General features: G+C 36.9%; 44 protein-coding genes. 14 read left to right on the forward strand and 30 right to left on the reverse strand.

Annotated elements, in window-relative coordinates; translation table 11 throughout:
• Positions 1 to 131: 131 nt before the first annotated feature.
• Positions 132 to 1076 carry an aldo/keto reductase gene (locus tag ACODR7_RS17375; RefSeq protein WP_488840985.1) on the reverse strand — a complete coding sequence of 315 codons (945 nt, stop codon included), beginning with the start codon at positions 1074 to 1076 and terminating at the stop codon, positions 132 to 134.
• A gap of 281 nt (positions 1077 to 1357) precedes the next feature.
• Here ACODR7_RS17375 and ACODR7_RS17380 point away from each other — a divergent pair, with 281 nt between their 5' ends.
• The 7 genes from ACODR7_RS17380 to ACODR7_RS17410 all read left to right on the forward strand — a co-directional run bounded on the left by ACODR7_RS17380 (position 1358) and on the right by ACODR7_RS17410 (position 11935).
• Entirely contained in the window at positions 1358 to 1837 is a 480-nt protein-coding gene (locus ACODR7_RS17380) for an RNA polymerase sigma factor (RefSeq protein WP_488840987.1), read from the forward strand.
• 115 nt (positions 1838 to 1952) lie between these two features.
• On the forward strand, positions 1953 to 2774 hold the full coding sequence (locus ACODR7_RS17385; RefSeq protein WP_488840989.1) for a FecR family protein: 822 nt from the start codon (positions 1953 to 1955) through the stop codon (positions 2772 to 2774).
• A gap of 82 nt (positions 2775 to 2856) precedes the next feature.
• Positions 2857 to 6072: a SusC/RagA family TonB-linked outer membrane protein gene (locus ACODR7_RS17390; protein ID WP_488840991.1), complete on the forward strand. Its 3216-nt coding sequence runs from the start codon at positions 2857 to 2859 to the stop codon at positions 6070 to 6072.
• A gap of 29 nt (positions 6073 to 6101) precedes the next feature.
• The gene (locus ACODR7_RS17395; protein ID WP_488840993.1) at positions 6102 to 7502 is read left to right on the forward strand and encodes a RagB/SusD family nutrient uptake outer membrane protein; all 1401 of its coding nucleotides are present in this window, start codon (positions 6102 to 6104) and stop codon (positions 7500 to 7502) included.
• Positions 7503 to 7632: 130 nt separating this feature from the next.
• Complete coding sequence (locus ACODR7_RS17400; RefSeq protein ID WP_488840995.1) at positions 7633 to 8415, forward strand: glycerophosphodiester phosphodiesterase family protein; 783 nt, start codon at positions 7633 to 7635, stop codon at positions 8413 to 8415.
• Between the two features lie 187 nt (positions 8416 to 8602).
• Positions 8603 to 9742 (forward strand): glycerophosphodiester phosphodiesterase family protein, encoded by a 1140-nt coding sequence (locus ACODR7_RS17405; protein ID WP_488840997.1) that lies wholly within the window; start codon positions 8603 to 8605, stop codon positions 9740 to 9742.
• 45 nt (positions 9743 to 9787) lie between these two features.
• On the forward strand, positions 9788 to 11935 hold the full coding sequence (locus tag ACODR7_RS17410; protein ID WP_488840999.1) for a T9SS type A sorting domain-containing protein: 2148 nt from the start codon (positions 9788 to 9790) through the stop codon (positions 11933 to 11935).
• Between the two features lie 86 nt (positions 11936 to 12021).
• Here the strand turns inward: ACODR7_RS17410 and ACODR7_RS17415 are convergent, their stop codons facing one another.
• From ACODR7_RS17415 to ACODR7_RS17435, 5 genes are all read right to left on the reverse strand, one after another.
• Entirely contained in the window at positions 12022 to 13830 is a 1809-nt protein-coding gene (locus ACODR7_RS17415) for a hypothetical protein (RefSeq protein WP_488841057.1), read from the reverse strand.
• A gap of 406 nt (positions 13831 to 14236) precedes the next feature.
• Positions 14237 to 15388: an efflux RND transporter periplasmic adaptor subunit gene (locus tag ACODR7_RS17420; RefSeq protein ID WP_488841000.1), complete on the reverse strand. Its 1152-nt coding sequence runs from the start codon at positions 15386 to 15388 to the stop codon at positions 14237 to 14239.
• A 7-nt stretch (positions 15389 to 15395) separates the two neighbouring features.
• On the reverse strand, positions 15396 to 19733 hold the full coding sequence (locus tag ACODR7_RS17425) for a CusA/CzcA family heavy metal efflux RND transporter (protein WP_488841001.1): 4338 nt from the start codon (positions 19731 to 19733) through the stop codon (positions 15396 to 15398).
• Between the two features lie 203 nt (positions 19734 to 19936).
• The gene (locus tag ACODR7_RS17430) at positions 19937 to 20269 is read right to left on the reverse strand and encodes a hypothetical protein (RefSeq protein WP_488841003.1); all 333 of its coding nucleotides are present in this window, start codon (positions 20267 to 20269) and stop codon (positions 19937 to 19939) included.
• A gap of 627 nt (positions 20270 to 20896) precedes the next feature.
• Complete coding sequence (locus ACODR7_RS17435; protein WP_488841005.1) at positions 20897 to 21679, reverse strand: helix-turn-helix domain-containing protein; 783 nt, start codon at positions 21677 to 21679, stop codon at positions 20897 to 20899.
• A gap of 71 nt (positions 21680 to 21750) precedes the next feature.
• Between ACODR7_RS17435 and ACODR7_RS17440 the strand changes: the two genes are divergently transcribed.
• A complete protein-coding gene (locus ACODR7_RS17440; protein ID WP_488841007.1) occupies positions 21751 to 22956 on the forward strand; it encodes a CynX/NimT family MFS transporter in 1206 nt (401 codons plus the stop codon).
• 12 nt (positions 22957 to 22968) lie between these two features.
• On the opposite strand, the gene ACODR7_RS17445 is transcribed toward ACODR7_RS17440, so the two are convergent.
• A complete protein-coding gene (locus ACODR7_RS17445) occupies positions 22969 to 23676 on the reverse strand; it encodes a DUF421 domain-containing protein (RefSeq protein WP_488841009.1) in 708 nt (235 codons plus the stop codon).
• A gap of 62 nt (positions 23677 to 23738) precedes the next feature.
• On the reverse strand, positions 23739 to 24503 hold the full coding sequence (locus ACODR7_RS17450) for an MBL fold metallo-hydrolase (RefSeq protein WP_488841011.1): 765 nt from the start codon (positions 24501 to 24503) through the stop codon (positions 23739 to 23741).
• A gap of 92 nt (positions 24504 to 24595) precedes the next feature.
• Here ACODR7_RS17450 and ACODR7_RS17455 point away from each other — a divergent pair, with 92 nt between their 5' ends.
• The 3 genes from ACODR7_RS17455 to ACODR7_RS17465 all read left to right on the forward strand — a co-directional run bounded on the left by ACODR7_RS17455 (position 24596) and on the right by ACODR7_RS17465 (position 27058).
• Positions 24596 to 24910 (forward strand): winged helix-turn-helix transcriptional regulator, encoded by a 315-nt coding sequence (locus tag ACODR7_RS17455; RefSeq protein WP_488841013.1) that lies wholly within the window; start codon positions 24596 to 24598, stop codon positions 24908 to 24910.
• Between the two features lie 155 nt (positions 24911 to 25065).
• Complete coding sequence (locus tag ACODR7_RS17460) at positions 25066 to 26466, forward strand: T9SS type A sorting domain-containing protein (protein WP_488841014.1); 1401 nt, start codon at positions 25066 to 25068, stop codon at positions 26464 to 26466.
• 37 nt (positions 26467 to 26503) lie between these two features.
• Complete coding sequence (locus ACODR7_RS17465; protein WP_488841016.1) at positions 26504 to 27058, forward strand: hypothetical protein; 555 nt, start codon at positions 26504 to 26506, stop codon at positions 27056 to 27058.
• 102 nt (positions 27059 to 27160) lie between these two features.
• Here the strand turns inward: ACODR7_RS17465 and bioA are convergent, their stop codons facing one another.
• From bioA to ACODR7_RS17490, 5 genes are all read right to left on the reverse strand, one after another.
• Entirely contained in the window at positions 27161 to 28453 is a 1293-nt protein-coding gene (gene bioA, locus ACODR7_RS17470) for an adenosylmethionine--8-amino-7-oxononanoate transaminase (RefSeq protein WP_488841018.1), read from the reverse strand.
• 310 nt (positions 28454 to 28763) lie between these two features.
• On the reverse strand, positions 28764 to 29747 hold the full coding sequence (bioB, locus tag ACODR7_RS17475) for a biotin synthase BioB (protein WP_488841020.1): 984 nt from the start codon (positions 29745 to 29747) through the stop codon (positions 28764 to 28766).
• Positions 29747 to 30361 (reverse strand): dethiobiotin synthase, encoded by a 615-nt coding sequence (bioD, locus tag ACODR7_RS17480; protein WP_488841021.1) that lies wholly within the window; start codon positions 30359 to 30361, stop codon positions 29747 to 29749. The genes bioB and bioD overlap by 1 nt, the downstream gene beginning before the upstream one ends.
• Before the next feature lie 35 nt (positions 30362 to 30396).
• Positions 30397 to 31506 (reverse strand): aminotransferase class I/II-fold pyridoxal phosphate-dependent enzyme, encoded by a 1110-nt coding sequence (locus ACODR7_RS17485; protein WP_488841023.1) that lies wholly within the window; start codon positions 31504 to 31506, stop codon positions 30397 to 30399.
• Complete coding sequence (locus ACODR7_RS17490; protein ID WP_488841024.1) at positions 31499 to 32122, reverse strand: hypothetical protein; 624 nt, start codon at positions 32120 to 32122, stop codon at positions 31499 to 31501. The genes ACODR7_RS17485 and ACODR7_RS17490 overlap by 8 nt, the downstream gene beginning before the upstream one ends.
• A gap of 66 nt (positions 32123 to 32188) precedes the next feature.
• On the opposite strand from ACODR7_RS17490, the gene ACODR7_RS17495 reads away from it, so the two are divergent.
• Complete coding sequence (locus tag ACODR7_RS17495) at positions 32189 to 33679, forward strand: aminotransferase-like domain-containing protein (protein ID WP_488841026.1); 1491 nt, start codon at positions 32189 to 32191, stop codon at positions 33677 to 33679.
• A 265-nt stretch (positions 33680 to 33944) separates the two neighbouring features.
• Here the strand turns inward: ACODR7_RS17495 and ACODR7_RS17500 are convergent, their stop codons facing one another.
• The 9 genes from ACODR7_RS17500 to ACODR7_RS17540 are packed head-to-tail and all read right to left on the reverse strand — an operon-like array spanning position 33945 to position 47613.
• The gene (locus ACODR7_RS17500) at positions 33945 to 35132 is read right to left on the reverse strand and encodes a PepSY-associated TM helix domain-containing protein (RefSeq protein ID WP_488841027.1); all 1188 of its coding nucleotides are present in this window, start codon (positions 35130 to 35132) and stop codon (positions 33945 to 33947) included.
• Positions 35133 to 35134: 2 nt separating this feature from the next.
• Positions 35135 to 37552, reverse strand: a complete 2418-nt coding sequence (locus ACODR7_RS17505; protein WP_488841028.1) for a TonB-dependent siderophore receptor — start codon at positions 37550 to 37552, stop codon at positions 35135 to 35137.
• Entirely contained in the window at positions 37539 to 38927 is a 1389-nt protein-coding gene (locus ACODR7_RS17510) for an AMP-binding protein (protein ID WP_488841029.1), read from the reverse strand. Before ACODR7_RS17510 ends, ACODR7_RS17505 begins: the two co-directional genes overlap by 14 nt.
• Positions 38928 to 38931: 4 nt before the next feature.
• Positions 38932 to 39177 (reverse strand): acyl carrier protein, encoded by a 246-nt coding sequence (locus tag ACODR7_RS17515; protein ID WP_047422992.1) that lies wholly within the window; start codon positions 39175 to 39177, stop codon positions 38932 to 38934.
• A gap of 1 nt (position 39178) precedes the next feature.
• Positions 39179 to 40582: an MATE family efflux transporter gene (locus ACODR7_RS17520; RefSeq protein ID WP_488841030.1), complete on the reverse strand. Its 1404-nt coding sequence runs from the start codon at positions 40580 to 40582 to the stop codon at positions 39179 to 39181.
• Positions 40579 to 42390, reverse strand: coding sequence for an IucA/IucC family protein (locus ACODR7_RS17525; protein ID WP_488841032.1), 1812 nt, complete (start codon positions 42388 to 42390; stop codon positions 40579 to 40581). Before ACODR7_RS17525 ends, ACODR7_RS17520 begins: the two co-directional genes overlap by 4 nt.
• Before the next feature lie 7 nt (positions 42391 to 42397).
• Entirely contained in the window at positions 42398 to 43714 is a 1317-nt protein-coding gene (locus ACODR7_RS17530; protein WP_488841034.1) for a lysine N(6)-hydroxylase/L-ornithine N(5)-oxygenase family protein, read from the reverse strand.
• Complete coding sequence (locus tag ACODR7_RS17535) at positions 43707 to 46115, reverse strand: GNAT family N-acetyltransferase (RefSeq protein ID WP_488841036.1); 2409 nt, start codon at positions 46113 to 46115, stop codon at positions 43707 to 43709. The genes ACODR7_RS17530 and ACODR7_RS17535 overlap by 8 nt, the downstream gene beginning before the upstream one ends.
• Positions 46087 to 47613: a pyridoxal phosphate-dependent decarboxylase family protein gene (locus ACODR7_RS17540; RefSeq protein ID WP_488841038.1), complete on the reverse strand. Its 1527-nt coding sequence runs from the start codon at positions 47611 to 47613 to the stop codon at positions 46087 to 46089. Before ACODR7_RS17540 ends, ACODR7_RS17535 begins: the two co-directional genes overlap by 29 nt.
• Positions 47614 to 47830: 217 nt before the next feature.
• Here ACODR7_RS17540 and ACODR7_RS17545 point away from each other — a divergent pair, with 217 nt between their 5' ends.
• A complete protein-coding gene (locus ACODR7_RS17545) occupies positions 47831 to 48928 on the forward strand; it encodes a TauD/TfdA family dioxygenase (protein ID WP_488841040.1) in 1098 nt (365 codons plus the stop codon).
• Between the two features lie 160 nt (positions 48929 to 49088).
• Here the strand turns inward: ACODR7_RS17545 and ACODR7_RS17550 are convergent, their stop codons facing one another.
• The 6 genes from ACODR7_RS17550 to ACODR7_RS17575 all read right to left on the reverse strand — a co-directional run bounded on the left by ACODR7_RS17550 (position 49089) and on the right by ACODR7_RS17575 (position 53936).
• On the reverse strand, positions 49089 to 49901 hold the full coding sequence (locus tag ACODR7_RS17550; protein ID WP_488841042.1) for an alpha/beta hydrolase: 813 nt from the start codon (positions 49899 to 49901) through the stop codon (positions 49089 to 49091).
• Between the two features lie 162 nt (positions 49902 to 50063).
• Positions 50064 to 50639, reverse strand: a complete 576-nt coding sequence (locus tag ACODR7_RS17555; protein ID WP_488841044.1) for a Crp/Fnr family transcriptional regulator — start codon at positions 50637 to 50639, stop codon at positions 50064 to 50066.
• A 97-nt stretch (positions 50640 to 50736) separates the two neighbouring features.
• Positions 50737 to 51258, reverse strand: a complete 522-nt coding sequence (locus ACODR7_RS17560; RefSeq protein ID WP_488841046.1) for a GNAT family N-acetyltransferase — start codon at positions 51256 to 51258, stop codon at positions 50737 to 50739.
• Between the two features lie 17 nt (positions 51259 to 51275).
• Positions 51276 to 51857 carry a 5'-methylthioadenosine/S-adenosylhomocysteine nucleosidase family protein gene (locus tag ACODR7_RS17565; RefSeq protein ID WP_488841048.1) on the reverse strand — a complete coding sequence of 194 codons (582 nt, stop codon included), beginning with the start codon at positions 51855 to 51857 and terminating at the stop codon, positions 51276 to 51278.
• 102 nt (positions 51858 to 51959) lie between these two features.
• Positions 51960 to 52661, reverse strand: coding sequence for a DsbA family oxidoreductase (locus tag ACODR7_RS17570; RefSeq protein ID WP_488841050.1), 702 nt, complete (start codon positions 52659 to 52661; stop codon positions 51960 to 51962).
• A gap of 90 nt (positions 52662 to 52751) precedes the next feature.
• Positions 52752 to 53936: an MFS transporter gene (locus tag ACODR7_RS17575; protein WP_488841052.1), complete on the reverse strand. Its 1185-nt coding sequence runs from the start codon at positions 53934 to 53936 to the stop codon at positions 52752 to 52754.
• A 234-nt stretch (positions 53937 to 54170) separates the two neighbouring features.
• Between ACODR7_RS17575 and ACODR7_RS17580 the strand changes: the two genes are divergently transcribed.
• Complete coding sequence (locus tag ACODR7_RS17580; RefSeq protein WP_488841054.1) at positions 54171 to 54902, forward strand: MBL fold metallo-hydrolase; 732 nt, start codon at positions 54171 to 54173, stop codon at positions 54900 to 54902.
• Positions 54903 to 54918: 16 nt separating this feature from the next.
• Here ACODR7_RS17580 and ACODR7_RS17585 read toward each other — a convergent pair whose 3' ends face one another.
• Positions 54919 to 55260 carry a helix-turn-helix transcriptional regulator gene (locus ACODR7_RS17585; RefSeq protein ID WP_076594770.1) on the reverse strand — a complete coding sequence of 114 codons (342 nt, stop codon included), beginning with the start codon at positions 55258 to 55260 and terminating at the stop codon, positions 54919 to 54921.
• Positions 55261 to 55599: 339 nt separating this feature from the next.
• Positions 55600 to 55795, reverse strand: a 196-nt coding sequence (locus ACODR7_RS17590) for a hypothetical protein (protein ID WP_488841055.1), incomplete at its 5' end; no start/stop codon positions are given.

The raw sequence follows: 55795 nt of genomic DNA on the forward strand, positions 1-55795 counted from the left end.
ACGATAGATCCTCTGGAGGGGTGGCAAAAATTCAAAGAATTTTTGACGGGGTGGTTAGCATCGTCTAATCATAAAAAATCCGTTCAGCAATGAACGGATTTCATTTTAGTCTATAATGAAAGTCGAAAAAATTAGTTGCTTGCCTTATTCAGCAGCTCAATATCTTCCTGATCCAAAACAAGTTTGGGTGCATTGAACACTGTTTCAAGCTGAGATGCACTGGTAGCACTTACAATAGGAGCTGTAATTAAAGGATTGGATAGCAGCCATGCCAGAGAAACCGTCCCCTGCGTTGTATTATGCTTTACACTTACCTGATCCAGCGCTTTTAATATTTCAAGTCCTTTAGGATTTAAATACTTTCTTACTCCCTCACCTCTTGCACTTTTTGCCAGATCTGCTTCATCACGGTATTTACCTGTTAAGAAACCTGCTGCCAGAGACCAATAAGGAAATACACTCAAATCAAACTGCTCTGCCAGAGGGGCATAGTTTTGCTCAAAACCTTCTCTTTCCATTAAGTTGTAATGGGGCTGTAAAGCAACATATTTAGGAAGGTTATTCTTTTTTGCAGCTTCAAATGATGCTTTCAAACGTTCCGGAGATAAGTTGGAAGCCGCAATATAACGTACTTTTCCTGCTCTGATAATCTCATCATAAGCAGAAAGTGTTTCTTCCACGGGAGTAATGTTATCGTCAAAGTGCGTATAATAAAGATCAATATGATCGGTTTGAAGCCTTTGTAGAGACTCATCTACAGATTTAAGAATATGTTTTTTGCTGATATCATAGCCGTGTTCTTTCGTTTCTGAGCCTACTTTGGTGGCCAAAACGATGTCATTACGGTTAGCTCTGTTTTTCATCCATTTTCCGATGATCTCTTCAGACTGTCCGCCCTTTCCATTCACCCACCATGAATAGGTATCTGCAGTATCTATAAAGTTGAATCCGGCTTCAGTAAAGCGGTCCAGTATATCAAAAGACTGTTTCTCGTCCAGTGTCCATCCAAAAACATTTCCTCCGAAGTTGATGGGTGCAATCGTTAAATCGGTGTTTTTGATCTTTCTTTTTTCCATAAAAATAATTTTACTAATACTCCACAATTTAGAGAAAGTTGTGAGAAGAACAGGATTCAAATTACCCATATGGATGATAGGTAATATGAATAACTGTGTAATAACAGTTAATCAAAATAAGACTAATGTGTACTGATATTTTTATTTTTTAATTATACTAAGAATAATTTTTATGATTGTTGAATGTTATAAGGTTATTTTATACTTCGATTTAAAATTAATATATATTTAATTGATTTGAATAGCTTTTTAAATAGCTTTACACATAACTGTTTTAACTGATGAATCAATTCAAAAAAATATACTCTGAATATAAGCATAAGGTTTATTTCTTCGTCAGAAAATACGTCCAGAGAGATGAGGATGTGGAAGATATTGTGCAGGATATTTTTGTACATGTTTGGAAACATCTGGATAAAGCAAATAATCCTTCAGCAACAGAAGCTATTATTTTCAAAACGAGCAAACAGGAAGTCGCTAATTTCTATCGTAAAAATAAACTGGTACTTATCTCTTCCGATCAGAATATAATTCCGGAAACTGAAGATGAGATTTCGGATAAATTTCACACAGAAGAACAGATCTCTAAAATTGAAACACTCCTAGATAAGCTCCCTCAAAAAACAAAAGAATTATTCATTCAGCATACTGTTGAAAACCTTAGTTATTCTCATTTAGCCAGGGAAAATAAAATTTCCAAAGCCGCTATCGGCAAACATATCAATAAAGCGATCAGCTTTTTGAAGATTAATCTTCATTAATTCTTAGCATCTTCTAATATGAACTAATTGTTAAATATCAATAATCGGGGTTTACGATGTTATACTTCTGCGTATTTACTATTAGACAACCTTTGTAAATGACAATAGATATCCTATGAGTCTGGAAGAAGAATTTGAGAAAAACTGGAAATCAGCTGCTGAGGAACAGAAAAAAATAGATGACATGACGGACCGGAAGATCTGGACCGGAATTGAAAAGAAGATCGAACAAAAAAAGTCTATAAAAAAGCTATATCGGGTAGCCGCAGTATTGATTCCTTTCATGGCTTTTCTGATGATTTATGAGAAAATGACCATCCCAACTTCAGGAGCTGAAATTAAATACGTATATGAAACTTTGGAAAGTGGAAGATCATTCAAATTGCCAGATGGGAGTGAAATAGAATTGAAACCTCACAGTAGGCTTACTTTGGATAAAAATTTCGGAAAGCAGGACCGTAAAATGGTCTTTGTAGGACAAGGGAGATTCAATGTGGCTAAAGACAAGACAAAACCATTTAGAATCAAAGCCGGGGAATTTAATGTCCAGGTTTTAGGAACCCGGTTTTATTTGGATCAGAAGTCTGTTGAGAAAAAAGTGGAATTGTTTGAAGGAAAGGTAAAGATTGAACATGGTAAAACCATTACTTATCTGCTACCTAAAGAAATCTGGATCAATGATAATAAAAAACAAGACTATCATTACTATCATCCTGAGAAGCAAAGGGATTTTATTTTCAATCATTCTTCCTATTCTGAAGCTATAAAACAGTTAGAGAATACCTATAACATTAGTATATCATATCCTGTTCAGTTTAAAGATAAAAAAGTAAGCGGGGCATTCACAGGAAATCTTAAAGAAGTCCTTTCAGTAATTAGCTTTCCGTTTAACCTTAAACCAAAAAAGATCAGTGAAAAAGAAATCATATTAAAATAGAAAAGCACCGATATTGGCGTATCGATGCTGATTATTCAATTTAAAAACCGGTAAAAGTTTAAAAATTAACATTTGCAAATTTATGAAAAAAACAGCAATTAGTATTGCTATGCTTGGGATTTTGTGCTCAACCCAAATATCCTATGCATCAGGAATACATCCTTCCTTACATTATTCTTATGCTACCACAGAACTACCTATTACAAAAGCTCTTGAAAAACTAAGTAAAATAACAAAGACACAAGTATTTTATTCTGTTTCTGACCTTGAAGATATTTTGGTGGATGACAGAAAGATTGATTACAACTCTTTACAAAAGACACTCGATTATTTACAGAAAAATTATCCCGTAGAGTTTAGTGTTCAGAATAATATCGTTACAGTCAGAAGAACATCTGGCAAAAGATTCGTTCGAAACAATTCTGATAAAGCGCATTTTTTAAAAAATGATACTATTCCGGAAAAGGAAAAGAAAATTGAAGAGGTCGTATTGATCGGGTATGGAAAACAAAATAAAAAAGACATTTCAGGATCCATTGCTTCCATAGGAGAAAAAGATCTGAAGGGAGTTGCCTCCGGCAACTTTGGGGATATGATCGCGGGAAAGGCTACGGGAATTCAAATTACCCAGACTAATGCAAATCCGGGAGCATCTCCCAGTATTCGTATTCGTGGAATTGGTACTTTAACAGCAGGAGCCAATCCTTTGATTGTTGTAGATGGATTTCCTCTCACAGAAGGTACCAATCTTAATTCTATTGATCCCAATTCTATTGCTACCATTGATATTCTGAAAGATGCGGCTTCTACAGCGATCTATGGATCAAGAGGTGCAAATGGGGTAATTTTAATTCAAACCAAAGAGGGTAAAAAAGGTAAACTGGAATATACACTTGATACTTACTACGGAATTCAGACCAGAAGTGATAACGAAAAATTTGTGAATGCCTATGATATGGCTACTTTTATGAAGGAATCCAGAGATAACAACTACCTTTCTAAAGGCGTCAACAGAAGTACTTCCGATGATAATGCAACAAGGGTTTCTAAAGGAGCTTCCTTAAGGGAGTTGATCCCGGATTATCTTACCCCTTATTTAAATAAAGAAAAAGGGCTGGTGGATACGGATTGGTATTCCATGGTCTTAAAACCGGCTCCGATGAGCAATACCTCACTAAACGTCCTTGGAGGAAATGATAAAACAAAATATTCTTTCACAGGAAGTTATCTGAATCAGAAAGGAATCCTTATAGGAACAGATTACGAAAAATACTCTGGGAATATCAATTTGGTAACCAATATAACAGATCAACTTAAATTCGGAGTTTCCATGACGCCTTCTTTTTCACAGGGAAACCTTTTTGATATGGTGAACGGTGGTCGTACTTACAATCTCTTACAGATGGCAACAACGATGTACCCTTTCTTTTCACCAAGAGATGCTAATGGAAATCTGTTTATTTCCCAACAGATAAAAGCTAATACTCCTACAGATGGTGCATTAGTAGAAAATCCTTTGGCTATTGCAGAAATGACGAAGCGAAAATATACTTTATTTAAAACTTTTGGAAATATATTTGGAGAATGGAACTTTCTAAAGGATTTAAAATATAAAGTTTCCGCTGGTGGGGATTATACAAGCTATGAATATAATTTTTTTGATCCATCAACAGTTGGGAGCTACAGAACAGCTGCTCCTGATGTCACAACAGCGAGCAGGACGGAATATATTACAAAGAATTATCTTATTGAAAATTTACTGACTTATGATAAAAAGATCAACAATCACTCTTTCAATGTGATTATGGGACAGTCTTATCAACAGGAAGAATCGAATAAAGTAAATACTTTAGCCGCCGGATTTCCCGATAACAGCATTACTAATATTGGAGGCGGAACATCTTTTAAGGTAGATGTTGATCAGTATAAATGGACGCTTATCTCCTATTTTTCAAGATTCAATTATTCATATCAGGGAAAATACAGCCTGATGGCTTCCTACAGAAGGGATGGTTCTTCACGTTTTGGGGTCAACACCAAATGGGGAGATTTTTACGCACTTTCTCTGGGATGGACTTTAAGCAATGAAAATTTTTATCCTAAAAATAAATTTTTAGATCCTTTGAAATTGAGATTTAGCGTAGGAAGTAATGGAAATAATCAGATCCCGAACTTTGGAGCCCTTTCTTTAATGACACAAGAGAATTATGTATTTGGAGGGATCTTAGCTCCGGGCTATCGTTCTTCTACAGCTCCCAATCCTAATATATCTTGGGAAAAGTCTGAATCTAAAAACTTCGGAATTGATTTCGGACTTTTTAATAAATATCTGAATGTGTCGGCAGATTATTATGTGTTGAACAGAGACGGATTGTTATTAGATGTACCTGTTCCACAACAGTCGGGATACAGCACATCTCTACAGAATATTGGCAGATTAAGAAATACTGGAATTGAGCTACAGTTGTCCTTAAAACCTATCCATATGGGAGAAAGCTTTGAATACTCCAATAACTTCAGCTTTTCAATGAATAAAAATAAAGTACTGGCATTAGCCGACGGACAAACTCAGATTGTAGCAGGGGCCAATAATTTTGCTATTACAAAAGTAGGGCAATCTATCGCCGAAATGTATGGATATAATATTTTAGGTGTGTATAAATCCCAGTCTGAAATTGATAACTCACCACATATTTCAGGAACAATGGTTGGGGATTACATTATGGAAGACCTGAATAAAGACGGAAAAATAGATGTCAATGATAAAAAAAGTTTTGGCTCGGGAATTCCAAAATATGTCCTGGGCTTTACCAATTCTTTCCGGTATAAAAATTTTGAACTGAATTTTACTTTATACAGTGAATTGGGAAGAAAAATATACAATGGTGATATGGTAAGTGTTACTGAATCAGGAGAAGGATTTGGAGTTCCTTCGCAGTATTATTTTGATAACCGATACAATCCGATAACCAATCCTGACGGAATGTATGCTATGCCCAATATGAACTTTTCGAACAACAGGAAAGAAGCAAGAACATCCAACATTTTCTTTAAAAATGGTGACTATGTTCGCTTAAGGTCATTAAAATTAGCGTATAACCTTCCTGAACAATTGGTATCTGCTTTACATGTAAAATCTATACAGTTGTATTTTGTCGGGAACAACCTTTTTACATTTACCTCTTACAGAGGACAAAATCTTGACGCAAATTCAGATAGTATTTTAACCCAGGGCTACGATAGTGGCTATTACCCGATTGCTAAAGTCTATTCTTTCGGGATGAATATGAAATTTTAATCACTATTTCAATGAAAAAAAATAAAAAAATGAAAAGTATATATATTCCTTTACTGGGATTGTTTTTATTTCAATCCTGCTCTTCAGATCTGTTAAATACTACGCCGGAAAGCGCCAAGGTGACCGCCAATTTTTATAAAGATGAAGCGCAGTTGGAACAGGGAGTGAATGCTGTGTATGCCACATTACAATATAACGGACAATACCAGCTCGCTATGCCTGCCATCGGAGAAATTCCTTCTGATAATACCTTTGATGAAGTTCCTGCCAATGATAGTTTTACTTATGGTGAATTTGATTTTTTCACCATTCAGCCTAATAATTCTTTAATCGGAAGTACCTGGAAAGATCATTATGTGGGAATTCAGCAAGCCAATATTGTTTTGAATAGAATTGGTGGCATTGCTATGGATCAGTCCCGTAAAAATGTAAGAACCGGAGAGGTGAAATTTTTAAGGGCACTCATGTACTTCAATCTGGTAAGGATTTTTGGTGATGTTCCTTTGGTAACCAAAGAAACAACAGATGTCAATGAATATTTCGGACAAGGAAGAACATCTGCTGAAACTGTTTATGATTTTATTGAAAGTGAGCTTAAAGAATCTATTGATCTATTGCCTGCCACAATAACTCAAAAAGGGAGAGTAATAAAAGGAGCTGCATTAGGAATGTTAGGAAAAGTTTTAATAACAAGAAATAAATATAAGGAAGCTTTGCCATATCTGCAACAAGTGGAGCCGTTAGGATATAGCCTGCTTTCTGATGTGAGCAAAATTTTTGATCCTGCGAATAAAAATAATGCAGAAATTATTTTTGACGTTCAGTTTACTTCAGGTTTAAATGGAAATACAGAAGGTAGCCAGACGTATCAGATGTTTAGCCCATCAGGCTCCTATTCAGGAGCAAAAGGACACAATCTTCCAACAAAAGAAATATATAATCTTTTTACGGCAGATGACAAAAGAAGAAATGTTTATATCGGCCTAACAAGCAATGGTGTTCCTTATTCAAAAAAGATGTCAAAGCCGTCGACAGCTCCGTCAGACGGTGATAGTAATATTATTGTTCTTCGTTTGGCGGATGTTTATCTTTTCATAGCAGAATGTTATGCAAAAAACAATGATTTTACAAATGGTAATTTGTATCTCAATAAAATTAAATCCAGAGCAGGTATTGCTCCGGTAAATATTAACAATCAGGCTCTGTTATTGGATGAAATTGCATTGGAAAGAAGAAAAGAACTTGTGGGAGAAGGCCACAGATGGTTTGATTTGGTGAGAACGGGAAAAGCAGTTCAGGTGCTGACAGCTCATTTTCAAAATACACAGGGATACAGTACTGCAGTTGTCAAGCCCTACAATCTTGTTATGCCTGTTCCTCAGAGTCAGATTAATACCGATTCTTCTATTCTGCAAAATCCCGGCTACTAAATACAACATCACTTTTATGAAAACAACAATACTGAACATTTGTAAATTTTTTAGTTGCCTATTATGGTTATGTAATTCTGTTACCGTTTATTCTCAGATTTCATTGGCCCGGTTCCCAGACGATAAGGTCATGGTAGTAGCACACCGGGCAGATTGGCGGGAAGCTCCGGAAAATTCGATTATGGGTATAAAGAAAGCAATTGAAAAAGGAGTGAATATGGTAGAAATAGACCTGGCTCTTACAAAAGATAACGTTCTGATCTTAATGCATGATAAAACGATTGACCGGACAACTACCGGCAAGGGGAAACCCTCCGATTATACTTTGGAAGAAATTAAAAAATTCTATCTCAGGGATGGACTGGGAGTGTCCACTCAAATGAAAGTCCCTACTTTGGAAGAAGTTCTGGATATAACACAAGGAAAGATTTTTATTAATTTGGATAAGGCATTTGACTACTTTGATTTTGTCTATCCCATCCTGCAAAAAAGGAAAATGTTTGACGAGGTGCTTTTTAAAGGACCAGCAGATTATCAGGAATTTAATGATAAATATGGAAAAATCAAAGATGAAATTCATTATATGCCTATTGTAAGATTGGGTGCAGGAGAAGGATGGTCTAAGATCAATACTTATTTAAAAAACTATAAAGTATATGGCTTTGAGTTTACAACCGGGCCTGATGAAAATCACTTAATCAATTTTAATGACATTCGGAAGAAAAATATCAAAGTTTGGGGCAATTCAATGTGGGCGGAACTTTGTGCAGGGCACAATGATGACCATTCCCTTGAAAATCCAGATAGTTACCAATGGTTTCCTGATCATTATATTAATATCATACAAACAGACAGACCCAAAGAATTAATTAAATTTTTGAAAAATAAAAACCTTTACTTTTCTTTTAAATAGATGGTATTTCAATCACAACTCTTTCATTAATTATAATATTTTATTTTTCCGGTTAATAGACAATTTTTTTTCCATTTTTAATCAACGATAGCCATAATAAAAGTAGAAATTTTAACACTAAATAATTCATTGTATAGTGAATAATTCTTAGCTTTAAACTAATCAGAATCTATAAAATTCTACAATTATGAATTTACTATCATACTTAAAAGAGAAAGTTTCAAAAGGAGTTTTAGTGTTGATACTTTATTGTGGGATGAGCCAGCATGCGGATGCACAGGACTTCTACACAACCACACCCGTACCTAAATCTGCAAGACCTGATCTGGAAACACTAAGGGGAACACTTCTTAGTAGTGATATAAATCCGGACTATGTAATGTTAGCACTCCACAGAGCAGCATGGATTGATGGAACACCTGAAAATTCTCTGGCAGCAGTTCAAAGAGCACTCAATAATCCAGCCGTTGATATCATTGAGATTGACCTGAAGACCAGTAAAGATGGGAAGGTGTATCTGATGCATGATAATTATCTTCAGCGTACTACCAACTTTTTGGATATGTATCCCAATATCTATGGTACCGGTAAGGATAGCTATGGAAAAGCAAGTGAATATTCCTGGGCAGAATTATCCAAATTAAGATTGAAAAACGAAGAAAAGACCTATACCATGGAAAAGATTCCTCTTTTAGAGGATATTATTGAAGCAGTACGCGATAAAGGTGTAATACTACAGCTTGATATTAATGATGAGGACACATTCCAAGAAGCGATGAAAGTTGTACAACGTACCCATGCTTTCTCATTTGTGATGTTTAAAGGAGACAAAACACCTAAGCAATTGGAGCCGTATCTGGAGTACTTATTAACTGAAAAGGAGAAATTACAGTTCATATTTGCTCCTTTTATTAAAGCTAATTCTAAGCCGGATGGTGCTACATCTCCAGATCCGGTGGGCTTTTATCAGCAATGGGAAGACTGGCGGGTTAATTCCTGCTTACACTGTATTGGAATTGCAGGCTTGTATGAAATGGTATTTAAAACTCCCGCTGATACTGTTCTTTTTACATTGGCAGAGAGGATAAGGAAAGAAGGAAAAAGAGTGGGGATTTTTTCTGCACAGCCGGAATATTACCGGGGAAGATATATTGGAAATGTTAATGTTAATCAGTGTTGTGCCGATAACCCCGAAAATGACAGAAGAGGTGATTTTGATTTTATTCTTGCTCCCAATAATAACAGGAAGGCAGGAATTAATGGTTATATTATAACTGATGAAGTAACAACATTCCTGGAATATTTTCCCAACAGGGTTATTCAGTAATATGGAATTTAAACAAAAACATATTAATCATCTTAAATCTTTTTTATGAAATCTATATTTTTTTTTCTAGTTATACTGGTAGCTATTCAAAAACTTCCTGCTCAGGAAGTATTTGATAATTATGCAGATGCGCATTATGAAAACAATACTGAGGTTAAGAATTTTTATGACTTAAATTTCAGCCAGCCAGCTCCATATTGGAAAGACGATTTTAAAAATTCGGGAGATTATCATTATCGGCTACAAGGAAATGCTTTCACCGCAATAGCTGACCGTTTTGGTTTTCCGGCACAAGCAATATATTTCAGACAATATGAGAATGAGAATCTGATTGTTCCATCAGCTGTTGTTAAAGATATTGTTGATAATAATGGCGGGTTTTCTATTTCAGCCTGGATTAAAGTTCCACATCATGGATTAGACTGCCAGATCCTTAGCTTTACCAATCCTGAAAATAGGAATAAAGAAGATATCCAGCTGAGAATGAAAGACGGATATTTTCAAATACTGAAGACCTCTTCTGTTGCTGAGAAGATGGTTGTATTAGGACAATCACGCTATAAAATAAGCTATTATAGTGATAATATCCAACAGGAAATATATCCCGGTCCTGATGAATATGACGCAGGGTATATCTATTTTATGCTGTCGTCCAATAAAAACTCTACCCGCCTGTATTTCAGCCGACCCGGAGGGCGACTGTATGCCAATTATTTTTGGTTTGGGCTGACTGATGTTCTTTCAGCTGCTCATACGATTACTTTTGGAACCGTCAATCAGAAAGAAAGAACTACAATACTCAATGCTGTAGACGATATTATGGTTTATTACGAAATGCTTAGTCCTGAAATAGCTAACAATCATTTTCTTGTTCAATCTCCTTTATATCCGTCACGAGCTTATATATTAAAAAATTTTAAAAATAAACCTGTAGCTCCTGAAAATTCTGATGATGAATACAGTTATTATCAAAATAACATAGAAGTCAAGACAGGTACCTTTAGCAAGAGAATTTATGGGGCAAGAAGATGGTTGTTTTCTATAAGAAAGATACTTTACCACGAGCGGCTTTTAAACTTTATCAATGCTAAAACATACCTTACGATTGGACCAGGATTTGAAAATAATTCTGGAAGTCCTTACGAACAAAAGAGTATAGAATCAAATTCTGCTGGGCATCTTTTTCAAGCAAATCATATTCCAAACAATCCCAACAATCTTCTTGACTGTAAACAAAATGCGTTTCAATTTGATGTAAAAGAAGGGGCACCTGGCTTTCAGTTAGGAATTGATAAAAACGATCATAAATATTTGAATATGCGCCCTGAAGATATGCCTGATACACAATGGTCTGTCCAGGGGTCATTTAACACATCCATAAGAGAAAAATTTTCTCCTGTCAGCGAAGTAGGGATAACGATTTTCAACTATCAAACGGAACACAGCATGACAATAGACATTAATGATTCTTATACATTATATCAAAGCCTTCATAATGCTGAGCCATTCCGGCTGGTAAAAAAGCAAGGAATTTTTAATGCCGAAGATTATAAGTACGGATACGAAGATTATATGTTTTATAATATGACAAAAACAGGGATATTAACCCCTAAGGGAGGAATAAAAAATACACAAAACGGAACATCCCAGATGCTGGTACCAGATGGTAATGCTTCATTTCAACTCATGTATGTAAAGGATGATCCTAACGGGAAACCTTTATATATGATAAGAACGAACAATGGTTATGGGGCTAAAGTATTAGTTCCTGATGTACATAATTTTGACAATAAACTTATTGTCCAGGATGCTCATGATGAAGAAGAATACGCAGTCATACCTGATCATTTCTTATGGTCGGTAAATGTTATTTACTACGATGGTAATTCAAACACATTCACAAAAAAAACATCACAAAAAACTTCTGATCTGCCTGTTTCTGATATGCTGCAGGTTTACCCAAATCCTGTAAAAGGAAGGGCAACTGTAAAATATACATTATCCAAATCCACCAGGGTAAAACTCTATATTACAAGTTCTACCGGAGCACTAGTAAAAACAATAAAAGAAAAGACCCAGAATAAAGGAACTTATAAAGAATCTTTAACCACAACTGGCTGGCCTTCCGGGCTCTATTTCTGTAACATGCAAACCGATGAAGGGATAACAACAAAAAAAATTATTGTACAATAAGTATGATAGTGGTAAGATGATAACCCGTAAAATAAATTTGATGTTTATCAATAAAAATAGCCCTCGCAAACACGAGGGCTATTTTGTTATTTTTCAACCTGAGGAATCTCAATAGCGATAAGCTGTAGTTTGTATTCCTGCAATTGCTGGTTGATCGTAGATAAACCGTTTCTGAAGAATGATGAGGCTGTAAAAAGCTCATGATAATATTCTATCCCTTCAAGAACATTTTTCCTGAAAGCATTCCATTTTTTTGTCTGTGAATGGGTAATCTGTGTGGTAGATTCGGTGATTTCCTTTCTCAGATAATCCACATACATTTTCAGTTCATTAATGAACATATTCGGACGCTGGCTGTCGGAAAGAATATTGGTATTTCCGTAGATATGTTTTACCATTTCCGAAAGAGAAACTTCTTTATCGAAAAAGGCAATATTCGGTCCCGGACATATGACAACGCCCTGTTTTTCACCTTTAATTTCGAGGTTCTGCTCCATATATGCGGCGTTTACAAGTCCCACACACAGGCAGGCTTTATCAGTAATTTCCGATTTCTTTTTATTAAATTCCTTTTCTGTAAGGGTTTCCTTATTGTCGTACAGTTCCTTGAGTTTGATATTCTGGTATTTTCTGGAAGCGATACAGGTTCCTTCCGGAGAAAATTCTTTGCTTAATGCCAGAAGTTTTTTGGGACATGAACTTCCATACTTCCCTTTTGCTTCTTTTTCAAACTTTAATCGTTCATTGGATGTTCCTTTTACCGTATTGAAAGGCACTCCTAATGGCGAAATATTGCTCAGATAAAAATCCTGTTCTTTTGATTGCAAAAGTAAATTTCGGGTTTCTGTATCTACCGATGTTGCTTCGGGTACCAGCAAAAACGGTGAACCCCATCCTACGCTGTCTACATGATAATTCGCCAATAAAAACTCGTGTTCTTCGGCAGTTCCTACTCCACCCTGAACCGTAATTTTCATTTCTAATGGCTCAGAAACTGTGGGTTTTCCTTTTTGCTCTAAAGCAGCTGTCATTAAGGCATGGGCAGATTGTATCAGGTCATTTTTTTTCTGCTTGAATTCTTCCATAATAGGCCCGAGAAGCATTCCTTCGGTAGCAAAAGCATGGCCGCCACAATTTAATCCGGATTCTATTCTGTATTCTGAAACCCACAATCCTTTTTTAGCCAGAAAGTTTCCCTGAATCATTGCAGAACGGAAATCGCTTACTTTCAGGATGATTTTCTTTTTGATGTTTCCGTTTTCGTCCGGAAAAAAGTCTTCAAATTCTTCCATATAGCTGTATAAGCGGGGATTCATGCCTGCGGAAAGAACCATTGATGATGATAATTTACTTTTGGCGAATCCACGCAGTGAAGCATGAGCATCGTTATACATCACTGGAAGCTGTTCATTGTTTTGATAATTGTCTTTATCCACTTTCGTCATGATATTGACATCAATACTCCCCGGTTTTAAGTTGGATTCAATAAAGCTTTTGATATTGGAACTCCATTCATCTTTTTGATTGATCAGGTTTTGAAGGCTTTTTTTTAGATCTGAAGTATTTGGAAGCATAGCTATGAAGTCTTTCAAAGCCTCTTTATTTTTGCTGATCTCGTGTTTGAAAGATTCAAATTTTTCATTCACGATATCATCCACCATATCCAGATAAGCTGTAACTCTTCTGGCTCTGTAATCTTCTGTTTTTGTTGAGATCCCGAAATAGTCAAGATTGAACTTTTTATTGTAAAAGTTCTTCATTTTTTCCAGGATTTCATCATCAATGATGGAGATCACAGAAGAAATTCCATACTGGGCAACACGAATAGGACTGTCTATTGTGTAAGCCAGTCCCATTACCGGAATATGGAAATTGTGCAAAGGTTTTTGTGTCATAAAGTTCTGATAAAATTTTTTATTATTCATCTAAAAATCCTTTACAACTATTCACTGCTTAAAAATATTATTTTAAAATGAATTATGCATTAAATAATATTTTATATTGTGAAAAACATGTCAAATGTCATTTTTTTTCAATTGGTTGAAATAAAAAGATCAGCCGGCAGACTGATCTTTTCGGATTGTAGTATATTTTATTTTAACTACAAAAGATATAAAATTTTTTGAACACTTAAGTTTTTTTAGAGCCAGTTTTCATGCATAATAAGTGCACCTAAGTTGTATGAAAATCAAATATTTTCATCTTATATAAATTTTTTGTAGTATTATTTACAATCTACTTAAGTGAACTAAATCGGTTTAAAATGAGCGCTTTTTTGGCTTTTGTGGTTATGCAAACACATTATTCAGCTTTATTTTTAAGCATCATCAGAAGGCTGTAAGCCCCTTTCTGTACAATTTTCTTATCCTTTAAAAAATCGGCTTTTATAATTTCTGTAAACTGATCATCAGAAATTCCGGTCATTACAGGAATCATTCTGTAATTGGATTTTCCAAGGTCTTCAAAAACATAATTTTTATTTTCAAAAGAAACTACGGCTTCATTAGGAAGTCCCATTGTATAACGGCTGCTGATATTCACTTCGGCATTTACATACATTCCTTTTACAAATTCTGTATTCACAGAGGATAATCTGGCAATTGCCGTCGCAGAGCCTCCATTTTCAATACTAGGAACAACACTGACAATTTTAGCATTTGATTTCACATCCGGATTCTGATTGTTGTACACCAAAATTTCCTGACCCACTTTTACATCATTCACATCATTTTCAAAAACTTTTAATTCTAAAAGTAATCCCGCCGGATTGATCAGTTCAAATAAAGTATCTGCCGGGTTGATATACTGCCCGTTATTCACAAGAATTTTGCTTACAAAACCTGTGAACGGAGCATAAACATTGATTTTACTTCTGATATTCCCGGCAGTCAGACCTTTGGCATTGATTCCGATGATTTTCAGCTTTTCCTCAAGCCCTTTTAAAGTGGCATTCAAAGTTGAATAATCTGCCTGGGCAGTCTGTAGGGTCTTGTCACTGCTGGCTTTGCTCGTATTAAGGTCTTTCTGGCGGTTATAATTCAGTCTTGCCGCTTCAAGTTGTGCTTTTGTTACCAGATAATCCTGCTGCAGCTGTATAAACTGCGGATCTTCCACCACAGCAAGCACCTGTCCTTTGTTGAAATGACTTCCATTAATTACATTGATCGACTTGATGTGTCCCCCCATAATGCTGGAAACTGAACTGATATGAGACGGTGCAATGTCTGCCTTTCCGTTCAGTCTCACCACTTTTTCCATATTCCTGTTCTGAATTATAGTTGTTGTCAGCCCTACAGCCTGAATCTGTTTTTCTGTAAGATGAACGGAATTTTTGTTATTCTTAGAAAATTTTGTGTTTTCATAAACCGTTTTTTCTTCCTCTTTTTTTCCTGAACATGAAGATAAAGTTACGATGAAAGCAAGGCTGTATAGTGATATATTCCTGAAATGCATGATGGTATTATTTTGAAATTAAGAATTGAAGTTCGGCTCCGATCTGATTAAGCTTTTCCAGCTGATCAATGTAGTCTGCTTTGGTTTTTACGGCCTGATTCACCAGTATTACCCAGTCCAGATAATCTATTTCTCCCACTTCCATCTGTTTCTGAGCTGTTTTTAGAATGATTTCAGATTTGGGAAGCTGTTTTTGTTCATAATTTTGAATGATCTGCTGTTGGTTCATATAATTACCCAACTGTTGATTCAATCTGTTTTTAAGTTCAATTTCTTTTCTCTCATACTGATTTTCGGAGATGGCAATCTTTGCCTGTGCTGCCTTTGCCAAAGCTCTCTGTCCTTTTGTAAACAATGGAATTCCAACGCCCACCTGAACCGAATTGAAACGATTGTTATTGATGTTTTTCATACTCTGATTGGTATATCCTATAAGAAGATCCGGAAACAGTCTGCTTTTCTCCAGCTGTACTTCTGCCTCGCCCACTTTGATCTGTTGCTGCAGATATTGAAGTTCAGGATGCTGCTGTACCATTTCTTCTGAAATCTGAAGCCCAATATTAATTATAGGCTTTTCTGCAACAGGTTGATAATAAGCTGTAGATTGAAGTAATAATTGAAGCTTAAGTTTCGCGATATTCAAATCATTTTCAAGGGTATTCAACTGTACTTTTATCTGTTCTTTCTGAATTTCAGCAGTGGATTCCTCCAGAATATTGGCTTCCCCTTTTTTTAATCTTAATGCGGCCTTATCTGCAAAATTATGATACAACTGACTGATGTATTCCAGAACGTTTTTCTTTTCCTGAAGCACAAGTATCCTGTAGAAAACGTCAGTTACTTCTTTGGTAAGCTGTGTTTTGGTCAGATTCTGATTGACAACACTGGCAGACCATTCAGCATCCAGCATTTGTTTTCTTCTTGAATATACCGTTGGAAAACTGAATCTTTGAGAGATTCCGAATGAATTGTCTGTTTCCTCGCCCTGAATTTGTCCAAATCCCCCTGTAATTTCCGTCTGGGGAATGTTCAGATAGCTGGCTTTCAGCTTTTCCTGATAGTCTGATATTAATTTCGAATTTTTAAGAGTACCGTTCTGTTGGTATGCTTTTTCCAGAGCCTGATCATAAGTAATGTTTTCCTGAGTCTTATAAGTTCCGAAGGACAATAACAACAAGAAAACAGACAGTTTTTTATAATTGAGTTTTTTTGAGAATTTCATTTTATCTTTATTAATATGTTCAAACAGGACGTATAAAATTGGAAGGACAAAAAGCGTTAAAAGCGTTGCAAGCATCAGCCCTCCGATGACTACAGTTGCCAGAGGCCTCTGCACTTCAGCTCCTGCACCATTGCTGATTGCCATGGGAAGAAATCCCAGAGACGCCACAAAAGCTGTCATTAAAACCGGACGGAGTCTTATTTTTGTGCCTATGAGTACAATTCTGTTTGTGTTGTTTATTCCGTTCTTTTTCAATCGGTTAAATTCTGATATCAAAACAATTCCATTAAGTACGGCAACTCCAAATAATGCAATAAATCCTACGCCTGCGCTAATGCTGAAAGGCATTCCTCTCAACGCCAGAAAATAGACACCTCCTATCGCAGATAAAGGAATGGCTGTATAGATCAGCAGACTGTGTTTTACAGAACCGAAAGCAAAGAATAAAAGCAGGAAAATCATCACTAACGAAATAGGAACGGCTATACCTAATCTGGCTTTGGCTTCATTTAAATTTTCAAAAGCACCTCCATAAGAAATAGTATATCCAGCCGATAATTTCAGGTTTTTGCCTGCCTTTTGCTGAAGCTCTTCCACAATACTCTGAACATCTCTTCCTCTCACATTAAAACCTACAATAATCCTTCTTTTGGTATCCTCCCTCTGAATCTGATTCGGACTGTTTTTAAGTTCCACTTTAGCCAATTGCGACAATGGAATCTGCTCTCCTGAAGCCGTAGTAACCAGAAGATTTTGGATACTCGTAATATCTTTTTTATGTTCGTTATCCATTCGGACAACGATATCAAACTTTTTTTCGCCTTCATATAAAGCGCCTGCAGTTTGTCCGGCAAAAGCCATATTAATCACCCTGTTGATATCCGCCACTGAAATATTGTATCGGGAAAGTTCTGAGCGGTTATAATCTATCACAACCTGTGGAGCGCCTACTACCGGCTCGATATATAGATCCTGAGCACCTTTTACGGTATTGATAATGCTTCCCATCTTTTTGGCATAGGTGGCAAGGCTGTCCAGATCTTCACCGTAAATTTTGCACACTACATCCTGTCTTGCTCCGGTCATCAGCTCATTGAAACGCATTTGAACCGGAAACTGAAAACTGGTTGTCAGTCCGGGGATAACGCTTAATGTTTTACTCATCTTATCAGAAAGTTCAGGAAATGAGGTTGCAGAGGTCCATTCCTTTTTAGGCTTTAAAACGACGATCATATCTCCGGAATCCATGGGCATAGGTTCTGTGGGAATTTCTGCACTCCCAATTTTCATGACCACTTTTTCTACTTCAGGAAAGTTTGTTAACAGGATGTTTGCAGCCTGAGTGGTAGCTTTTTTGGTTTCATTGATATTACTTCCCTGGAGAATCCTCATTTCAACGGCAAAATCGCCTTCCTCCAAAGATGGTATAAATTCTCCACCCATTCTGGAAAGCGTAAAAACAGCACCCGCAAACAGAATCAACACACCAATGATTATCGTTTTTCTAAATTTAAGGGCCTTTATCAGAAGTTTTTGGTGACCGGTTTCCACTTTACCCATCACACGGTCTGAAATATTTTCTTTCTCTTTTTTCTTTCTGCTTAATACCAGAGAGCTCATCATTGGAATATAGGTCAGGGAAAGAATAAATGCGCCAATCAGGGCAAAGGCAACGGTTTGAGCCATAGGCTTAAACATCTTTCCTTCAATTCCCTGAAGCGTAAAAATCGGAAGATATACGATTAAGATAATGATCTGCCCGAAAACCGCACTGTTAACCATTTTGGTCGCAGAGTTGGAAACCTGATCATCCATTTCTTTTTTGCTGAGCATATTGTTTTTTCCGAAATGCTTTTTATGGGCAAGCTGATGAAGAACAGCTTCCACAATAATGACGGCTCCATCTACAATTAAACCGAAATCCAGCGCTCCAAGGCTCATCAGATTTCCTCCTACACCAAAAATATTCATCATGATAATGGCAAAAAGCATAGCCAATGGAATAACAGAAGCAACTAGTAATCCCGCTCTGAAATTTCCTAAAAATAAAACCAGAATGAAAACCACAATCAAAGCCCCTTCCATCAGGTTTGTTTTTACGGTACTGATGGTGTTGTTAACCATTTTAGCCCGGTCAAGGAATGGCTCTATAACAACTCCTTCCGGTAAGGATTCCTGGATTTTTTCCAGTCTTTGTTTAATATTTCCGATCACTACATTAGCATTCTCTCCTTTCAGCATCAGAACAATAGCTCCGGATACTTCTCCGGTATCATTGTAAGTCATAGCGCCATACCTTGTCGCATACCCTATTTTCACAGACGCTACATCTTTAATATGAACAGGAATGCCTTCTTTTGTTTCTGAAACCTGAATGCTTCCAATATCTTCTGTAGTTCCCAAGAGTCCTTCGCTGCGGATAAACAGAACGGTTTCTTTCTTTTCAATATAAGCGCCTCCGGTATTCTGATTATTCTTTTCCAGAGCCGCAAAAACATCATTGATATTGATATTAAAGGCCTGCAATTGATTAGGATTAATGGCAATTTCATACTGTTTCAGTTTTCCTCCGAAACTGCTGACATCCGCCACACCTTTAGTACCAAGAAGCTGCCTTCTCACCACCCAGTCCTGGATAGTCCTCAGCTCGGTTTCATCATATACATTTTCATATCCTTTTTTAGCCCTTACCACATATTGGAAAATTTCTCCCAATCCTGTTGAAATAGGCCCTAATTCCGGTTTGCCGATTCCGTCCGGAATATTGTCCTGAACAAGCTGCAACCTTTCCTGAACCTGTTGACGCGCCCAATACACATCCGTCTTGTCATCAAAAACTACAGTCACTAATGAAAGTCCGAAACGTGAAAAACTTCTAAGCTCCGTAATTCCGCTGATATTGCTGGTGGCCTGTTCAATAGGAAATGTAACAAGACGTTCTATATCTGCTGCACCATAAGAAGGAGCTGTGGTAATGATCTGAACCTGATTATTGGTGATGTCCGGCTGGGCATCAATAGGAAGCTTGGTGGTTTCATAGACTCCAAAAAGGATGAGTGCCCCTGTAAAAAGAGCAATGATGAGTTTATTCTTTACAGAAAACTCAATAATTTTATTTAACATGGAAAAATTATTAATAGTAATCCGTAATAGCATATAGGAGCTGAGGCATCTCCATAACTTAAGTGTCCAAAATAAAGTTTTTGTAATTTCTTGAGTTAAGGTCTAAACACCAGTACATTGCATTACGAATTAATGGATATGTAACAAGAATTAACTGCTTTAAGTAAAAAAACATAAAGCATTAATTTTCAATGTGAAGTTGATTAAAAAAGCCGTGGAGGCTGAAAAATCTGAGAAAGATATTGATGGGAGAAATCTTTTTCTTTGTAGATACTGCTTTTCTCTGAAACAGTAATTTCCTTAGGTTTTTTTATTTCGAATGAAAGCTCCGGAAGCTGGGCATGTACAGTAAGTACGATAGGCGGATTGATAAACGGCAGCTTCTGATCGGTATCCCAGTCTGAATCCTGTTTGTGGTTATCATAATGCTCCATTACAAATTCTGAAAAGCTTCCGTGGTATTCCATGAAATGTTCAACAAACATAGGCACTTTCAGTACTTCCCCCGCATTGGTGGTAGCCAGTACATACATCATTGAGCATAATATGGAGAACCATTTTAACATGGATGCAAATATAATGTTTAAATTTTTCCCAGAAAGGCTCAGATATTAATTTTTTGAGAATTTTACTGGCGGGATCACAAATGAGTTAAACACCTGTTTGAATATTGACTTAGCAAAGTCTTATTTTTATGATAATTCACTTTTCGCTATTTCTTTATTTTGACTTAAAAACATACGTACAATTCCTCAGATGGCGAATTATATTTAATATGCGGTATTTTCGTGCCGGTAATTCCGGAATCCTAAAGAAAACAAACAACATTTAATAAATAATTATTTTACTTAAAAATAAGTAATTTTTAAAAAAAATAAGCTTATAGTGTTTTGCGTAACGTGATTTTTGCTTATATTTGTGAATCGAAATAATTTTTTTTCATCATTTGTGTTTTTTTAAGGTCTCCATCCGTGGAGACCTTTTTGTTTTCAATAATATCATAATTGAATATTCGCTATTGAAGTGGAAAAATATGAAAAATGTGAAATATTGCGTTCTTTAATCTTTCTAATTGCTTTTGTACAAAGGAATATGTAAAATTCTGAGATATTAATAACTCTCTTTTTTGACAAATCCTACCAGCTTTATATGTGGTTTAAAACTTATTGGATGGTTTTAATAAAATCAGTTGGTCTGAGCTGCATCACAGCCTGAAAACTTCGGGTATAGGCCTGAACACTCTTATATCCTACTTCATACGCTGTTTCTGAAATCGTAAGATTCCCGGAGCTCAAGTATTCCAGACTTTTAATAATACGAAGCATTTGCTGGTATTTGCTTAGGGTAAGACCTGTTTCTTTTTTGAAAATACGTTCCAGTGTACGGAAAGATAAAAGAGCCATATCACTGAAATCTTCCATTTTGATCTCTGTGTGGTAATGATTGTGCAAATATTCTATGACTTTGTCAAGACGTTTGTCTTTCGGGAGGCTGATATGAAAAGTCAGGGAATGTTCTGCAAACTTCGGAAGTTCGTTGAAAAGTGCTTTCAGGAATAGGTTCTCATTATGATCCCGAATCATTAGCTTAGACCATTTCTCCGAATATTTTATCATTTCCTTTAAAACAGGAGGAACAGAAAATACATTCACTTCATCATAGAAGGATTCTTGGATGCCGACTTCTGCAAACATGATCATCAGTTTGATTTTTGCAGAATGGGAATTGGTTTTATGGACAGCATTTGGAGGAATCCATACCGCATGATTCTGAGGAAGAAGATAGATTTTTTCTTCAATAGTAATATACTGAAAACCACTTTCTACATATACGAGCTGACCTTTTTGATGATGATGAAGAACGTTATCATGAATCCAGTTTTCCTCAAACCATACAAAATAAGGCTTCTTTAGTTCATCTATATTTATACTGTCGCTGGCGTTCATGTCGTTTCAGGTTAAAACTTTGGCAAAATTAAACAAAATTACTGTGTTAATTTTGTACAAAAGTTTTTATTATGATGAAGAATGAAGTAAAAAAGAATGCTTCGTATGTTTTATTAATCATTAATGTTCTGGTTGTTATACTCATTTCCAGCAATCTCCGCTCACCGATTGTGGCCGTTGCCCCTGTATTGGGAGAGGTAAGAGATGCTTTAAAACTGGATAATTTTCAGGTGAGCCTGCTTACATCTATTCCACTGTTTATGTTTGCTGCCTGTTCTGTACTGGTAAGCAGATTCTCCAATAAATTCGGAATCAGTAAACTTTTGATGTATTCACTGATTATTTTAAGCTTCGGGTTATTTTTACGAATCAGTGGTTCTCTATGGCTTTTGTTTTTAGGCTCTATATTCATCGGTTTAGGAATATGTATCGGAAATGTGGTCACTCCGGGATATGTTAAGAATAATTTTCCGAAGCAGATTGGCCTTATGACAGGAATTTTTGCAGTATCTATGAATCTTACAGCAGCACTGGCTTCCGGGTTCAGTGTGAAAATAGGAGAATTGACGGGCTTTGGATGGAAAGGATCTCTGGGAATATGGCTTGTGATTGCCGCATTGGGTTTTCTGGTTTTATCATTGGAATTCATATTTAACAAAAGAAATCCGGTTCAGCCTAAGACGGCAATCAGTACTTCAGATTTTAATATGTTCAAATCTGCCCAGGCGTGGAATATCAGTATTTTTATGGGACTGCAGTCTTTGTTTTATTATTGCCTGGTGGCTTGGCTGCCTTCATTTCTTGCTGATTTTCATATGCAGGGAGAAAGCTCCGGCTGGGTGTTCTTTGTGATTCAGATTACCATGATTCCGGTAACATTCTGCTGTCCTATTATTGCCAGTAAAATGAAGGACCAGAGGCTTATGATTCTTTTTATATGTGCTCTGATGTTCGGAAGTACAATGATGTTTGTCTTTCTGAAGTCTCAGTGGATCTATGTGAATGCTGTGATTATAGGGATTTCCAACGGATTGTCTTTCAGCTTGTCGATTCTGTTCTTTTCTACAAGAACAAAAAGCAGTATCAATGCGGTTAAAATATCAGGTATGGCCCAGTCTGTAGGATATCTGATCGCTGCATTCGGACCTCCGTTGTTTGGAAAACTGCATGATTGGGACATTTCCTGGAACAGTTCATTTTATTTATTAAGCTTTGCTGTATTGCTGATGCTCTATTTTGGAATGAAGGCGGCAAGAAATAAATCTGTTGAGGATTAGGAAAATCAAAGGTCAGGTTACACGTCTTTTATTGCTGGACGCTACCCATTCTTCTTTTTGGCAGTTTGGGCAGCTTCCTGCATCGCCTGCTTTTTTATGCTCTGTATACCCACAGAATATACAAGAATAATGTCTTTCCTCATGAATATAATGTAACGGATTATTTAATGAGCCTGGTAAAATAGGAAGCCCATATTTTACAGATTTATCTTCGAAAAAGAATACACTGATCTCTCCTGAAATTTCTTCTATAGCCATCTCAATCTGACCCAGTTGCGAAACTCCTTTTAGCCTTAATTCTGCGAAGAATTCGTCGCTCCCTAGATTTTCTTTTTGAAAGTTTTTAATAGAAAATTCACCGTTTTCTATCAGGCAGATGGATTGTCCTTCAACCAGATTTTCAAATTTTTTACTTTTTCCGATAAAATGGGTCACAATAGAATACAGGAGAATAATAACAATAAAAACAATAAGGGATGAAATAATTCCGACATCCTTATTAAACATAGGATCTCCTGCTGCTGATCCCAGGCCGATAATGACTACCAATTCAAATATTGAGAGCTGTTTTACTCCTCTTTTTCCTAAAATTCTAAGTCCGATGATAATAGTCAGAAACATGATTATGGTACGAAGAATGATCTCTAAAAGAAAAGACCATTCTTCATGTCCCAATAATAATTCTTTCCAATCAAGATTTAAGAGAAAAGTGGACAGCATACAAATTATTTACCAGGGAATATTCAAAAAATAAGCCATAACTCCTGTTATTTATTTCATACTTATTCCAGGATTACCTCTTCTCCGTCTTTCAGTAGAGAACATTGGTTTTCAAGTCCTTTTTCTATTATTTTTTTCTGGATAAAATTCCTGTCTTCCTTACAATGGCTTACTGCTTCCAGATGAGTTACCCAAACAGTAGATTCGGGTGCATATTCACATACTTTTGCTATGTCTTCGCTGGTCATAATAATAGGATCTCCCACAGAGAAAGTGGCAGCACCTCCTGCAACAATAATGTGCTGTGGCTTGTGTTGAGCAATTTCTGCAGCAACTTCATCATACCAGATTGTATCACCTGCAATATAGACTGATTGATTGTCTTTTTTAAAAACAAAACCATTCACGATACCCATTTTTTCTCCAATTTCTCCGGTCCCATGCTGACCTTTGGTTTTAGCTATTTCAATATTATTCCATCGAAGCTGATCCTTCAGAACGATAATATTGGTAAAGCCTTGTTCTGCAATATGATCAGCAATAACCTCTGAACAGATAACCGGAATATTTTTATCGAGAAGTTCTACTGCCTCAGAATCCCAATGATCAGGATGAAGATGGGTTACCGCTACAGCATCTATTCCTTCTAATTTTTTCTTTAATTCTTCTCTACTGAAAGGCAGATCTACAAGAGGATTCAGTAATTCACTTTCTGTCATAGGAATTTTTCCCATAGAGCCTTTTCCTCCCAGCATAGGGTCAACCAGGATGGAAATTCCATCAATATTCAATAGCAATGTTGCATTGCGCCATAATTGTAATTTCATTTTGAGTATGTTTGTAGAACAAAGCTATTACCTGATGAGGACAAAACAATCGAAGGTTACCAAAAGGTTAACCACAAATATTTAACTGCGTTATGAATTTTGAAGAATTTAAAAACTGCGGATTAAGACGAAGCCTGAATATCCTTTCAGGCAAATGGAAACCTTTAATCCTGCACAATCTTTTTGAAGAAGATCAGGTGCGTTTTGTGGAGCTTTGGCGAAATATGCCCCGGGTTTCCAAGAAAGTATTGGCAGAGCAGCTGAAGCAGCTGGAAGAAGATTGTATTATTGAACGGATTGAAGTTTATAATTTTCCGCCGGAAGTATATTATAAATTAACGGAGAAAGGGCAAAAGCTGGGACCTATTCTTTCCGAACTTCATTCATGGGGAAATGGATTGGGTTAAAACCATTTTGGATAAATTCATCGAAGGTTTTCGATGCCACTGAGTATTTCTTTCCTCTTCTAAAATTTTATCATACATTTGGAAACACTACCTAAAAATAGGTTTATGTAGGGTTACATAATATAACCTCAATTTTTTTTAAAAAAAACAAACCAATGAAAAAAAAATTATTATTTGTGCTTACTCTCGTAGCACAAGCTTCTTTTGCACAAATTATTTCCAAAGATCCTGTGTTTGCTTCGAACGGGATTTACAACCTTCCGGCAGGAAGCTCTTATCTGGGAGAGTTAACAGAAACAACCAATGCTGTATTTTATCACTCCTTTGATTCCAATACGAACCGGATAATCATTTCTAAAGCGACAAGTTACAATGGCTCTCCGGATTTGACTTTTGGGACCAATGGTAAAATTGCATTGAATTATGCATCAGACGCTCTGGTTGGGTTTCTAAGGCACGGAAATGGTAAATTGACTTTCATGTTTAAGCGATATGACGCTACGAGCAGCATTAATTATTTAGATGTAATTCGGATGCTTCCCAATGGACAATTAGATCCTTTATTTTCCAACGGCGGAATAAAGTCAATAGCCAATTTCTATCAGGACAATTTCGATATAAAAAGTAACCTTATAGAACAGGGAAATAAAATTATTGTTTCAGGAACCGGTATAGATACTAATGGATTTTTTGATGGGTACACTCATACATTCAGATTAAATTCTGATGGTACACCAGATAACAGTTTTGGGGATAATGGAGAATTGTCAACTTATGGGATTCCACGTCTCATTTTAGATAATCAGTCAAATATATATTTTTGGGGACAAAATACAATGAAAAAATATACTCCTGATGGTACGTTAGACAACAGCTTTGGGGACAATGGAGTGGCTTCTTTTATTGGAGGGAATATTAACGTTGTAAAAGTAGATTCGGGTAGTAGAATTATATATGCAAGAATTGCAACATCAACCCCTGCTACCATAGAAAGACTGAATGCTGATGGGACACCGGATAGTACATTCAGTTATAATGGTGCTCTTGGTCTTGAATTTTGGGATATCTATGAAAAAAATAATTCTTATTATATCGCAGGTTATGCTGATTTAAATAATGCACCTGCTTATTATATCGCTAAACTTAATCAAAACGGAGCTGTTGATACTGCATTTGGAGAATACATAGAAAACGATTCCACTTTGCTGTATCATATGATTCAGGCCATTAAAGTTTTTGATAATAGCATCATTGTTTACGGAGATGGTCCAACAAAAGAGATTGTTAAATATCTTTTAAATGGTTCTGCTACATTATCAACAACAGAAACCGGAAATAATACTGAAATTACTTTTGAAAGCCCTGTAAAACAAGATTTGGTGTATCAGTCAAAAGAAAAAATTGATAAAATAGAGATCTATTCTGTTGACGGAAGACTATTAAAAACTATAAATAAAAATAATTCCGACGTTTCCGAACTTTCTAAAGGAGTTTATTTTGCGAAAGCAATTTTTGAAAATGGAAAAGTTTTTACAAAAAAACTTATTAAGAAGTAGTAAATTAATATTTTAAAACTAATAACAATTTTTACAAATGAAAAGAATCATTATTTTGATTTCCTGTGCATTAGGTGCATGGGTAACGGCACAGATAATACCTCCACCTACTATTCAAAGATCAAATACCACATCCCGCGGACTTACCATCAATTCAAGAAAAGGGACATTAATTGAGAAAAAAATCAGCAATTTAGGTAAGTTTAAAAACCTGAATATTCAAAAAATTGTAACCAAAGACGGATCTGATCATTCATCGGAATCTGTGCTGGGCATTATGTATGAATATGAAACCTTTGATGAAATCTCCAAAAAGACACTTACTATTGACAAAAATGAGTTGGGAAAACTGATTCAGGCGCTTCAGACCGTGGAACAGAAAGAAAATGAAAAAGCTGGTCAGGAAACCAAATATAAGTTTGTTACGATGAGTAATATAGAGTTTGGAAGTGTTTACCGGGAAAAGTTTTCATCGTGGGTTAATTATATAAAAACTCCGGGCAACCATTTTAATCATAACTTGCTGGAATTCAATAAAGATGAACTAAAAGAATTGATTACTGTTTTGAAGAAGGCAGAACAGGAGATTTAAAAAATATGTGCAACGGCATTCAACATAAAAACCTTATAGGTTTTCAGAACCTATAAGGTATATTTAAAAAAATTAAAAATAATTATTACCGGAAGGAATCGTTTACTCTTTAAACAGATCCAGAACTTCCATAATATTCTGATATACAAAGTCTAATTCTTCGGAAGTAATACAATATGGAGGAACCAGATAGATTACATTTCCCAACGGCCTCATGATAATCCCTCTCTGTAAGAATTCATTGTAAAGCTTCTTCCCTATTCCATTGAAATAAGAAGTATCATTCCCGGTTTTAAAATCGAATGCTAAAATAGTTCCGATCTGACGAACCTTTTCTACATGAGGATGCAAAGCAAGTGCTTTCACAAACTCCGAATGTTGATGCGTAATGCGGTTAATATTCATTTGAGTTTCATTTGTCAATAGCAATTCCATACTGGCAAGAGCCGCTGTACAGGCTAAAGGATTAGCTGTAAACGAATGCCCGTGAAATAAGGTTTTATAGCGGTCTTCAGAAAGGAAAGCACCATAGATTTCATTGGAACAGGTCGTAATTCCCATGGGCATTGTTCCTCCTGTCAATCCTTTTGAAAAACACATAATGTCTGGTTTTTCAGTAAGATAATCTGCTGCGAAAAGCTTACCTGTTCTTCCAAATCCTGTAAAAACTTCATCCTGGATCATAAGAACACCTTCTTCCCTACAGTATTTCATCAACTGACTAAGATCTTCAGCTTTATACATTAACATTCCGGCAGCACCCTGAACTAATGGCTCATAGATAAAACAAGCCACTTCATCAGCTAGCTCTTTAATCTGCAACCGAAGGCTTTCCAGATTTTCTGCATCGGGTGTGTCTATAAAAACAACTTCAAACAGCATGCTTTCAAAAGGTCTTGTCCAGAAACTCTTTCCACTGACAGACATAGCCCCGAAAGTATCGCCGTGATAAGCATTTTTAAAAGCTAAAATCTTTGTTTTCTTTTTCTCTTGATTGTATGCATATTGAATACACATTTTTAAAGCAACTTCTACTGCTGTAGAACCGTTATCTGAATAAAAGACCTTTTCCTGACCAGCAGGAAGAAGTTTCAGTAAATTTTCTGAAAGCTGTACAGCAGGTTCATGGGTAAATCCTGCAAAAATAACCTGCTCCAGTGTATTCAACTGTTCAAAAACACGTTGTGCTATGTAGGGATGTGAATGCCCATGCAACGTTACCCACCATGACGAGACAACATCCAGATATTTTTTTCCTTCATTATCATACAGGTAAATTCCTTTTCCTTTTATAATAGGAATGGCATCATCAGCTGTTTTCATCTGCGTGTAAGGATGCCAGTTGACCGCTTTATCTCTCTCCTGCAGGCTGGTTTCTTTTGTTAATGTATTCATATATAGATGTAAAGAGTAGAAATGAGTGATGTAGTGCTTTAATTTTAACGCTATGATCGCTAAGTTTTTTAATGTGTATGCTGTTTTTTAAAGTTCGCAAAGGCGTTTCACTAAGCAATAATAAACATTCTGCCTTGCTGAATAGAATGCCTTTGCGAGCGAAATATTTTCAGAATTAAAAATATTACTTTGCGAACCTTAGCGCTAAAAACTAATGTTCATATCAATGAAATCAGAAATCAATGCTGCAATAAAAATCAGAATTCTAACAATCCAGCTCATCACTCATTATTTTATCATTCATAATTATCTAACAGCATGCTTCTTTTTTCATCATAGGTTTCAGTCCTAATGTCTGAAGCATCTGCATATCTTCAGAAACTCCCGGGTTAGGCGTTACCAGTAAAGTTTCTCTTTCACCCGTAAAAATAGAATTGGCTCCTGCCATAAAGCACCATGCTTGCTCTGTTTCAGACATTTCTATACGTCCGGCACTTAATCTTACCATAGAAGATGGCATTACGATTCTGGCTGTGGCGATCATTCTTACCATTTCCCACGTATCTACTTTTTCATTATCTTCTAATGGTGTTCCCGCTACTCTGGCTAATGCATTAATTGGAACAGATTCCGGATGTTTTGGCATCGTTGCCAATGTTAAAAGCATTGAAATTCTGTCTCTGTGGGTTTCACCAAGTCCTATGATTCCTCCGGAACACACTGTGATTCCTGCTTTTCTTACATTATTTATCGTATTGATTCTGTTGTCAAAAGTTCTGGTAGAGATGATTTCTTCATAATATTGCTCAGATGTATCAAGGTTGTGATTGTAAGCGTATAATCCGGCTTCCTGAAGTCTGACAGCCTGTTCTTCCGTAAGCATTCCCAGTGTACAGCAAACTTCCAGACCAAGATCATTTACACCTTTCACCATATCAATAACCCTGTCAAAATCACGGTTATTACGAACTTCACGCCATGCTGCCGCCATACAGAATCTGGAAGATCCGGAATCTTTTGCTTTCTGAGCATGAGCAATTACAGTTTCTGTAGGCAGTAATGCCTGTACTTTGATATCCGTGTGATAACGGGCCGCCTGTCCGCAGTATGAACAGTCCTCAGGGCATCCGCCGGTTTTGATAGATAATAGCGTTGAAATCTGTACTTCAGAAGGATCATGCCATTGGCGGTGTACGGTGGCTGCTTTATAGATCAGTTCCATCAGAGGAAGGTGATAAATTTCTTCGATCTCTTCTTTCGTCCAGTTGTTTCTCAATGTTGTTTTTGTATCCATTATCTTATTTTTGTTATTGTTAATTGCTTGGCAGCATGTTGTATAGATTCCTTATCTGTAGTGTTGATTTCGGGAATCTTTATAATTTTTGTCTCTTTTTCGATAAAACTGCAGATCACTCTTTCTGTATCTTCCGGAAAATCTCCGTTAAGAATTAAATATTCCAACTGAATTCCTCTCTGTTGTAAAGCCAGGATTGAGAGCAAGCTATGATTGATGCAGCCTAAATAATTTCTGACGACCAATGCTGTCGGAAGGTTTAATTCTTCAATCAGATCTATCATAAAAGTCTTGTCAGATATGGGTACCATAAGCCCTCCTGCTCCTTCTACAATCAGTGGGCTTTCTGTTTCTGGCAATTGAAAATCATTCAGATTGATGGTCATATTTTCTTCTCTTGCAGACTGATGTGGTGATGCAGCCAGCTGTAAACGATAGGTTTCCGGATGGCATCTATTAGTATCTGTCCATGCTTTAATCTTATGACTGTCTGTATAATGCAGATCACCAGATTGTATCGGTTTCCAGTATTCTGTTTTAAAATGCTGAACCAAGACGGCTGAGCAGACTGTTTTTCCTATTTCGGTTCCTATTCCTGTTATAAATAATTTCATGTGGTTTCGGGATTCGGGTTTTGAATCTTTTTGCTTTAAATAAATTCTTTAATAATTCCTGTCAGTTTCATAATTTCCTCTTCTGTATTAAAGCTGTGAAGGCATATTCTCAACCTTTCACTTCCTTCTTTTACCGTGGGACTGTATATGGCATAGGTTAAAAATCCTTTCTCAGATAAAGTATTCTGCAATGTTTTCAATTTTTGATTATCCGGAATTACAATAGCCTGAACCGGGCTTGTTTCTGCTGATGGAGACTGTAAATTTCGGCTTCGGAAAAGTTTAATATTGTTCTGAAGTTTCATTGCCTTTTCATGGTTTTGATCTAAAAAATCATATCCTGTTTTTATACTCATCCACTGGAAATCCTGTGCTGATGTGGTATAAACAAAAGGAGTCGCAAAATTGATCAGATAGTATTTCACCGTTTCATTACAAAGAATGGCTGCTCCATGAGCTCCAAGAGCTTTTCCATAAGTCACAACTGCTGCTGAAACATGATTCTGTAATTGATATTTTTCAATCAGTCCATATCCAAAAACGCCGAATGCGTGGGCTTCATCTACAATCAGAGAGGCTTTATACGTATCGGCAAGTGCAGAGATTTTCTGAATAGGTGCAAAATCTCCTTCCATAGAGTAAAGACTTTCTATGGCGATATAGCAATGACCTTCCTGTCTTTTTAAAATATCTTCAAGATCTTCAGTGTCATTATGTCTGAATTTCAGTTTCTTAGCATTGGATAGCTTGCAGCCATCATGTACCGACCGATGAATCTGTTCATCCACAATAACGACATCATGACGACTGGGAAGGGTAGAAAATAAGGCTAGATTTGCGTTATATCCTGATGGGAAAAGTAATGCTGACTCAAACTGATGTTTCTGAGCAATATCTTTTTCTACAGAAACAGCAATGTCACTGTTCCCGCTGATTAATCTTGAGCCTGTACTTCCTGAAAGCAGTTGAGGGTTGTCCATAATCTTTTGCAGCAGTAAATATTGAAGTTCTTTACTTTTTGCAAACCCCAGATAATCATTGGAATAAAAATCAATTCCATCAGACGGAATCCGCAAACGTCTTAATGTTCCTTCCTCTTTTCTTTTGTCAAGAGATTCCTGAAAATGAGAGGTATTGTTAAGCATAATTCAACTGGGCTACTTCCTGAGTAATAGCGTTGATCCATTCTTCATGCAGTTCTTTTTCTATGGTAAGAATGTGATCGGCATGATGCTTCCAGTCAGATGAAAATTCATTAAGCTGATGAATCATTTCTTCCAGATGCCCTTCTTCTTCAAGAATAATAGATTTTACCATAATTTTAGAAGAAGCTTCGGTAAGTGCCTGCTGATATACGGGATACAGCTCATCGGCACGCACTTCAATAGCATAGGTTACAAAAAGATAAGCTGCATACTTAATATCTGTTTTATCAAGATTGAATGCTTTCTGAAGATAACGGCAGGCCTTAATATCCAATGAGTGAAGATACTGGCTTGTTGCTACAGGAGCCAGAAGTTCTGTACTTTCGTAAGTTTTGCAGAGTGCAGGATTTATTTTCCCGATCTGCTTTTTTAAATAATAAGCGTGGCGGTGTTCTTCAGCAGCATGTTTCAGCTGGATCTGAGAAACCAATGTTGGATGTTCACATTTTGATATTTTCCTTGCACCGGCATTTTCCATAAAAGAAAGTGTGTTGAGCCACCTGGCGTGGGTGTTTCCTTCCTGTACAATTTTTTTTAACAGAAGATGAAATTCCATAGATTTTTATTTTGATGTCAAAAGTAGTATATTGCCGGATGGTTATACTGTGCCAGTTTTGATATTATGGATAGTCCGGTTAAGATTCCCTACGAAAGTTTTATTAAAATTGATAGAAAATCAAAGACATCTATCTATTTACAAATTGCCAATCAGATGATCAACGCGATTCAGAGAGGTTTTCTACCTTTCGGAACCAAGCTTCCAGGGACAAGGACTTTCAGTGAAACGCTGGAAATCCATAGAAATACAGCAGTTGCGGTGTATGATGAACTGTCGGCTCAGGGCTGGACAGAGAGTTTTCCAAACAAAGGAACTTTTGTGATCGGAAAAGATCAGGAAAAACCTGTCAAATTGAATGATTTTAAACAGAATAACCTTCAAAATTACCCTGTTTCGACTGGTTTTTCATTTAAAACATCCAATATTCTGGATAATCCTTTTGAACATTCGGACTGTGAGTATGTCTTTAATGATGGGGTTCCGGATATCCGTTTAACCCAAATCGGACAGCATTCCCGGTTTTACAGTTCTATCCTGAAACGTAAATCTAATCAGAAAGCTTTAGGACATTATAATCATGACGGAAGTGAATTTTTTAAGGAACATTTATCCCAATACCTGAATCTTTCCCGTGGGCTTCCTATTTCCAAGAACAACCTGCTCATCACCCGAAGTACGGAAATGAGTATTTATATTGTTTCCGAGATTCTTCTTTCTGCTGGCGATACTGTATTGGTAGGAGCACTGAGCTATTTCTCCGTCAATATGATCTTTATGAAAGCTGGAGTTGATATTGTTTCTATTCCCATTGATGAGGAAGGAATTATAGTGGAAAGCGTACGGGAAGCTTGTAAAAAGCAGAAAATACGGATGCTCTATCTGACCCCTCATCACCACTATCCTACTACTGTTGCTTTGAGCGCTCAGAGAAGATTTGAGCTGTTAGAGCTTGCCAACGAATATGGATTTATTATCCTGGAAGACGACTATGATTATGAATTTCATTATGATAAAAGCCCTATTCTTCCGTTAGCCAGTGCTGATACGAATGGAATGGTAATCTATATTGGATCTTTCGGAAAATCTTTAGCTCCGGGATTCAGAACAGGATTTATTGTTGCGCCTGAGAATCTGATGACAGAAATGCGTAAATACCTTGGGATTATAGACCGTCAGGGTGATATTCTGATGGAAAGAGCGCTTGGAGAGATGATTGCAGAAGGAGAAATCAACCGTTATCTGAAGAAGTCTTTAAAAGTTTATCAGGAAAGGCGTGATTATTTTTCTGTTTTGCTGGAAGAGAATCTGGGTGATTTTATGACCTTCCAGAAACCTTCGGGCGGCCTTGCCATATGGATGGAATGGAATATTCCGCTGAATCTGATGCAGCTGAGCAGGAACTGTGCAAAAGACAATCTTTTTATTCCCAAAACATTGTTGTATCAGAATAAAGACCTTACAGCCATGCGTTTAGGATTTGGAGATCTTAATTTTGAAGAGATGAATAAAGGAATTGAGGTTTTCTCAAAAAATGTGAAGGAATTGATAGGTTGATTTATAATTAATTGCATATTTCTTGGTTGGAAAACGCAAGGGTGCAAATGAGATGAAGATAACTTGTTTTAAGGCGCGAGGATTTTATCTGCGACAAAATTGATACTGGATATATAATATAAGTAAAGAGGTTATTCAGAAGTGTCATTCTGAACGAAATGGAATGTAGTGAAGAATCTATTAACCTAAGTTATTAATGAGATTCTTCCTTCGTCAGAATGACAAAAGTCGGACTATTACCCTTTGAGATAACCTCTTATCTTTATTAATGATGAGAAGGAAAAATCACTTTATTTTTCTTGTGTTTGGGTTTCTTTTTTTTCTTATTCAAATACATAATAAAGCCGGTAATCGGTAGTGATAAAGTGATAATGGCTGCCAGAAAATAAATAATTCTGGTAGTCAGTCCCAGGATGCTTCCGGTGTGAAGATCATAATTTCTTTCTCTTAATGCAGTTCCATATCCGATATTTTTGTTTTTATACGATTGAGATTTTAAAACTTCTCCTGAATACTGATCAAAATTAAAATGTTCATTCCTGTATTGCCTTCCATCATACGTTAGCTCAGCATAATAGGCTCCTTCTTCCGATCTCGGAAAATTCACAAGGGCTGATTTCTTGTCTTTCAATCCTTTTTCCATGGTATTTCCAATCAGATTGAGAATATTTTCACGGTTTGAAAATTCTTCGGAAGGAATTATACTTTTGGCTTTCTTTTCTGTGGGCGTATTTCCATTTAACGTATTTTTTATCCATTGGTCTGCATCTTCAAAGCTCCATATCAATGCAGAATACGAAATAATAAGTAAGGGAATCACGGAATAGAAGCCTAAGACATTGTGAATATCATAGTTAATTCTTTTCCAGTTGGCCGATGTTTTAATGAAAAACATTCCTTTCAGCATGGCTTTACTCATTTTTCGGGGATACCATATCACAAGCCCGGATAAAAGGATTACGGCAAATATCAATGTAGAATAACCGGTGATTGTTTTTCCAATTTTTTCTCCCAGCAGAAGCCTTCGGTGAAGATCCAACACAATTTCAAGGAAATCCTTTTTAGCATCTTCTACTTCCTGTACTTTTCCGGTATAAGGATCTACGTAAATTCGATAATAATAAAGATAAGTTCCCCAATACGTCCATGCTTCTTTATCCATCTTAAGAGTACGGAACACGTAGGTTCGTGAAGGATCGGAAGACATCACTACTCTTTTGACCTTTAAACCTTGGGGAAGTGCTTTTTCTGCTTTTTCCGTAAGTTCAGACAATGAAAGTTTCTTTCTTCCGATGTTTTCAACGTAATATCTGTTGGGATGAACAAAGTGTTTTAATTCTTCTTCAAAAGCCAGTATACATCCTGTAGCAGCCATAATAACAACTATAAGCCCGGACGTTAGTCCGAGCCATAGATGTAACTGATAGGCAATTTTTCTAAACTTCAGATTCATTCTTAAAATTTAAAGCTTACCTCAGCAACAAAATTGCGAGGCATCTGAGCGACTATCACTCCCTGCCCTGCAAAATATTGCACATTGCCCAGGTTATTCATTTTAAATCCTAATCGGTATCTTTCTTTTTCAAGAGAAATGGAAGCATTCACTAAAGTATAAGCCGGGAATGCAAACTGTCCGGTAACGGTTTTATTTCCGGTAATTTGTTTTCCAACATGGTTGACTCCGAAACCAACTCCCAATCCCTGAAGTCCTTTGATTGGAAGGATATAACTGATCCAGGAATTGAATACATTCGCCGGACCTGCAGATTCCGGACGACGGCCATCTACAGCAGGGTCTGCTTTTTCAAATCTGCTGTGGTTATAGCTATATCCGGCCATAATGTTTAATCCCTGAACAGGATTCATGATGGTTTCAATTTCAATCCCTTTACTTCTTTGTTTTCCATCCTGAACAACAATATTGTATTCTTTTCCGTCACGGATTACACCGCTTCCTCTCTGGATATTATCCACAAGAATGTCATAGTATCCAACGGTGAAATTAATTTTGTTTCTCCAAAGATTTCCTTTAATTCCTACTTCCCACTGATTCGCCATCTGGGGTTTCATTTCTCCGCTGTAGTCTGTCAACTGCTGTGTAACAGGTGCTGTATAGCTGAAACCGTTCATATAATTACCATAAGCAGATAACTGGTCTTTAAGAATCTGGTATACAATTCCCACTTTAGGAGACCATGCAGTCTGCTTGAAGTCATCTTTACGTTTGTTATCATTTAAATTCAGCTGTCCTTTACTTTCATAATGATCCATACGTAAGCTTAAAAGCGTAATCAAACGGTCAGTAATATAAGTAACGTTTGAAATATAGGCTCCATAAAGGTTGGATGCAGAGTTATTTCTCACCAAAGGAGCTGTGGAAGTCTGTATTTTCTGCAGGACAAGATCTCTGGTGATATTGGCGTAACCTGCTAAAGTCTGCCCGTTGATATTGTCATATACCACAATTGGGGAATGGTTGTTGTTGATGGTCTGATTCAGATAATCTAATCCGATCAGCACTTTATTTTTAATGTTTCCGATTTTAAATTCTCCGTTAAAATTCTGCTGAATACTTGTAGAGGAAGCTTCTGAATTCTGCCACTGTACGTTGCGTTCCAGCAAAGCATCACTGGTTGTCCCTCTGATAAACTGATATTGATATAATCCTTCCGTTTTTCTGAAGTTTCTGGAAAGCAATGTCTGTGAAGTCCATTGATCTGAAATTTTATAATTCGCCTCAGCTTTTACATTGATAGATGGTGCTTTTAAAGTAATATCATTATTGGAATAAGATTTTTTCCAGTCGAAACCCAGTTCGTCCGGATTATGAGCGAAATAAGCTCTTGTTCTCGGAAGGAAAATAATCGGAGTATTGGTTCCTTCATAATTGTAAATTTGTGCGCCTAAGTTAAATTTCAATCTGTCATTAACCTGATAGCTTACAGTAGGTGCTACAAAGAACGATTTTCTGAATTCAGAATCTCTGAATCCGTTCTGATACTGATAAGCGGCATTCAAACGGAACAGCATATTTCGGGATTCTGTCATCGGACCGTAAACATCAGCTGTCACACGGTTCAGGTTATAGCTTCCCATGAGATAAGAGGCTTCTCCTCCGAAATAATCTTTCGGTTTTTTGGTCACCAGATTAATTAAACCTCCGAAAGATGTTACAGCTCCTCCATACAAGGTTCCTGAAGGTCCTTTGATCACTTCCAGACGTTCAATATCAGAAGGATCTATCTCGCCGTTGGTGGTTGCAGGAACACCGTCTACCATAGAGACTTTGGTAGGAAAACCTCTAAGGCTGTAGTAGAAACTTCCATCTCCTGAACCTCTTCCCGGGCTACCCTGCATTTTTACCATCCCCGGAACATTTTTCAATACTTCCGAAATATCATAAGTAAGCTGTTCCTTCATGATCTGTTGGTTGATGCTTGTGTAAGCCTGTGGATTTTCAAGCACCTTCAAAGGCATTTTAGCTACAGAAGTGCTGTCTTTATCCAAAAATTTATTTCTGCTCACTGCATATACGGTAATTCCCTCAATTACATTATTGTGTAGCGGGGCGTAGATCGCAGGGATTTCATAGACATCTTTCTGAATGTGGATAGGTTCTCTCATCAGTTCAATGTCATTTAAAACCACCTGAAGCGTATATTCTCCAGGTGGCACATTTTCAAAGTAATATTCTCCTAAATTATTGGTTTTTGCCTGATAAGACGTGTTGACAAGTCTTAAAACAGCGTTTTTTACCGGTGCTTTTTCAGACAGCATGATCTTGCCATGAATTCTGTCGCCCTGCTGTGCAGAAAGCGGGTTTGAAGATAAAGCAAGACCAAGAAGTAATATAAGGGTTTTAGATGTTTTCATGCTGCAAGTTTTGTAACAGGGGGTAATTTATTTTACCGTTTTGTGATAACGGGAATGATTCTATACGTTCTGTGCGTATATATTGGGGGTTGATGCGCAGTTTATTTTTAATGGTTTCGGTAATGATCTGAGGATCTATTTCCGGATTGTCATACAACACCACTATTTTTTTATCATGGGTATTCAGACATACGAAGGTATTGCCCTGCATTTCATTTTTAAGAATAAATTCTACCTCATCGAGATTAAGACGTATTCCGAAAAGTTTCATGATGCGTTTTATTCTTCCGGTGATGTAATAAATTCCGTTCTCCCCTTTTCTGGCGGTATCTCCGGTATGCAGTACGGAAGGCTGATCATACGTAGCAAGATCCTCCAGTGTATTGGCATACCCTCCGAAAATACTTACGTGAGAAAAAAGTAGTTCATCCGTTTCAGGATCAATTTTGAAGCTTCCTCTTTCCACCACATTTCCGATTGATGTTTCTTCTTCCAGCAATCCTTCTGTAGTAAGATAGGCCATTCTTCCTCCTGCTTCCGTTTGTCCGTATTGGGCAAAGAATTCTTTTTTAAATTCATGACAATAAGAGAAAATAGTTTTTCTCAGCTCAGCATTGATTACGCCTCCGGTATGGGTAAAATATCTCAAGCTTGGAGAATCTTTTCTGAAAAATCCTATTCTGTTCAAATTTTCATAGAGGAAAGGCACTCCACCCAAAGTACTGTAGCCGTACTCTTCCATTTCGTCCCAGAATGCTTTCTGCATAATGTCTTTATCCGTACAGACCATTCTTCCGGCACGCATACAGTTCGTGGTAAAAATAGAGAATCCATACACAAAGTTGATCGGAACGTTTAAAGGAACTACATCTGTTCCCTGAATCGGCATGTACTGAAGGATGCTCAATGCGTTCTGGTAAAGACTTTCATCAGATAACTTAACCAGTTTCGGAACACCTGTTGTGCCTGAAGTACTCAAAAGGATTTTAATGTCAGGATGAATCGTAATTTCACTTTTATAATCATCTTTTGCAAAGATGCTGATGTTGTCTGAGAATGCTTTCAGACTGTATCCTTCAATGGCATCTCTTTGTGGATCAAAAATGTATTTTGGACGGTATTCCGCCTCAATACGTTCTTTGAATTCCTCGTGCAGTTTCTGTCCCAGTAACGCAATCGTGTGTGCTGTTTCGTAAAAATTGAGGAGCACCTCAATACTGGGCAGCTGATTGTCATTATACAAAAAGAGCAGGCCTTTTTCTACAGGGTTTAAGCCTAAAGACCGGTACAGTGTTCCCACCGGTATTGTTGTACCGGTGGAAGCATCTGTAAACGCCAGGTTCTTATTGGCAATTACATTTTCTAAAATTTTCATAGGCTTAGTTTTCTACGAATATTTCGTATTTTTTCATTTTTTCGCGAATCTTCCCTACGGTTCCCATCTCAAGAATATCATTAAAATCAAATTTGATCTGATAAAACTGTTCAAGCGCTTCTACGATAAGAAGATGAGACATAGAATCCCATTCCGGGATTTCCTGATACGTTAGTTTTTCATCTACCAATTCTTTTTTTATGGCGATGGCAGAGGCAATAATTTCATAAAATTCTTCTGTAGTGTTCATTTTAAATTTTTATAGTTTTCCATTTTCCATTTTTAAAAATCATGAGGAATAGTACAGCCAAAACAATTTCCGAAGAAACGATAGCGGTAAATATTCCTCTCAGTTCCCACTGAAATCTTACTCCTAAGAGATAAGCCAACGGAAGCTGAATCACATAAAACATCACGAGGTACAGCAGTGTAACCTGCAGAATGTTTCCGGCCGCATTCAGAGCACGGCTGATCACCATGGTAAATCCTAACAGCAGATACGCCATAGAAACCACATGGATGTATTGAACCGCATATCTTGCGACTTCCGGTTCTGTAGTAAAAAATTTCACCACATATTCAGCAGCAATCTGCCAGAATAAGGCTACGAGTACCAGATACGTCATGTTGATAGTTCCTGCTCTCCAGACTGTTTTTTCGGCACGTTCAGGTTCTCCGGCACCCAGATTCTGACCTGTAAGAACGCCTGCTGCATTTCCTATTCCCCAGGCAGGCATTGTGGCTACGGAAGCAATACGCTGGGCAATAATATATCCTGCAAGAGCTGTAGTTCCGAAAGTGGAGATAATCTTCACCATAATCAGCCAGCTGGATGTGGGGATGATATATTGAACCAACCCTCCAAAAGCAATTTTCAGAATCTTCTGCAGTAACGGAATATCAAGCTGGAAAGGAACTCTGATGCTGATGCTGGTTTTACCAGAGATAAAAATAAATGCCTGGTATAAGACTCCTAGCAATCTTGATAAAACTGTAGCATACGCCAATCCCATCAATCCAAAAGCAGGAATAAATCCTAATCCGAAAACAAAGATCACTGCAAAAATGATATTGGAAATATGGCAGATCCAAAGTGATTTCATGGCAATATCAGCGTCACCAGCTCCTCTGAAAAGTCCATTGACAGAAAGACGAAGAATCACAAGCCCGATACTCAGAAAGACCAGTCTTGAGAAAGAAATCCCATCTGTTACCGTACTGGCATTGATTCCCAGAAAATCCACAATTTCTGATGCGAAAAAGCAGGAAACTCCACCAATAAGCACTGCAAAAAGCAGAGCCAGCAAGATGATGTATTGAGCGGTTCTGCCCATTCCTTCTTTATCTTTTTCGCCCGCTCTTCTGGCCGTAAGGGTTGCTGCTGCAATTCCCAAACCTACTGCAATGGCATAAGCGAAGTTGATGTAGTTATCTGTAATTCCCACAAGCCCCAGAACCTTGTCTCCTAATTTTGCAATAATCAATAGATTGACGCTCACAAAAACAGATTCCATGACAAGTTCCATTACCATGGGAATGGCAAGACTAAAGATGGAACGGTTGATACTTCCGGAAGTCAGTTCAACTTTCTTTCCGGCTATGGCTCCATAGGTGAAAACCGCTCCTTCTTTTAGGATATGCAGGAATTTCCTCATACTGCTGCTACTGAGTTTTTATTGGCAATCTGATACAGTGGATTAGGTAGTGCTCCGTCTTTTCTCGGAATGGCAAATGCCTTATTTTCGCTGTAACCGTTATTTTTCAGACGCAGACTGTTGATATAGAATCTTTTGAAAGCCGGCACATACAGGTCATACTTTTCGTAACGTTCCTGAAGGTGGGTATTCTCAGCTTTATAATTTTCTACACAGTTGTGAACCAGTTCCCAGAACGTCTCTTCATTAAAGTTGGAATACGTATGTAAAGCATTCGACAGATATCTGAAGAAAGCGTCAAAAACTCCAAGTAAAATAAATAATGGAATGTTTTCTTTGTTGGAAGACTGGATCAAACCATCTGCAAGGTGTGCAGGAAGTTTTTCTCTGGCTTCTGTAGTAAGTACAATATCATCCACAAAGTCTTTGATGACAATTCTCTTCGGAACTCCATTTTTCAAAACAACCATAATATTTTCCCCATGAGGCGTTACACATAATGAATGCGTGTAATAGATATGTAGCAAAGGAGTAAGATAAGCATCAAGGTAGCTTTCAATCCATTCTTTGATACTCACTCCTGCTTTTTCTGCGAATGCCTGAACCAATGGAACTCCACTTTCGTCTACGTACAGTAAAGAAGCCATCGTCACCATCTGTTCATCCTCTTTCAGATAGTTTTCAGCACTTTCTCTCCATAATGCGCCAAGGAATTCATTATATTGGTAAGGTACACTGGCAATAGCCCCATATTGTGGATGCAAATAGGTGATGGCCGCTTCTTCTCCCAGGAAAATAGTTTCTTTATTCTCTAAATAAGCGTCATCTTTAATTAAGCCTTTTACCCAGTCTGTAATGGCCGGAGCAATTTTCATCTGCTTAGGGGATAATCCTCTGATATTTCCTGTGCTCAGAATAGAAACCGCTGTTTTCAGGTATCTCTTTTTAGGATGATCTGCATTGAATAAAGTACGGATACTCTGCTGCGGACTGTATGTATCATTACCCTCACCCAATTGAATTAAAAGTCCGGAAGCAATATCTCCGGCAAAATGAATCTGAAGCTTATGCTCCCACTGCCATGGATGTACTGGGATAAAGTGATAATCTTCAACAATCTTTCCTTCACTTATCAGTTTTTGTTTAAAATCATTGTACAGCAAATCTCCTATTTCGGAACGGTAAAACTCGTCTCTGTTAATATGTTCCAAAGACTGGAATGATGATCTGCTTTTATGAGAAGCCAGCCAGATCACTTTTAAATTTTCATCGGCTTCAGGGGCAAATGTTTTAAGATCTCTTGGAGAAAAACCTAACCGGCTTTTGTTCACAATGACCCATGGATGTCCTGTCATATTGTGCTCTACAGTTTGATAATCCGCATCAGCAAGCTCTTTTGAAGACATCACTCCTCTTGATAAGATTAAAGCATCACAATACAGCGTATGCAGTAATTCTTCCGTGTATCTTGCAATGGTATAAGGATCTAAGTCAAAAACAGTCTGCATTTCCAGAAAGAAAGCCGCTACATCTACAGAAGACAAATCTTCACCGTTTTCTGTTTTTGTAATGCTGTCTTTATCAATATGCCAGTAATCCATCATTCTTTCCTGTCCGCGGAAGCTGTACGAAATATTTTCAAATCCTGTTTCAAGTTTGAAAGCAGTATATCCGTCTTTATTTTCAAAGGTTACCACAGGTTTTAGAAGCTCTTCGTGCATCAGTTCTGCGATGGTTTTGGCCATTAGGTTTCTGTTAGCCTGATTCCAGTTTTCCTGGCTTACTGTATTTTTTAAGTTGGTGTTCATTTTTTAATTAAATTTTGGCAGTTGGTAAATCAGCATATTTTTCTACATCGAAATCCTGGAAAGCAATTTTCTTTTCAATTGTATAATGCTCTCTTCCCAGAATATCATTGATGATATAGGAATTACGGTATGCAGCCATTCCCAGATCCGTAGAAATGTAGCTGTGGGTATGAACTTCAGCATGAAGCACATAGATTTCGCCTCCGTTGTGGTCTATTGAATAATTTCTGTTGACATCAAACAATCCACTGGAATCTCTTTTTATTCTATCCTGAATATTTTTCAAGAATGCAGGCTCGTGATAGCGGTATCCTGTTCCCAGAATCAGATAATCAGCTTCCTGATCATAAGGGACTTCCTGTTCCAGTTGGGTAAATTCAAGATTGATGAAGTCCGGATTACTGTTGTCTACTCTGTTCAGCTGGCTGTTAGGAATAATTTTAAGATTAGGATCAGCATTGTCGATATTCAGATCATAAATAAAATCGTAGATATCATTGATCAGGTCGTAATTGATTCCTTTAAACTGAGCTTGCTGCTTGCTTAAAATGGTTTTCCTTGCAGATTCGCTTCTGTTGTAGAAATATTCAACATAATCAGGAGAAGTAAGTTCCAGCGTCAACTTAGAATATTCCATAGGGAAAAATCTGTCCGGACGGGAATACCATCCCAGTTGTGTTTCTTCATTCCTGTTTTGAAGAAGATCATAAAAAACTTCTGCTGAACTCTGGCCAGAACCGATAATTGCTATTTTTTTGCCCTGAGACAAAAGTTCTTCTTTTCTATACAGATAAGAACTTGTATGAATAACACGGGAATCATCCTTCGGAATGAAAGAAGGAATATGAGGCTGTGTCCCTGTTCCTAAAATCAGTCTTTCCGTTTTGAAAACCGTAGTTTCTTTGGTTTTGGTGTGAATCGTAGTTACATGATATAAACCATCTTCATAAGTAATATCCACTACCTGAGTAGAAAAACGGCATTGTGGAAGCTGTTGAATGACCCATTGGCAGTAACGGTTGTATTCTTTTCTCGGAATGAAAAAATCTTCTCTGATAAAAAACTTATACAGTCTTCCGGTTTCTTTCAAATAATTCAAAAGGCTTAAAGGATTCGTAGGATCAGCCATGGAAACGCAGTCACATAAAAATGGGGTCTGCAGGGTTACATGGTCAATCATCAGTCCCGGGTGCCAGTCGAAACCATCTCTCTGGTCCAGGAAAAGGGTTTTCAGTTCTGAAATCGGATTGGATAATGCGGCAAGTCCCAGATTGAAAGGACCTATACCTATGCCTATTACATTGTATACGGCTTCGTTAGTCATTTTTTGTGATGTTTGTGGTGATTTGTACCTCTTTATTCTGCGGGAATTTTTCCCAGTACCATTCTCGGTAACAGAAGTTCAGATTGGCTTTTTTATGAGGCATTTCTATTACTTTATCTACTTTGAAGCCTACATGAGCTTTGTTCATCATAGACGCAAGAGAGTCTACAGATCCTTCTCCTACCATTTTTCCTACCTGTGGCTGTGCAAAAACATAATCAACCATAGATTGAGTGGATGGAGATACAAATTTCTTTTTAGGATCAGTAGGTGCTATGAACTGGTGCGTTCCGTAATCTGTAGGCAGCACTTCGTAATAATTGCCTACGATATCTCTGCAAGCCCAATATACCTCAATATTACAGGAAGGTTCATCATTTCCTGCGATGATATAACTGTGCGCTTCATCACTTGGAAGCATCAGTCTGTAATACGTTTCCAGTTCATCAATAGGCCAGTTCATCTGCCAGATTTTTACAGCATGTTCACGGTTGAACCATTCGTGAAGCATTTCAAGGTCATTTTCCAAATCTATAGGACGCATACTCATGGTCACATCTTCTTTCTGGAAGTATCTTTTAAAGAAAACTTCTGTTCCCTGTGGATTGATTAACTGATCCGAGAAGAAATGTTTGTGAAGAAGGTTCGGAACTTGAGCATAAGAAATTGAAGAAGCATTCACACCTCCATCCACATCAGCAACTGCCGACTGAAGGTTTGATTTTACAGCCCAATATCTTTGATTCAATGCATAATCCGTTAACGATGAAGGTTCAGTTTCATGGAGGTTTTCAAATTCTCTGTACAGAATATGGATCAGTCTTCTTTCTTTTACCAATCCTGATTTACCTATTGAAGCAATCAGTGCGCTCAGGTTACTGACCAGAAGATGGTGGGAAATAATGTCCAGAAGACGCTCATCTCTGATGAAAAGATCTTCGATTTCAGGATAATTTTTGACCAGAGATTCATATTTTCCTTTGAAGCTTTCTTTGATCAGATAACCTTGCCCGTCTCTTACATAAATAGACTCAGGAAGAAGTTGATTATCCAGCTGAACAAGCAGATTCTGCTGATGAACTTCCGGCGCCATGCCTAATTGATCGTACAACCTGTTTAAGGGCGAAAGTAACAGATTTACATACTTTTCAAACCACATAATAGCTGCTTTTTCTGTATCTAGCCCCATTTGATTGGCTACATTTTTAAAGAAATGAGTCGTAAAATTGAAACCATCTGTAGATTCATCCTGGCAAAGTCTTGCTAATAAAATAACTTTATCTCCATTGGAAAAAGGATTTTCACGGAGCAGTATATTCAGGCTGTCCATATTTTTTCCTTTATAATTAACGCTTAATGTGGAAGGTTCCAGCAATAATTTAAAATTCGGGAAATTTTGTTCAAATGATGCTTTTTGATGCTGCCACCAGATGGCAGAAGCGTATCCTCTGTTGAGATCTTTTAAACTGTTGGTTCTCACAGAACCTGTCATTAAAACATGTAGGGAAAATTTCAACATCCAGCTGAAATCCGGATTGTATACCGTTCTTATGGAAGATGTTGCATAAAAATCATCTCCCAATGGCCCGATGTGAATGATTTTTCCGGAACCGAGCATTTCAGGATATTCTTCTGTTGATAAAAGATACTGTGCTTCCCAGGGATGGCATGGAACGATATAAAAATCATTGATGTTTTCAAAATCATAACTTTCCGGTATGGATACCCATTTTTGGAAGATCTCTTTGGCCGAAATCCCCGGAAGAGATTTTTCCGTGATGCAGTCTTTATGAATCAGGAAATAATCCAGCTGAAAACCTTTTCTGAATTCAGGACCATATAAAAGCTGTTCTTCCTCGGAGAATCCCATTCTTGATTTGGTGAAAGGATGCAGATTGTGTCCCGCAGGAAGCATTTGCTCAGATTCCAGGAAAGAATAGGTTAAAAGCTGATCATCCTGAAGACAGGCTTCTGTTGTCAGTTCCAGATTTCTTAAGCTGCTCTGAATTCTTTCTACAAAGTTTCTGAATCCTGTTTCATTGGTTGTATCCGAAAACTCTTTGTACACCAGCTCAGTCAGTTTTTCATTATTAACTTCAAAAACTTCTTGATTTTGGTGGTCTACCGCCCACAAAACAGGTCCGTATTCATGAAAAAGAGTTTCGGAACGATAAGAAACCGGAGCAAATAAAAACAGTCCGCTTTTCTTCATTTCAAATCTCATAAACAGTGAATAATCGCTGTTCTGGAGAGCTTTTGCTGTGAGAAGATCATATTTCGAAACTCCCTGATAGAATTTTCCGTTTCCCAGTTCTCTCAGCATTCCGTTCAGCAGAATTCTGAAAGTAATTTCCCGGGCTTTTTCTCCTGTTTTATTTTTCTGAATTAAAGTCTTTTCCATATTTTTTGATTGTGGTGAGAATTTGATGAATGTCTTCAGTCGTAGTAATAGGGTTCAGGAATGTAAACTTCAGATAGAAGTTCCCATCCACTTTTGTACTTGCTACAAGGATTTCTCCGCTGTAGAACAGTTTCATCTTGATGTACTGATTCAGGGCATTCGGATCACCGATTTCCGGATTTATGTATCTGAAAACAAGAACACTTAAGTCAGAATCTGAAAGAAGCTCAAAGTCTGCATCTTCAGTAATCATTGCAGCGGCATCTTTGGTAAGATCAATCACGGTGTCTGTGTATTCTGCCAACTGTTCTTTCCCCATCATTCTTATGGTAAACCAAAGCTTTAAAGCATCAAATCTTCGCGTACTCTGGGTAATGGATTTATTGATCTGTGCCGGAATTTCCTCTTCGTCCATTTCTTTCGGATTCAGATAATCAGCATGATGTTTAAGAATCAGCAATTCTTTTTTATTTTTAACAATAAAAGCACTGCTGCTGATGGGCTGGAAGAATGATTTGTGGTAATCAATCGTTACGGAATCTGCCCTTTCAATCCCATTGATCAGATCTCGGTATTTTTCACTTAATAATAAAGCGCAACCATACGCTGCATCTACGTGCATCCAGATATTATAATGCTCTGCAATATTGGCGATATCTTCCAGGGGATCAATGTTTCCAAAATCTGTAGTTCCCGCTGTCGCCACGATTCCAATAGGAATATTTCCTAACTGCTCTTCTCTTTTAATATATTTTTTCAAAAGAGAGATATCCATACGGAATCTTTCATCAGTAGGAACTTTAACAATACTTTTCTCGCCCAATCCCATAATAGAAGCGTTTTTCAGATTACTGAAGTGAGATTTATCCGAAACAAATATTCTGAAACGGCTTGCCTCCACTGGAAGACCATCCATTTTAATATTGTGGTTATATCTTTTCTGAGAAAAGCAGTCACGCATCATCACCAATCCCATTAAGTTGCTCTGCGAGCCTCCTGCCGTGAAAACGCCATCGCTTTCGTTCGTATTATATCCGATCTGACCTGCAGTCCAGTCAATGAGTTTTCTTTCCATAAAGGTTCCTCCTGCGCTCTGATCATAAGTATCCTGTGATGAATTGATAGCACTTACAAGAATTTCTCCTGCCAATGCCGGGATTACTACAGGACAGTTAAGGTGCGCCACATATTGCGGAAGATGAAAAGCTGTGGCATGTTTTACATAGATTTCATCTACTTCTGCCAGAAGCTCATTATAATTGGAAAGTTTTTGATTAAGGTCGATCTGTTGTACCATTCCTTTCATTGTTTTAGCTTCTATACCACTGAAAGGCTTGTTGTTTCTGTACAGGAATTCCTGAACGAGGTCTAAAGTACTGTTGACAGCATTACGATAATGATCATAATTGTCAGGATGAAAAATATTCCCGAAATCCTCCGAAATGTGAGGTGAAGTGGTACTTGCTAGCTCTTCAAGGGATATTAAATTGTTGTTCATAAAAGTTTTGTAATGTGATTTTTTAAATCTGTGAATTGTTGTGGTTTTTTTGATATATTATTTTATATACCTGATAGTCAGTTTTTTAAATTTTACATTTTTTATTATATTTTATTTGGTGATTGCATAATTATTACTAAATTTGACCCTGTTATTATTATTTAGAATAATTAAAAACAAAGATATAAATTATTAGTTAACACCAAATTTATTTTTAATGAATTCTACAGAAATTTTAGATAAAGACTGTTCAACAGCGGTAAAACTGCTTCCTACGGTCATAAAAGTCACCTCTCAGGAAAGAAGAATGATAAAAGATGCGGCGCTGCATCTTCAGAAAAAGTATGACACCTATGAAAACCGTGATTTTATAAAGCATGTACATCAGCTGGCTTCTTATTTCTTACCGGAGAGAATTTTAAATATAGCGGCTGATTTTGCAAGTGACTTTTCAAAAAATCAGTATGGTGCACTCATCTTTACCGGATTAATGGACATCGATCAGGAGAATATAGGTTCTACGCCTTCCAACTGGCAGTCGGCAGATTATTCAAAATTCAATTTATATGGTTTTGCCTGTGCGCTTATTCATGGTGCACTTCCTTCAAAGCCTGTACAATATTATTCACAGCGTAAAGGAGGCGGACTGATCCATGCCATTATTCCTGATGAAAAAATGAAGGAAACACAGACCGGATCAGGGTCTTCTACAGATTTGTATGTACATACGGAAGATGCTTTTCTGAAACATCAGGCCGATTTTTTAAGCTTTATGTATGTGCGAAATGAGGAACAGGTTCCTTCTACTCTATATTCAATCCGTTCTCATGAATCTATCGGAGAAAAATACAGACCTCTTTTTGAACCAATTTATAAAATCCCGAAAGATGCCAATCTGGAAACAGGAAATAGTGAAGAAGAGACCTTGGATTCTGTTTTGTATGGTAATTACAGCCTTCCGTTTATGCGATTTGATGCTGCCGAACAGCTTTTCAATCCCAGCATAAGACAGTCAGATGAAGCGCAGAATACGCTGCATGAGTTCTGGGAGGAAGCCCGACATTTAATTTACTCAGGATTTACGCCTCAGGCTGGAGATGTTATACTGGTCAATAATCATTTATGCGCTCACGGAAGATCGGCTTTCCGGGCAGGAGTAAGAAAAATAAACGGCATTGAACAGCCGTGTGAAAGAAGAATCATGCTTCGTATGATGAGTAAAGTAAGCCTTATTGATATGAGAGCACACACGCTTACAGAAGATCCATTCTTCGTTATAGAAGAACATTTGGGTAAAAACTTTCAACACTTTTAAAATGCTGACCTGTTAGCATTTTTGAACATTCAATCAATTTAAATCCTTTTTGAGCAGTACTCAAAAAGGATTTTTTTATTTGGTTTTCACTTCATTGATCCTTGTCAAGGTTTAAAACCTTGACAAGTGTTAACGGATACAAGGTATTAAGTTTATAATTTTACTGTTTAAAAAACCTGTCAAACAAAGACAACTGTTCAGACAATGATCTGCTCCAGTATTCGGTAACATGTCCTCCCAAAGATTCTGTGTAGAGATGCTGGATCTTCATTTCTGTCAGTTTTTTATGAAAATTTCTGTTCATATTAATCATCTGGATGTCTTCTGTACCGCAATCGAAAATATACTGCTGCCCTGCTTCTGCCATCTGCTTTATTTTACTGTCGGTAAGGAAATTGGGGTTGATAGATTCCAGTGGTCCAAGTACTTTATTTACCATATATTTCTGATACCCTTCTCCGAATGAATTGAAATCCAATGCTCCGCAAGAACTTCCTACAATACCAAAAGTTTTATTATAAGTAACTCCGATATTGGTGGCTCCATAGCCTCCCATACTCCATCCCAAAATTCCACGGAATTTTTTCTCTGCTTTCACAGGATAATTTTTATCAATGAATTCTACCAGTTCTTTTCCGATAAAGGTTTGATATTGTGAATCCTTAACGATTGGACTGTCCACATACCACGAACTGTAATTTCCATCCGGAAGTACATAGATTGTTTTCAATTCCTGTGCTTTTTTTACCAGATCCGGAATATCCTGCTTAATGATTCTGTCCGGATTGCCACTGAAACCGTGAAGAATATAAACAGACGGATACTTCGTATTAGGCTGAAGATTGGGAGTGATGATTACTGTTTTGATTTTTTTATTCATTTTCGGACTGAAAATTTCCTGATGAATAATTTTTTGTGCGGATAACTGTACAAATGCAGTCAGTACAAATAGAATGTTGATGAGCTTCTTCATGCTGAAAAATGTTTAATTAATGATAATCACAGGTTTCACATTGTAAAACATATAATGTACCAATGATCTTTTGTCAGAACAAAATTGCAGCAGAAAAAGAGAAAAAGCCTCAACATATGTTGAAGCTTTTATTAATTTATTTTCAGGTTAAATTCAAAAATATCAGTTGATTTCCTTTCTGATCCGGCTTAGTTGCGTGGGTGTTATTCCAAGATAAGAAGCAATGTGATGCTGTTTTAGTCGATTATAAAGTGATGTATTTTCAAGCAATTGCAGATACCTCTTTTTTGCAGTTTCGTATTTGAGGGAAACTTCTAAAGGTTCTTTTTTTACTACCCAGTTTTTTTCCAGATAATATAGATGAAAAAGAGCCAGATCATGGTGTTTTTCCAGCAATTCACGGTAGGCTTTTGCAGAATATTGTATCACCGAGCAGTCTTCCAGTGCAATAATAGTGAAATCGCTGGGTTCATTTTTAATAATAGCTGCTGTAGAAGCTACGAAGTTGTTTTCTTCAAAGAAGATTTTATAAACATTGTTTCCAAGCTCATCTACTGTGTAATAGCCAATCAGTCCTGACTTTAGAAAGTAATAATATCTGGCCATAGAACCAGATTCCAGCAGAAGATCATTCTTATGATAGTATTCTTCTGTACAGATATCCAATACATCTTTAATCGTTTCTTCGGATAAAGGATAATACTGATTAATATGTTTTACAAATTCTGAATGGTTCATTTTGGTATTTAGAAGATATAAAGAATTGTATTACATAATCATCTGTGAAAATCTGTGTAATCAGTGGTTAAATACAATCTTTCTATTTTGAAGAAAATTAATCCAATACTTTTTTCATCATCAGATCCGTCTGTTCTTCTTCCCCAAGCCTGAAAACATGCTTATCAAACTCAACGAATCCATTCTTTCTGTAAAATTGTAAAGCTCTCAGGTTTTTTTCCCAAACCCCAAGCCATAAGTATGATTTACCAAGCTGCTCAGCTGTTTCCAAAGCCTGGTTATAAAGAAGCTGGCCCATTTTTTTACCGTGATGGCTTTTCTTTACATAGATTCTTTCAATTTCCAGGCTGGTATCATCCTGAAGTTCTGTCTGGGCGCTGCCGGTATTTACTTTCAGATAACCTACGGGATTGTCTTCTTCCCAGGCAATATAGAAATGGGAATCTGGATTATTGAGTTCAGATTTTATCTTTTCAGTATTAAAACTTTCTTCCAGATATTTTTTCATGGCCTCCTCTGTATTATCTTCTGCAAAAGTTTCAGAAAATGTTTGTATCCCTAAACTTTGTACAATTTCCAGGTCTTCAGCCGATGCTTTGTTAATAATGATTGAGCTCATGATGGTAAGAATAAATGTTATGAGAAAAGAATTTCTTTAAATGCTTCAGAAGCCAGGTGCACCTGTACACTCCAGTCGTCTGCGGCATCACTTCCGGCATCATCAGAAATATATTTCAGACATAGAAACGGAATATTTTCCTTTTGGGCAATCAATGCTAACGGATAGGCTTCCATGTCTACAATATTATAATCGGTTTCGGAGTGGTTCATTTCAAAACTGTCACCACTTCCACAGATTCCTTCTTTCAGGGTATCCATTTTAAGACCATATTCCAAAACAGGCGGAACTCCGGATAAAGGGGTCTCATAAAGTTGAAATCCCAGCCCTCTTACATCCATATCTCTCTGGATGAATTTTGTACAGCATACTACTTCTCCTTTGTGAAATCCTTTACTTCCTGCAGATCCTAAATTCACAATCAGTTTAGGTTTTCTTGTATGAATTTCTTTGGTTAATTCAATCGCTGCATTTACCTTCCCGATGCCTGTAATTAATTTATTTTTATCGTCAAACACAGTCCCCGCTTCGGAATCTAATGCAAAAACAAAAAGGGTGTCATCAATTGAATAATGAGTTTCGTTGTTAATTTTTATCATTGAGAAATCAGATTTATACAGCTGTTATCACTGTAATGCAAAGATACGAGACTCTATTCAATTAAAACCCCCAAAATAGTTTTATTTTGGGGGTTAAATATCTTAGATACTGCAGCCGTCTGCATCACAGGAAGCTCCGTTTTCGCCGGAAAGATCCTTAAACGGACTCACCGTTTCTTTATAAGTCTGTTGCAGTGCATTTTCAAAAACTTCTGCAGGCTGAGCACCGGAAACAGCATATTTACCATTCAGAACAAAGAAGGGAACTCCCGAAATACCATTGTTTCTTGCCTCCTGAATATCCTGATTCACTTCATCATCCAATTGATCCGTTGTAACAGCCTGTTTTGCTTCTTCCTTATCCATTCCTAAATTTTCGGCCAGCGCCACTAAAACCTCTGCATCTCCTACATTTTTCCCGTCAATAAAATGAGCAATAAATAATGCTTCTTCCATTTCATTGGATTTGTTGTACTTTTTGGCTAAATGAAGCAATTTGTGGGCACTGAAAGTATTGGTGATTAAAGTTTTTCCAAAATTAAAATCAATTCCGGCTCCCTTTCCCATTTCAGTTACCTGCCCAAGCATTTGGGCAGCCTGAGCTTCCGGGAATCCTTTTTTTTCTCTGAAATATTGTATCGTATCCTGAGTTTCTTTCGGATCTAAGCTTGGATCCAGCTGAAAACTCTTCCACTCCACTTCTACTTCATCTTTAAAAGGAAGCTTATTCAAAGCCTGCTCAAAATTATTTTTTCCGATATAGCAAAACGGACACATCACATCCGACCAGATTTCTATTTTCATTCTATTTAATTTTAAATCAAATTAACAGTGCAAAGATAGAGTATTTTATTTAATGTAACAAAAATTATTACAGTTTAAATCTAACTGGCTTTATGCTTTATTTACCTTTTTACAGAATAATAAATGAGCAACTAATGCAAGTACTCCAAATACAGTTCCTACAAAGCATACACCAGTCCATTGAGCTTTTTGCCAGGCGATAGAAGCCAGCCAGGTTCCCAATGAACCTCCTATGAAATAAGAAACCATATACACTGTATTCAGTCTGTTCACAGCGTTTGATTTAATCAGGAAATAATTGGTCTGATTCATAATGTGGCTTGACTGTACTCCCAGATCCACAAGAACTACTCCTATAATCAGTCCCCAATAGGTTTCTCCTGCAAAATAGGTAAAGCCCCAGCTTCCTATAACAATCAATAAAGAATACAGGATAATTCTATTAATATCCAGATACTTTTGCAATTTCCCCACTTTGGCTGCAGCTAAAGCGCCTACCGCTCCTGCCAATCCAAAACTACCTACTACAGATGAGCCGGCATTAAAAGGAGGCTTTTCCATGTGAAAAACCAGCGTGGTAAACAGAGCACACATTGATCCAAATGCCATAGCTCCACGGAAAGAAGCCAGCTGAAGAACAGGCTGTGTTTTCGCAAGCTGAGCAACAGAACGCATCAGTTCACTGTAGGTACCTTTAAAGTTAGGAGACATTTCAGGAAGCATTTTATACACAGCCAGCCAAACCAGAATCATCAGTCCTGCTGCAATACCAAACATGGCTCTCCACCCCCAAACCTCTCCTACAATTCCTCCTATAAAACGGGAAAGAAGAATTCCCAGCAATAACCCTGACATTACCAGCCCGATATTGGAAGATTTTTCTTTATCTGAAGAAAGTTCGGCCGCAATGGGTACAAACAGCTGCGGAATAACTGACGTAGCTCCAATCAATAAGCTTGCTGCGTATAACATCCACAACTGAGTCGCAAAAGTCATCCATAAAAGTGATCCAAAAACCAGAAACAGATCGATTAAAATTAATTTCTTTCGAAAAAATTTATCTCCCAACGGAACAATCAGCAGCAATCCCAATGCATACCCAATCTGGGTAAGTACAGATATTTTACTTGCAGCACTCTCAGAAACCTGAAGTTCTTCAGAAATGAGTGCCAATAAAGGCTGGTTATAATAATTATTGGCCACCACAAGTCCGGAAATAATAGCCATAAGCCAGATAACAGTCCGGGAAATACCATGGGAAGAACTCTCCTGCATTATATAAAGTTTTTATTTGATTTGAAAGCTGTCTGACAGCAGATTTTTAAGAGATCAAAGATAATCATTAAAAAAAGAATTAATCCGCTTCCTTTCTTTATCTTTTTATGAATAACGCAGGATTTTGAGATAAGTTGAGTGATTTCAGCATTCTGCCTGTTTGATTGTTTTTATGGATAATATATATTGACGAAAATCTTTTTGAATATTAGAAATATTAAGGAAATTTGTGGCATGAAAATCATTCCACTTAAAGAAGGCAATTTTTCGGCAAGCAAAACCAAAGACTTTACTCTTTTAACAGAAGAAAATTTCGATAAAACCGGAGGAATCAAAATGTCTGTCCAGCCGTTTCTCATTATTACTGAAAATGATTATATCCTTTTGGATGCTGGAATTGGGTGGAAAAACGAGTCTGGAAAAACTGTTGTTTCAGAAACTCTGGAAAGGGAAAATATCCGTCCCGAGCAAATCACAAAATTGTTGTTATCTCATCTTCATAAAGATCATATTGAAGGAGCTGTGAAAATTACAGAAAATGGTTTTGAAGCGGCTTTTCCAAATGCTCAGATTTATATCCAGAAACGGGAACTGGGCTTTGCGGTGGAAAATAAAGGAAATCCTTCATTTGACTTTGATCTATTGGAAAAACTTATTAAGCTTCCGAATATTACGTGGATGAATGAAGATCAGGGGAAAATTACTGATGAAATTTCCTATGAAGTGGTGGGCGGACACACTCCTTTCATGCAGGTTTTCTGGGTCAGAGACAATGAAGAAACAGTCTTCTATGGTGCTGATGATCTGCCACAGGCCTCTTATTTAAAATATCATTTAGCCTATAAAAGTGATTTTGATGGCAAAAAAGCAATGGAATTAAGGCTTAGATGGGAAAAAGAAGCAAAAGAAAACAACTGGAAGATTCTTTTATATCATGATCTGGATCAAGCTGTAATAGAAATTTAAATTCAGAAAAAATGGTTTAAATTTCATTAAACCATTTATAAATATCAAATTCAGAAAGAATATTCAGTTTTTTTCTGATCCTGTTTTTCCTGTTTTGTATTGCTTTTGGAGTTACAAAGATGCAGGTTGCAATCTCTTTAGTTGTCATATTAAGCTTAAGATAAATACAAAAGATTAATTCGGAATTTTTAAGGGAAGGCTGTATATCGGATAACTTTTTAAAAAAATCAGGATAAACCAGTCTGAATTTATTCAGGAGACGAGGAGAATTAGATTTGGCCAATGCCATTATCTCGTCTTGTACAAGAATCTTTTGTTTTAAATCCTCTAAGTTAGTTTCAGGGTTTCTATTTTTCATAATACTTTTTCATCTCTACTTATCTCAGATGCAATAAATTTTGCGCATCGCATAAAGTTTTTTATCTGATCAATCTGTTTCCTGATAAGGTAATATCGTGAACAAAATGATTCCTATATATTCAAAAATTACTTGTTTTTTTTTAATGTAATCTAATGACCAACAACATTTAGTTGTATTCAACAAATGATTAGAAAAAAAACATGACCTATGAATTTCGGCTTATTTTTATACTGGCAAAGAAAGAAAAAATGATTAAAATTTTGTTAAAACCGTATACCACATAGATACCACGTTACATTTTGAGCTAAAATATCATAACGGCTTTTATCAGGTCGTTTACTCATTATCTGCTTTGTCATTTTGCCATTGTAAATGTAATACGTTTCTATGTTTACTTTTTATGATCTGGATCAATGTTTTCAGCGTATTCATACCGGAAATAAACAGAGTTTTAAACAACAAAAACCGGATCGAAACCCAGTCATGGTCGGAAGAAATTTCCGACCATTTTTTATGTTTTAAAGACTTTTGC

It is taken from the genome of Chryseobacterium sp. FG46 (assembly GCF_057809135.1).

Excerpts from the sequence above, each read along its gene's own strand:
- ACODR7_RS17375 (WP_488840985.1), bottom strand. The coding sequence starts at position 1,076 with ATGGAAAAAAGAAAGATCAAAAACACCGATTTAACGATTGCACCCATC.
- ACODR7_RS17380 (WP_488840987.1), top strand. The coding sequence starts at position 1,358 with ATGAATCAATTCAAAAAAATATACTCTGAATATAAGCATAAGGTTTAT.
- ACODR7_RS17385 (WP_488840989.1), top strand. The coding sequence starts at position 1,953 with ATGAGTCTGGAAGAAGAATTTGAGAAAAACTGGAAATCAGCTGCTGAG.
- ACODR7_RS17390 (WP_488840991.1), top strand. The coding sequence starts at position 2,857 with ATGAAAAAAACAGCAATTAGTATTGCTATGCTTGGGATTTTGTGCTCA.
- ACODR7_RS17395 (WP_488840993.1), top strand. The coding sequence starts at position 6,102 with ATGAAAAGTATATATATTCCTTTACTGGGATTGTTTTTATTTCAATCC.
- ACODR7_RS17400 (WP_488840995.1), top strand. The coding sequence starts at position 7,633 with ATGGTAGTAGCACACCGGGCAGATTGGCGGGAAGCTCCGGAAAATTCG.
- ACODR7_RS17405 (WP_488840997.1), top strand. The coding sequence starts at position 8,603 with ATGAATTTACTATCATACTTAAAAGAGAAAGTTTCAAAAGGAGTTTTA.
- ACODR7_RS17410 (WP_488840999.1), top strand. The coding sequence starts at position 9,788 with ATGAAATCTATATTTTTTTTTCTAGTTATACTGGTAGCTATTCAAAAA.
- ACODR7_RS17415 (WP_488841057.1), bottom strand. The coding sequence starts at position 13,830 with ATGACACAAAAACCTTTGCACAATTTCCATATTCCGGTAATGGGACTG.
- ACODR7_RS17420 (WP_488841000.1), bottom strand. The coding sequence starts at position 15,388 with ATGCATTTCAGGAATATATCACTATACAGCCTTGCTTTCATCGTAACT.
- ACODR7_RS17425 (WP_488841001.1), bottom strand. The coding sequence starts at position 19,733 with ATGTTAAATAAAATTATTGAGTTTTCTGTAAAGAATAAACTCATCATT.
- ACODR7_RS17430 (WP_488841003.1), bottom strand. The coding sequence starts at position 20,269 with ATGATGTATGTACTGGCTACCACCAATGCGGGGGAAGTACTGAAAGTG.
- ACODR7_RS17435 (WP_488841005.1), bottom strand. The coding sequence starts at position 21,679 with ATGAACGCCAGCGACAGTATAAATATAGATGAACTAAAGAAGCCTTAT.
- ACODR7_RS17440 (WP_488841007.1), top strand. The coding sequence starts at position 21,751 with ATGATGAAGAATGAAGTAAAAAAGAATGCTTCGTATGTTTTATTAATC.
- ACODR7_RS17445 (WP_488841009.1), bottom strand. The coding sequence starts at position 23,676 with ATGCTGTCCACTTTTCTCTTAAATCTTGATTGGAAAGAATTATTATTG.
- ACODR7_RS17450 (WP_488841011.1), bottom strand. The coding sequence starts at position 24,503 with ATGAAATTACAATTATGGCGCAATGCAACATTGCTATTGAATATTGAT.
- ACODR7_RS17455 (WP_488841013.1), top strand. The coding sequence starts at position 24,596 with ATGAATTTTGAAGAATTTAAAAACTGCGGATTAAGACGAAGCCTGAAT.
- ACODR7_RS17460 (WP_488841014.1), top strand. The coding sequence starts at position 25,066 with ATGAAAAAAAAATTATTATTTGTGCTTACTCTCGTAGCACAAGCTTCT.
- ACODR7_RS17465 (WP_488841016.1), top strand. The coding sequence starts at position 26,504 with ATGAAAAGAATCATTATTTTGATTTCCTGTGCATTAGGTGCATGGGTA.
- bioA (WP_488841018.1), bottom strand. The coding sequence starts at position 28,453 with ATGAATACATTAACAAAAGAAACCAGCCTGCAGGAGAGAGATAAAGCG.
- bioB (WP_488841020.1), bottom strand. The coding sequence starts at position 29,747 with ATGGATACAAAAACAACATTGAGAAACAACTGGACGAAAGAAGAGATC.
- bioD (WP_488841021.1), bottom strand. The coding sequence starts at position 30,361 with ATGAAATTATTTATAACAGGAATAGGAACCGAAATAGGAAAAACAGTC.
- ACODR7_RS17485 (WP_488841023.1), bottom strand. The coding sequence starts at position 31,506 with ATGCTTAACAATACCTCTCATTTTCAGGAATCTCTTGACAAAAGAAAA.
- ACODR7_RS17490 (WP_488841024.1), bottom strand. The coding sequence starts at position 32,122 with ATGGAATTTCATCTTCTGTTAAAAAAAATTGTACAGGAAGGAAACACC.
- ACODR7_RS17495 (WP_488841026.1), top strand. The coding sequence starts at position 32,189 with ATGGATAGTCCGGTTAAGATTCCCTACGAAAGTTTTATTAAAATTGAT.
- ACODR7_RS17500 (WP_488841027.1), bottom strand. The coding sequence starts at position 35,132 with ATGAATCTGAAGTTTAGAAAAATTGCCTATCAGTTACATCTATGGCTC.
- ACODR7_RS17505 (WP_488841028.1), bottom strand. The coding sequence starts at position 37,552 with ATGAAAACATCTAAAACCCTTATATTACTTCTTGGTCTTGCTTTATCT.
- ACODR7_RS17510 (WP_488841029.1), bottom strand. The coding sequence starts at position 38,927 with ATGAAAATTTTAGAAAATGTAATTGCCAATAAGAACCTGGCGTTTACA.
- ACODR7_RS17515 (WP_047422992.1), bottom strand. The coding sequence starts at position 39,177 with ATGAACACTACAGAAGAATTTTATGAAATTATTGCCTCTGCCATCGCC.
- ACODR7_RS17520 (WP_488841030.1), bottom strand. The coding sequence starts at position 40,582 with ATGAGGAAATTCCTGCATATCCTAAAAGAAGGAGCGGTTTTCACCTAT.
- ACODR7_RS17525 (WP_488841032.1), bottom strand. The coding sequence starts at position 42,390 with ATGAACACCAACTTAAAAAATACAGTAAGCCAGGAAAACTGGAATCAG.
- ACODR7_RS17530 (WP_488841034.1), bottom strand. The coding sequence starts at position 43,714 with ATGACTAACGAAGCCGTATACAATGTAATAGGCATAGGTATAGGTCCT.
- ACODR7_RS17535 (WP_488841036.1), bottom strand. The coding sequence starts at position 46,115 with ATGGAAAAGACTTTAATTCAGAAAAATAAAACAGGAGAAAAAGCCCGG.
- ACODR7_RS17540 (WP_488841038.1), bottom strand. The coding sequence starts at position 47,613 with ATGAACAACAATTTAATATCCCTTGAAGAGCTAGCAAGTACCACTTCA.
- ACODR7_RS17545 (WP_488841040.1), top strand. The coding sequence starts at position 47,831 with ATGAATTCTACAGAAATTTTAGATAAAGACTGTTCAACAGCGGTAAAA.
- ACODR7_RS17550 (WP_488841042.1), bottom strand. The coding sequence starts at position 49,901 with ATGAAGAAGCTCATCAACATTCTATTTGTACTGACTGCATTTGTACAG.
- ACODR7_RS17555 (WP_488841044.1), bottom strand. The coding sequence starts at position 50,639 with ATGAACCATTCAGAATTTGTAAAACATATTAATCAGTATTATCCTTTA.
- ACODR7_RS17560 (WP_488841046.1), bottom strand. The coding sequence starts at position 51,258 with ATGAGCTCAATCATTATTAACAAAGCATCGGCTGAAGACCTGGAAATT.
- ACODR7_RS17565 (WP_488841048.1), bottom strand. The coding sequence starts at position 51,857 with ATGATAAAAATTAACAACGAAACTCATTATTCAATTGATGACACCCTT.
- ACODR7_RS17570 (WP_488841050.1), bottom strand. The coding sequence starts at position 52,661 with ATGAAAATAGAAATCTGGTCGGATGTGATGTGTCCGTTTTGCTATATC.
- ACODR7_RS17575 (WP_488841052.1), bottom strand. The coding sequence starts at position 53,936 with ATGCAGGAGAGTTCTTCCCATGGTATTTCCCGGACTGTTATCTGGCTT.
- ACODR7_RS17580 (WP_488841054.1), top strand. The coding sequence starts at position 54,171 with ATGAAAATCATTCCACTTAAAGAAGGCAATTTTTCGGCAAGCAAAACC.
- ACODR7_RS17585 (WP_076594770.1), bottom strand. The coding sequence starts at position 55,260 with ATGAAAAATAGAAACCCTGAAACTAACTTAGAGGATTTAAAACAAAAG.